Origin of the sequence: Longimicrobium sp., from assembly GCF_036399935.1 — a bacterium.
Lineage (GTDB): Bacteria > Gemmatimonadota > Gemmatimonadetes > Longimicrobiales > Longimicrobiaceae > Longimicrobium.
The window spans coordinates 1-57,671 of sequence record NZ_DASWMD010000083.1; the positions used below are offsets into that span (position 1 = coordinate 1).

Here is a 57,671-nt window from a genome sequence, read left to right on the forward strand (position 1 = left end):
GAAGCCGTGCTCGACGAAATCCTGGAGGAGATTCTTCCGCCCCGCCGCAGGCGAGTCGTCAAACGCGGGGTGAAGCGGAAGCAGAGCAAGTACCCGGTACGGCGGCGAACGGACAGGTGCACAACCGCCCCGCCAGTGACAGTGATAATCCTTAGATGAACGGCATTCCACGAAGGCGGACTTCGTGTAGTCGTTGCAGCGAATTCATTCGCCCGTGAGGCCGCGGCCGCCCCATCCTCGTGCATCGCCAAGAGACGGCCGGGCGGAGCCGTCAGCGGCTTCCGCCCGGCCGTCGCGGCAACGCGAGCACCCGCCCATGCAGTTGGGGCGAGAAGCGGCCCTGGTCCACCGCCGGCCGGCCGATCACCAGCACGTGCACCATCCCCTCCGCCAGCTTGTGCGGATCGCTGAACGTGGCGGGATCGTTCACGCGCGCCAGGTCGAACACCACCACGTCTGCAACCGCGCCTTCACGCAGCGTGCCGCGGTCGGGGATGCGGAACACCGTCGCCGGGAGCGACGTCATGCTGCGGATGGCCGCGGCCAGGTCCATCACCCCGCGCTCCACCACGTACTCGCGGATCTTGCGCGGATAGGTGCCGTACGAGCGCGGGTGCGGCACGCCCTCGCCCATCGGCACCAGGTCGCCATCGGACGAGGTCATCATCCACGGCTGCCGCATCAGCAGGTCCACGTCGGCGTCGAGCATGTTGAACGATACGACGCCCGGGTTGCCGGATCGCAGCAGCTCCAGCACCGCGTCCACCGGCTCCACCCCGCCGCGCTGCGCCACCCACAGCAGCGTCCTGCCCTCGATGGTCGGGTCCGCGCGGTGGCGGCGGAACTGGATGCGGTCCGCGCCGCCGCGCCGGTCCAGGTTGTCGAGCACCTCCACCCGCAGCCGGGCGCGCTCCGCCGGATCGGCGATGCGGCGCTGGAGGGCCGTGTCGCCGCCGGCCAGCGCCCACCGCGGCACCAGCGCGCCGCTCAGCGAGGTGGCGGAGGCGGTGTACGGGTACTGGTCCGCGAACACCTCCACCCCCTCGGCGCGGGCCCGGTCGATGCGGCTGACCAGCGCGCCGGAGTAGCCCCACACCCGCGGCCCCAGCGCCTTGAGGTGCGTAGCCACCACGCGAAGCCGCGCCTCGCGCCCGATGCGGATCACCTCGTCCACCGCTGCCACCAGCCCCACGTTGTAGTCCGCCTCGTCGCGGATGTGGCTGGAATAGGCGCCCCCGTAGCCGGCCACGATCCGGGACAGGTCGATCAGCTCCTCCGTCTTCGCGAAGCTTCCCGGCGCGTACCACGGCCCCGTCGACAGGCCGAACGCACCCTCCTCCATCCCGGCCCGCACCAGCGCCCGCATCTGGTCCATCTCGGCTGGGGTGGGCGCGCGGTCGGCCATCCCCATCACCCGCGACCGCACCGAGCCGTGCGGCACCATCTGCGCGACGTTCACGCCGATGCCGTGCGACTGCATTTCCGCGCGCTGGCGGGCCATGTCCGTCGCTCCGCCCCCGTCGGGGTTCACCAGCACCGTGGTGATCCCCTGCGCCAGCAGCGGCTGCCCGTGGCTGAGCGCCGCCGTCGCCAGCCCCTCGCCCGCGTGGGTGTGCACGTCGATGAAGCCGGGGGCCACGTACAGCCCCGCCGCGTCGATCTCCCGCGCCGCGCGCTGTCCGGAAAGGTCGCCGACGGCCACGATGCGCTCTCCACGGATGGCGACGTCCGCGCGGTACCAGGGGTTGCCGCTGCCGTCCAGCACCCGGCCGTTGCGGATGATCAGGTCGTACGGGGTTTGGGCGTGCAGCGGAAGGGCCGCGAGAAGCGCCGCGCCGGCCAGGAGCCGCCGGGTGATCGTGGCGAAGGGCATGGGGTGGTTCCGGGGAGAGGGGGCAGTCCGCCGATGGATCAGCCCCGGCGCGTGTCCGGGGCGCGGGCGAGAAACACCTGACATTGCGGAAGGGCGTGGCGATGCACAAGATGCACGTCCCGTCCCCGTTCCACGCTCCCGAGGACCGACCGATGACGCTTTCCACGCCGCGATGGGCGCTGGCCGCCTTCGCGCTCGCCGCGTACGCACCCGCAGCGGCCGCGCAGGCCAGCCTGGCGGACCAGGTGGAGATCCGCCGCACGGCGTACGGCGTGCCGCACATCCGGGGGGAGAACTTCCGCGCGGCCGGCTTTGGGCTGGGGTGGGTGCAGCTGGAAGACCACGGGATGCGCATCGTCCAGGGGCTGGTGCGCGCGCGGGGCGAGCTGGCCCTGCGCTACGGCGCCGACAGTCTGGACTCGGACTTCGGCTTCCGCCCCGTGCACCGGCGGGCGGTGGCGACCTATCCCCTGCTGGAACCCGACACCCGCGACATGTACGACGGGTTCGCCGCCGGGGTGAACCGCTACGTGGAGCTCCATCGATCCGAGTTTCCCGCGTGGGTGACACCCACCTTCAGCGGCCACGACGTGCACGCGCAGGGGATGGGCGGCGGCGGCCCGGACGTCCGGCGTTTCCTGAACCGCGTGCGCGGCGAGACGCCGCGGGGCGGGGGAGGGCAGTCCGGGGCGGAAGGCGACCCGCAGGCCCCGGGCGCGGAGGACGGCTCCAACGCGTGGGCACTCGCGCCCAGCCGCACCCGGTCCGGGCGCGCCATCCTGCTGCGCAACCCGCACCTGGCGTGGTCCGCCGGCTACTACGAGGCGCACGTGACGGTGCCCGGGCAGCTGGACTTCTACGGCGACTTCCGGCTGGGCGGGCCCATCGTGCTGGTCGGTGGCTTCAACCCGTACCTGGGCTGGGCCACCACCAACAACGCGCCGGACCTGGAAGAGATCTACGCGCTGGAGGTGGATCCCGCCCGTCCCGACCACTACCTCTTCGACGGCGGCTCCGTCGCCGTGCGGCGCGAGACGGAAACGGTGGAGTTCGCCAACGGCCCGGGGGTGGGCACGGTCACGCGCGAAAGCTGGACGACGCCGCTGGGCCCCGTCATCCATCGCGGCGGGGGAAAGATCTACGTGGTGCGGGCCGCGGGCGAGGACGAGTTCCGCGGGGGCGAGCAGTTCCTGAAGATGATGCGGGCGCGCAACCGCACCGAGTGGACGAACGCCGTGCGCATGCGGGCGCGGGTGACCTCCAACCTCACCTACGCCGACCGCGACGGGAACATCTACTACGTGTGGAACGCCACCCACCCGGCCTTCCCGCACCCCTCCGGCGGCGACACCGCGGCAATTCCCGCCACGCGGAGCACCGACGTGTGGACGCGCGTCGTGGCGTTCGACTCGCTTCCGCAGGTGCTCAATCCGCGCGGGGGATACGTGCGCAACGAGAACGATCCGCCGTACCTCACCACCCTGCACCAGCCGCTTCGGCGCGAGGATTATCCCGCTTACTTTCCCGGCGGCGCGGAGCTGCGGCTACGCAGCCAGCACTCGCTGGAGCTGCTTCACAACGACCGGAAGTTCTCGCTGGAAGACGTGGTGGCCGCCAAGCACAGCATGCGGATGATCCTGGCGGACCGCGTGAAGGACGACCTGCTGCGGGCCGTGCGCGCCGCCCAGCCCACGCCGGAGGTCGCCCAGGCGGCGGCCGTTCTGGAGCGCTGGGACAACACGGCGGCGGCGGAAAGCCGCGGCGGCGTGCTCTTCGAAGCCTGGTGGTGGCGATACGTGCGGACGGGCCCGCAGGCCCCGCCCAGCGCCGCCTCGGTGGGCTTTCCCGTGCCGGCCGCGGCGCTCTTCGCCCGGGCGTGGACCGCCGCCGAGCCCCTGGCCACCCCCCGCGGCCTGGGAGACCCCGCGCGCGCGGCGGAAGCGTTCGCCTGGGCCGTGGCAGAGGTGCAGCGGAAGTACGGGAGCACGGACGTGGCGTGGGGCACGGTTCACCGCGTGCGCCACGGCTCGGTGGACGTGCCCGTGGGCGGGTGCAGCGGGTTCCTGGGATGCTTTCGCGTGCTGAACTTTCGCGAGGAGCCGGATGGAACGCGCACCGTGGTGGGCGGGGACGGATGGGTGCTCGCGGTGGAGTTCACCACCCCGGTGCGCGCCTACAGCGTGCTGGCGTACGGCGAGAGCAGCAAGCCCGGCGCGCCGCACCACGACGACCAGGCCGCGATGTTCGCCGCCAACCGCATGAAACCCGTCGCCTTCACCGAGGCGGACGTGGAGCGCGCGACCGTGCGGCGGTACCGGCCCGGGCGGGAGCCGGCTGCCAGCCGGTGATCCCCTGACGCCTGGACGAGAGCGGATCATGGACCCTCGAAGGCCCTGCATCGCCCACCGATGCAGGGCCTCGCTGCATGCGCTCTGTCCAATGTTCGTCCGGGTTCGATGTCAGATTTTTCTTGACCCGGGCGGAACACGCGATTACCCTTCGGCCTTCGCGGGCGCAGCAGTCCCTCCGCGCCCGCCCCCGCTCCCCCGCCGGCCATCCGGCAATCCCACCCCGCAGGACCCTCCGGAGGAAACCGCTCGATGAAGAAGTGGATGAAGCGTTTGGGCATCGGCCTTGGCGGGCTGGTGGTCCTGCTGCTGCTGGCGCTCGCCGTGGCGTACGGCGCCAGCAAGAAGCGGCTCGACCAGAAGTTCGACGTCGCGGCAGCGTCGCTGAACATCACGCGCGACCCGGCGCAGGTGGCGCGGGGCAAGCACGTGGCCAGCGCCGTTTCCATGTGCACCGAGTGCCATGGCCAGGACCTCGGGGGAACGGTGTTCATCGACGGCATGCCCATGGCCGTGCTGAACGCCCCCAACCTTACCGCGGGCAAGGGAGGCGTGCTGCCCCGCTACACCGACGCGCAGCTCGAGGCAGCCATCCGCCATGGCGTGCGTCACGACAAGCGGCCGCTGCTCATCATGCCGTCGGACGAATTCCAGCACCTGAGCGATGAGGACGTCGCCGCCGTCATCGCCTACCTTCGTACGGTCCCGCCCGTGGACCGGGAGCTCGCCCCGTCGAAGGTGGGTCCGCTGGGGCACGTGCTTCTCGCCACGCGGCAGCTTCCCCTGCCCGCCGAGATCATCGACCACGCGCCCCGTACCCGCCGGGTTCCGCCGCAGGGCGTGACGCGCGAGTACGGGCAGTACCTGGTGAGCGTGGGCGGGTGCGTGGGGTGCCACACCCCCAGCCTGGGTGGCGGCCCCGGCCATGGCCTGCCTACGCCCAACATCACCCCCGGCGGGCCGATCGGCTCGTGGAGCGAGGCCGACTGGTTCCGGGCGATGCGCGAGGGCAAGCGCCCGGACGGCTCGGCGATCAATCCCGCGATGCCGTGGAAGGCGGTCGGCAGGATGACGGACGATGAGCTGCGCGCCATGTGGATGTACCTGCGCACCGTGCCGCGCGTGGAGCCGCAGGCGAAGAGCTGACCCCCGCGCGCCGGACGCAGCGAGGCCCGCCGTGGAACCGTCCACGGCGGGCCTCGTCTATCCGGCTGTCTCAGGGAACCCGGGGGACAGGCGGGAGAGATCAGGCGCCCTGCGTCTCGCGCTCGCCCGTCTCCACCCCGATCTGCTGCTGGCCGCCCTCGCCGCCGATCTGGATCTTGCGGCGGCGGGCCTTTTCGCTCTTGGGGACGACCACGGTGAGCACGCCGTCCTCGAAGGTGGCCTGGATGGCCTCGCTGTCGACGTCGCGCGGCAGCACGAACGAGCGGGTGAAGGTGCCGTAGCGGCGCTCGGCCAGGTGGAACCGGCCCTTCTCGCCCTCCGTGCGCTCCTCGCGCTTTTCGCCGCGGATGGTGAGGACGTTGTTCTCGACGTCGATCTCGATGGCGTCGCGCTTGAGGCCCGGCATCTCGGTGACCACGCGGATCTCGCGCTCGGTCTCGACGACGTCGGTCTCGGGCGCGCGCATTAGGGTGGCGCCGTTGCCCTGCCGCCCGCCCATGAAGTTGGTGAACAGCGCGTCGAGCGGGTCGTTGAAGCGGGTGGTGGAGTACATGGTCATCTGTCGTTCCTCCGGTTTGTGTAGCCCAGTGGGCCGACGGTTGGTTCACGAACGTCGCGCAGGCACCCCGCCCGCGCGGCCGCCCTGTGCAAAGGCAACGCGCGTACCACTTTACGTCGGTCAAAACGACAAACGGACTGCAAGAAAGACAGTGCGTTAGTGCGTTAGTGCGTTAGTGCGGAAGGGATCATCAAACGCGCACTTCCGCACTCACGCACTCACGCACTCACGCACTCACGCACTCACGCACTTCCCTTACGCACTTCCCTTCTCCAGTGCCTCGCTCACCGCGTTCCACAGCGCGTCGGGGGTGAACGGCTTCTGGATCAGCTGGAAGCGGCTTTCCAGCACGCCGTGGCGGATCAGGGCGTCGTCGGTGTAGCCCGACATGAACACCACCCGCAGGCCGGGCGAAACGGCCAGCAGCTCCTCGGCCAGCTCGCGGCCGCTTCCCTCGGGCATCACCACGTCGGTCAGCAGCAGGTCGATGCGGCCGCCCGCCTGCTCGAACACCTGGCGCGCGTCGGCGCGGCAGCGCGCGTCGAGCACCACGTACCCTTTGCGCTCCAGGATCTTGCGGGCCAGCGTGCGCACCGCGTCCTCGTCTTCCACCAGCAGGATGGTGGCCGTGCGAGGGCCGCCGTCGTCCAGCACGTGCAGCACCGGCTCCAGGCGGTCGGGCTCGGCGTCGACCGCGGGCAGGAACACGCGGAAGGTGGTGCCGCGGCCGGGCTCGCTTTCCACCCACACGTAGCCGCCGCTCTGCTTGACGATGCCGTACACCGTCGACAGGCCCAGCCCCGTGCCGTGCCCCGGCTCCTTGGTGGTGAAGAACGGCTCGAAGACGCGGGCCAGCACCTCCGGCTCCATCCCCACCCCCTCGTCCGACACCGTCAGCTGCACGTACGGGCCGGGGACCACGGAGTACGGGTAGCGGCGCGAGTCCTCCTCGGTCAGCCGCGTGTCGGCGGTCTCGATGACCAGGGTGCCCCCGCGCGGCAGGGCGTCGCGCCCGTTCACCGCCAGGTTCAGGATCACCTGCTCCAGCTGGCCGGGGTCTGCCCTCACCCGCGACGCGTGGGCGTCCAGCCGGGTGACCAGGGTGACGTCCTCGCCCAGCAGCCGGGCCAGCATGCGCTCCATCTCCCTCACGCTGGCGTTCAGGTCCAGCACCTTGGGCGCCAGCATCTGCTTGCGGCTGAACGCCAGCAGCTGCCGGGTGAGCCCCGCGGCGCGGATGGAGGCGCGCTTGATCTCCATCAGGTCCTCGCGCAGCGGCCCCGTTTCCGGCGCCTCCATCAGCAGCATCTCGGCGTTGCCCTGGATGGCCGTGAGCAGGTTGTTGAAATCGTGGGCGATGCCGCCGGCCAGGCGCCCCACCGCCTCCAGCTTCTGCGACTGGCGAAGCTGCTCTTCGCTGGCGCGCAGCTCCTGCTCGGCCTGGCGCCGCTCGGTGACGTCGTGCGAGTTCACCACCACGGCGCGCACGGCCGGGTGCTCGACCAGGTTGTAGCCCGTGCTTTCCAGGATGCGCCACCTGCCGTCCGCCATCCGGATGCGGTACTCGCGGGTGACCGAGGCCCCCGGCTGGCCCAGGATGGACATGAAGGCGCCCACCACCTCGTTCACGTCTTCGGGGTGGATGATCTCGAAGATGTTGCGGCCGTGCAGCTCGTCGAAGGTGTAGCCCAGCAGCCGCTCCACCGAGCGGCTGTGGTCGCGCACGTTGCCTTCCAGGTCCAGGCTCACCACCAGGTCCTGGGCGTTCTCCATCAGCGCGCGGAAGTACGCCTCGCGGCTGGCCAGCGTGTCCTGGGCCGCGCGCCGCTCGGTGATGTCTTCGGCGATGCCGGCGGTGCGGAAGGCCGCGCCGTGCGCATCGCGGATGGGAAAGCCGCGGTCGCGGATCCAGCGGACCTCGCCGTCGGGCCGTACGATGCGGTACTCCACCTCGTACGGCTCCACCTTTCCCGTGACGGAGGCCAGGGCCTCGGCGTCGTCGGGGTGCACGGAGCGCAGCCAGAGGCGGGGGTCGGCGTACAGCTCGCCGACGGAGCGGGCCCAGATGCGCTCGTAGGCGGGGCTCACGTACACGGTGCGCGCCTCGGCCAGGTCGTACAGCCAGAACACCGCGCCGATGTTTTCGGCCAGCTGCCGGAAGCGCTCCTCGCTTTCGCGCAGCGCCTGCTCGGAGCGGTGCTGCTGCACGGCGTAGCGCAGGGCCCGCTCCAGCAGCAGCGGGGTGATCTGGCTCTTCACCAGGAAGTCGGCCGCGCCGGCGCGCATGGCGGCCATGTCTACCCCGTCGTCGCCCACGCCGGTCAGCAGCAGCACCGGGGGGGTGGCCGCGTGGCTCGTCAGCCGGTCCAGGAAGTCCAGCCCGCTGGCTCCGCCCAGGTAATAGTCCAGCAGCACGGCGTCGAACCTCCCGTCGCGCAGGGCGGCCAGGCCGTCGTCCACCGTGGGCGCCCACTCCAGCTGGAACTTCACCCCCCGCGCGTCGGCCAGCAGGGCGCGCGTCAGGACGAAGTCGTCCTCGTCGTCCTCCACCAGCAGCACGCGCAGCGTCTCGGGGATCATTCCCCCTCCCCGGCCGGGGGGGGCAGCTCCACGATTTCGATGTAGTAGCGCCCCAGCGCCTTAATGGCGCTCACCAGCCCGTCGAAGGTCACCGGCTTGGAGATGAACGAGCTGGCGCCCAGGTCGTAGCTGCGCACCACGTCTTCTTCCGCGCGCGAGGTGGTGAGCACCACCACGGGAATGCGGCGCAGCTCGGGGTGGGCCTTGATCTCGCGCAGCGCCTCGCGGCCGTCCTTGCGCGGCATGTTCAGGTCGAGCAGGATCAGCCCCGGGCGGGGCGCGGCGCCGGGGGCCGACCAGCGGCCGCGCCGGTTCAGGTAGTCCATCAGCTCCTCGCCGTCCTCCACGAAGCGCAGCTCGTTGTTCAGCCGGGCCTCGGCCAGGGCGTCCGCGGCCAGCAGCCGGTCGTCGGCATCGTCGTCGGCCATCAGGATCAACACGCGGCTCCCCTGCACAGGCGTCATGGGGTCAGGCCTCCTGCTGCGCCGCCCGGAGGGCGGGAATGCGGATGGTGAAGGTGGAGCCGCGCCCCGGCTGGCTGTGCGCCTCGAGGGTGCCGCCGTGCCGCTCGGCGATGCGCCGGCAGATGGCCAGCCCCATTCCCGTGCCCTCGTACTCCCCGCGCCCGTGCAGGCGCTGGAAGGGCGAAAAGATGCGGTCCAGGTACTTTTCGTCGAAGCCGATCCCCTCGTCGCGCACCGTCACCTCCGCCCACGACACGACTTCCGCGCCCGGGGGCGCCTCGTCGGCCCCGAGAAGCCGCCCCGCCACCCGCACCACCGGGGGCACGCCGGGGCGATGGAACTTCACGGCGTTCCCCACCAGGTTCAGCAGCAGCTGCCGCATCTGCATCAGGTCCGCCTGCACCGTGGGGAGCGGGCCGATTTCCACCTGCGCCTCGGTGGCGGCGATGCGCACCTGCAGGTCGCCCAGCGCCTCGGCCGCCACCTGGTCCAGGTTCACCGGCACGAACGGCTGCGGCCGCGTGGCCACCCGCGAATACGCCAGCAGGTCCTGGATCAGCGCCTGCATGCGCGCGGCGGCGCTCCGCATGCGCGCCAGGTAGTCGCGCCCCTGCTCGTCGAGCGCGGCGCCGGCCTGCCCGGCGAGCCGGTCGCCGAACGCCTGGATCTTGCGCAGCGGCTCCTGCAGGTCGTGCGAGGCCACGTAGGCAAAGTCCTGCAGCTCGCGGTTGCTGCGCTGCAGCTCGCGGGCGTAGGCCTGCAGCTTGTCTTCGGCCTCGCGGCTGGTGGCCAGCAGGCGCTGCTCCGTCTCGTACGCCAGCGCGTCGCGCATGGCCGCCGACATCACCCCGGCCAGCAGCGACAGGGTGTTGGACTCCCCTTCGCCGAACGCGCGGGGCCGCGGCGACACCACCTTCAGCACCCCCAGCCGCCGCCCCTCGGCCACCAGCGGAACCACCAGCATCGACCGGACGCCCACCTGCCGGGTGGCGGCGCGGTCCACGCGCGGGTCGGTTTCCGAATCGTCGCAGCGCAGCACCTGGCCCGTGCGCACGCACAATCCCGACAGGCTGCCGTCCACCCGCAGCCGCAGCCCCAGGTGCGGCTGCATGGAGCCGGACGCGGCGCGGTACACCATCTCGTCGCCGTCCAGCAGCTCCACGACGCTGCCGTCCGCCCCCGTCAGCGTGCAGGCACGCGCGGCGATGCTCACCATCAGCGGCTCCAGATTGAGCCCGGCGGTGGCGAACTCCTGCTGCGCGGCCACCAGCTCGCGCAGGTGCTCGGCCGTGCGGCGCAGCTCCTGTTCGGCGTGGCGGCGCTCGGTGACGTCGCGCGAGTTGACCACGATTCCGCGCACGGCGGGGTCGTCCAGCCGGTTGGCCCCGCGCGCCGCCAGGTTGCGCCATCCGCCGTCGCGGTGGCGGAACCGCAGCTCCACCGACTGCACCACGCCGGGGTTGCGGATGCGCTCGGCCAGCGCTTCCAGCACGTGCGCGTGGTCGTCGGGGTGGATGAAGTCCGTCACCGGCCGGCCCAGCAGCTCGTCGGGGTCGTAGCCCAGGATGCGCTTCACCGACGGGCTCTCGAAGCGGATGCGGCCGTCGGCGTCGAGCACGGTGATGACGTCGGTGGCGTTCTCGATGAGCGAGCGGAACCGCGCCTCGCTCCTGCGCAGGGCCACCCGGGCGTCGCGCTGCTCGGCGATGTCCTGCATCTGCGCGATGAACTGCACCGGCTGGCCTGCGTCGTCGCGCACCACGGCCACGGTCAGCAGCACCCACACCGCCTCCCCGTCGCGGCGCACGTAGCGCCTTTCCATCTCGTAGCTGTCGCCCTCACCGGCCAGCAGCGCCTGCACCTGGGCCAGGTCGGCGTCCAGGTCGCCCGGGCGGGTGACCTCGTGAAAGGCCAGCCCCAGCAGCTCTTCTTCGGAGTACCCGGTGATGCGGCAGAGCGCGCGGTTCACCATCATCCACCGCCCGTCCGTGGCCACCAGCGCCATGCCGATGGGGGCGTGCTCCAGCGCCTGGCGAAAGCGCCGGTCGGCGAGCTCGCCCGAGGCTTCGCGCGGGGTCACCAGGCGCGCCTTGCGGCCGGCGTACCGCACGGCGCTGGAGGCGAGCGCCAGCCGGATCGCCGAGCCGCCGGCGCGCCGGTGGGTGCGTGTGCCATGGTCCGCGGGGGTGGGGGCAGGGTCCGGGCCGCAGGCGCGAACTGCACAAATCGGCCGGATTCGTATTCGTAAAGATGCAGCGACGCCGGGTTCGCCGCCAGAACCTGGAGCGGCGCGGAATCGTGCACCAGCGTCAGGAGCGGGTGGGTGCCAAGGAACGACAGGAAGGGGTCGCTCCCGGGTGCCTGCACGGCGCGCGCCGAAGAGCCGGGATCGGTCATGAAAGCGCCATGCCCCGCACGTGGTGCCGGGCGATCGTGAGAGCGGGTGTGTGCCGAAGGTGCCGTCCCGTAAGATATCGGGCGGCGGGGCGCGAGGGGAAGGCCACCGGGACCACTCCCCTCGCCGTTCGACGCCGTGACCTGCCGGAACGTCACCTCCGGACGCGGGCGGTGAGTCCTGATTCCCGAACGATGCCCCGGCCCTGACAACGGCAATCACGCAGAGGTCGCAGAGGGGGACCGAGAGGACGCAGAGGGAAGCCACGGCCCCTCTGCGTCCCCACTGTTTTCTCTGCGTCCTCTGCGTGCTGCTTTTTTGTTTCGGATTGCATCCCGCCGCCGCCCGCCTGCCGCATTCACCGGCCTGGCCAACTCGTTTCGCCGCAGACGTGTAGGCCATGTGCGGCGGAGCTTGCCTTTCAAAAACGTCCGGGTTAGAATTCCGATCGCGTAGCCAGGTGTTTCCACACCGGCGCCCCTGCGCGCCTCCTCCGGGGCCGCGCACCGGTACCTTCCCGAGATGTTCCTCCCCCGCAGGACCGTTCCGAGCATGCCCGCAACACCGCGCTTTTCTGCTTGCCGCTGGTACCGGCGGGCTGGCTCGTACCTGCTGGGCTCCGTCCTGGTTTTCACCACCTCGTGTGGAGAAGGCGGCGGCGTCACCCCGCCCGACACCACGGTGGACCGCGTGGACGTATCCGCGTCCGCCGTCAGCCTGCGCGCGGGCGAAAGCCTGCAACTATCCGCCATGGCCAAAAACGCGGCGGGCGGGGCGCTGGCCTCCGGCGCGTTCTCCTGGCAGAGCAGCGACGCGGCGGTCGCCTCGGTGAGCGCCGCGGGGCTGGTGAACGGGGTTTCGCCGGGAACGGCCACGATCACCGCCGTCGAGACGGGATCGGGAAAGAGCGGCACCCTTGCCCTTACCATCACCGCGGCGCCGGTGGCGAAGGTCGTGGTGACCTCGCCGCAGCCCCGGCTGAAGACGGGAAAGCGGATTCAGCTCACGGGTACGCCCACCGACGCCGCGGGCGCCCCGCTCACCGGGCGCGAGATCGCCTGGTCCACCTCCGCGCCCGGCGTGGCGACGGTGGGCGCGGATGGGGCGCTCGCCGCAGTGGGCGCCGGCACCGTGACGGTGACGGCCACGAGCGAGGGCCGGTCGGGCTCGGTGTCGCTGGAGGTGTTTCAGCTTCCCCCCGCGAGCGTGGTGCTGCCCCCCCGGCTGAAGGTGATGGCCGTGGGCGACACCGTGCACCTTCGCCCCGTGGCCCTGGACGCCGAGGGAGACACCATCCCCCGGCAGCCCCTGTGGACCACGAGCGAGGTGCGGCGCGGGAGCGCGGCCGTCCTGGAGCTCCGCGAGGCGGGGGTGTTCCACGCGACGGCCCTGGGCCACGTGGCCCTGTACGCGGAGCTTGACCAGGTGCGGTCCGGCACCGTCGTCGTCGCGGTCACCGAAGCGGACGAGCTGTTCGCGACGGCCCTCGCCGGGGGCGCCGAGCGCGTGCAGGCGCGCCGCGGCGAGAAGGTCACGGTTCCGCTGGTCCTGGACATGTCGCGCGTGCAGGCCCCGGGTGACCTGGGCGCGCTGGAGATCGACGTCACGTATCCCCATTCGGTGCTCCGCCTGGATTCCGCCACGCCCGGGCTCGCGGGAAGCGTCGGCCAGAGCAGCGTTCCCGGCCGCTACCGGCTGTCGTTCGCGTCCAGCACCCCGGCGGGCACGGCGCGGCTCACGGTGGTCACGCTCGTCTTCGAGGTCGCCGCGGGCGCGCTTCCCGGCGACACGGCCCGGCTGGAGGTGAAGTTCCCGTCGGCCCCCGCCAGCACCGGCTTCGCCGCGTACAAGCTGCCGATCGTGGCCGCCGGTACGGTGCACGTTCTCCCCTGACTCGTACGGCCATGAACAACCCCCGCACGGAGCGCCGTGGGCGCTACTCCCGGGCGCGGCGCCTGGCCGCCGCGCTGGCGGCCGCGCTGGCCCTGGGCTCGTGCGCCGACGCGATGGTGCCGGGCCTTCACGACCGGGACGGGTGGGCCATGCAGCTATCCCCGGCCACCCGTGCCGAGCTGGAGTCGCCCCGGGCGCGCACGCTGGAGCTTCGCTTCGACGCGGGGGACGGCCCGGAACGGGTGCAGAGCTTCCAGGGCGAGATCCGCTTCGATGCGGCGCGCTACCGGGTGGCCGAGGTCACGGCGCCGGGGGGCGTTTCCCTGGCCTGGCACTCCCCCGCCGCCGGGCGCATCCGCTTCGCCGGCGTGGCCGTGGACGGAATCCAGGGGACGGGCCTGGTCGTGCGGTTCGAGGACGGCGCCTCGTTCCGCGCCGCGGACTTCCAGCTGTCGATCGAAGAAGCCATCCTGCGGCCGAACGTGGAGGGCGCGGCCTTCATCCGCGCGGGCGATGGGCAGGCCGCCACCCCGGCCGGGCCCGCAACGTCTTCGCATTCCGCGGCCGTGCGCACGCGGCGCGCGGACGCGGCGTCGTCGGCCGTGGACCTGCGCGGAGACGTGAACGGGGACGGCGCCATGACGGCGGTGGACGCGCTCGCCATTTTGGCCCACGCCGCGGGCAAGCCGCTCCCCGCCTCGTTCACCGTGTCTCCGCAGGGCGACCTCAGCCGCGACGGGGCCGTGACGGCCCTGGACGCGCTGCTGGTCCTGGAATACCGCGTGGGGCGCGACCGCGCGGTGTCGGTCACCATCACCACCGCGCCCCGGACCATCGACGTGACGGACAGCCTGGTGCTGGCGGTGGAGCTGCGGGGAGTTCGCGGCGAGATGATGGGCGACTCCGTGCGGTGGACCTGCCCCGACGCCGCGCTGGTGAGGGAGTGCGGCCCCCGCTTCGTTCGCCCGGCGATCACCCCCCTGGCCGCGCCGCGCGCCCTGAAGGTGATCGCCTCGGCCGGCATCGCGGCCGACACGCTGGAGGCGAGCGTGTTCGAAGCAGCGATGGACGAGCTGCGGGTGGACCTTCACCCCTACCCCGGCGCGGTGAGCACCCGCTATCCGCAGTCGCAGGTCCACGCGGTCCGGGCCCTGCCGGGGGGGATCACGGCCGTGCACGTCACGGCGCATTCCGGCGGCGGCAATCCGCAGCTGCGGCCGTTTCGCCTGGTGGTGGGCGACACCACCGTTTTTTCGGCACGGCTGGGCCCGGGCAGGCTCGACGGCACCCCCGTCCTGGTGACCGGGCGCACCGCGGGAACGAGCGTGCTGACGGTGCTGGTGAACGGGGTGAGCCTGGCCGTGCGGGTGGAGGTGGCCGCCCCGGCCCTGGCGTCGTGCTCGCCCACCGCCACGCTGTCGCTGGACATGGCGCCGGGCGACATCCGCACCTTCCGCGGCTCGGACCCCGGCGCACCCGGCTGCCTGGACTTCCGCGCGGGCCGCGACCGCGGCCGGCAGTACATGGTCCTTACGTACCTGCTGCCCTACTCCACGGGCAAGCAGCCCAACGACGCGCTCGAGTCCTTCAACTTCGAGGGGCAGGGCCTCTTCCACGGCGCCGGCGAGGCCGTCCCCGCGGCCTATCCCGTGTTCCGGTTCCATACGGCCGGCCTGAACGCCGCCGCGCTGCCGGCCGCCTCGCCCGCCCCGCGTTCGGACGGGAACGCCCGCGCGCGCGCGCCGGCGTGGCGGGAGGGCACACCCAGGCGCGAGCGCGCGGTTCGCCAGGTGCGCCCCGCGGCCCGGACGGCGGGCGCCGGCGCGGCACGACTGAACGTGAGCGTGGCGGGGGTGGAGCAGGCCCTGGTGGCCGTGGGCGACACCCTGGTGGGCGCCGCCTTCGCCCTGCTCGACCCGGGGGTGCGTACCTCGGACGGCGCCCCGGCCAGCGACCGGGCGATCGTCACCTACGTGGGTCAGAACCTGGTGCTCGCCGAGCACGCCGACGTGCTCCTCGGCCGCCTCGTGGGGCCGGGAGGCCACGCCGCACGCCGCATCCCTCTTGCCGAATACCCGAAACTAGACGAAGCGTACGGCGGTTCCAAGCGCCAGCTGGACCGGCTGTTCGGCGGTGCGTACGGGGGTACGGTGGCGGGGCGGAACGGGGGCGGCCGCGACCTCGCGCTGAACATGCCGCTTCAATCCGGCGTGTGGGGATGGGCGCGTGGGGACCTGACGGTGATCGACTACTGGTTCGGAACCCAGGGCGGCCCGCCCGCCATGTACCAGCAGCCGCTCCGGCTGGCCGAGTCGCTCCTGGCGCACGAGTTCGCCCACGTCCGGCACTTCCAGCAGTGGACCGGCCTGGACGCACCGGTGGGCCCGTGGATCGTGGAAGGGTTCGCCGACTTCGCCCCCCAGCTCGCGTTCGCCGCGCGCGCCCTGAAGTCCGAAACGCCGTCGCGCACCGGCCACGTCGCCGTTCCCCTGGTGGGCACCCTGGTGCTTCCGTCGATGCACGTCAGCCCCGGCAACTCGCTGTTCAGGGGATACGACGACGCGTCGTTCCTGTTCGCCTATCTGGCCGACCAGGTGGAAGCGGCGGGAGGCGACGGCCTTCGCGCGGCGCGCGACCTGGCGCTCTCCGCCCACTCGCGCACGCAGGCCGAGGCGGCGGTGCGCCGGCACCTGCCCGCCCTCTCGCTGACGGACGTGGTCGCCCGGGCCGAAGCCGTGCGCTACCTGGAGTTCCTGCGGCGGCCCCAGGCCTGCGGCGGGCGGTGCAACACCAGCGACGTGCCCGCGGCACTCGCCATTTCGCCGGACCTGCCGGCGCACACCCGGTACCTGCAGTTCGATCTGCCGGCCATGGCCGCCCCGGTGGCCCACGGCCCCGAGAGGTGGCTGATCGCGCGACCGGGCGCCGCGTTCGGCACGGCGTACCAGCTCCGTACGGGAGGCAGCTGGCCCATCTTCATCGACGGAACGGACCCGCTGGGCGACGCGCAGTACCTGATCGACCTGTCCAGCGAACCCCAGGCGGTGTTCTCGGTCGTCCGGATCCGCTGAATGCCGGAGCCCCGCTTCGCTCGATCCTGGTGGGCCTGTTCCCGAGCTTCGCCCTAGAAGCCCAGATCGTCCTCGCCAAGCCAGGTCAGCCGGTGGCAGCGCTGCAGTGCTCCGAGATCCGCCCGGATCATCTCCATGCAAAGCTGCAACGCCTGGACTCCATCCACCCCGTAGGCGGTCCGGACCCGTTCGTCGCCGGCCCCCCGGATCTGAAACGGGCAGCCCCATTCGCCATCCGCAACTCGGACCGGCACGCTCATCCGCACCACGACCCGCCGCGGATGCTCGCCAGCCATTTCCAGTTCGCGCTCGGCGATCACACGGTCGTCGAAGTTGTCCTCGCTCATGCTCGTTCGACTCACTTGTCGGCCCTGCCGAAAAAAATCGAAGCCCCGACGCCGGAAAGGGCATCGGGGCGGCGATCGTTGCGGATGGGCGCTGAGGGATTCGAACCCCCGACCCCCGGTGTGTAAAACCGGTGCTCTAACCAGCTGAGCTAAGCGCCCTTGGCGATCGTGGACTACAGGATGATGCCGAGCGGCACCAGCACGGCGAAGCCCAGCACCAGCAGCAGCGGCGCGCCCACGGTGCTGCCCCCGGCCAGCAGCACGAACCCGTACACGATGCTCGCCAGGCCGATGCCCACCAGCGCCCCGTTCAGCGGCCCGAAGCGAAGCGTGCTCTCGGCGTCGGCGACCGACGTGGTGGCGGACGAAGCGACGGTCCGCGGCTTGGAAGGTGCAGGTCTCGACATGCGAAAAGTTTAGGGCTGTGGGGCGAAAGCGTCAACCCCGGAGGGGCCATGGCGACGTCGTGGTTGCCCGATGGGATGCCGCGGGCGTCAACCAGGGTTGCTTCGTCCCGCGGTGCTGTTCGCGGGAAAGACGTCGTCGATCTCGATCCCGCGAATCGCCTGGCAGCCGGCCAGAAGCATCTCCCGAAACACTTCCTCCGGCGGCTCCACTAGTAACGAGGGGGGGTACAGGTCGTCGATCTCGATCCCCCGGGCCCGGTCGAAGCCCCGAACCAACAGGGCCTTGATCTCCGCCTCCGTGAGCGAACCATCACGTGCGCTGCTCGGCGCCAGGTGCACGGGGCCGCGCCGATTCGGCGCGATCGCGAGCTTTCGTCGGGTGCTTTCCACGGTTCCTCCAGAGGTGAAAGAAACACTCTGGACTAATCTCGTCCGATGGAGAAATCAACGCAAGAGCCACGTTCTGGACGCCGCCTGAGGAGAGGCAGTGTCTCACATCGGAGGCTTCAAACGTTTGTCGGAATCCTCGTGCCCAACCGCTCTCCCGTCTGCTCCGATGACGCACGCTCTCCGCTCCGTCCGCCGGCTATCCATGCTTTGCGCGGCGCTGATCCTGGCCGGGTGCAAGCAGGAAGACATTTCGGGCGAGTGGCGGCTGGCCGCGGTGGAGTCCGACAGCGTCGCCGGACGGCTGTCCATCCACCACACGCCGACCGGGGTGGCGAACGCGAGCGACCCCATCTGGATGAACGCGCGGATCTTCGGCCAGGAGATGCGGATGGAGGGCGCCTACTGGCACGGCGGCACCTTCGCCGTGCTGGCCCGCGCCTGCCCGGGCGAGACGCGCTCGTGCACCGACTCCGTGAACTACGTTCTCGGGCACCGCGGCGGCAACGGCAAGGGCATCGGCAGGGAGTTCAGCGCCGAGGTGGTGGTGCTGCCCGACACGGTGCGCCCCGACGAGAATCCCATCTTCCTGCTGCTGGATTCGCCGCCGGACGTGACCTGGCGGGCCACGAAGATCCGGTAGCTCAGCGGTCGCCGCATGTCGGCCGCGTTCGCCGCCAGCGCCTTGACGGAAAACGCCGAGTAGATACATTTAGCAGTTCCTCCATGTTTACGTTCGGGGTGAGCGCCGCCGGTGTCTGCCAGGAAGGGGATCTCTCGCCGGTGCACCCCGGGGCCGACCCGCCGGTTCTTCTCTCCTTCGCCGGTTTCGCGCGCGTGTGGGCCGCGGTTCCGCGGCGCTCGATGAAAACGGATCGAATCGACTTGCCAGGCATCCGGGACCGCCGCGTGGCGGCCGCGCATGGGTGCACAACGTTCCCATCCCCCTACACCGTGAGATTCGCGATGCGGGTATTCCTTCTCGTCCTGGTCCTCGCCGCGCTGCCCATCGGCGCGGTCGCGCAATCCCGCCCGCCGAGGCCCCCCAGCGGGGTGTCCGCGGAGTACGACCGCATTCGGGACCAAACAATGGTGCGAAGCGAACTCTTCGGAAGCCAGGGATCGGTGCAGATCGAAGGTGAGGTGTTCACGATCCTTTCCGGAGAGGGGAGCGGTGCCGCGCCGGACCGCGCGGTCCTTCGGTTCACCCTGAAGCCCTTCATGTCGGCTGGATGGCAGTTGCTCGACGCACCCAAGGAGGTGTTCCTGCTGCTGTCCGACGGACACCGGGTGGCTCTGCCCGGCGAGTACTCGTCGAGCATCGACAACCCGCGATTGGTGGAGGTGCTCGACGTGGTGATCGATCTCGAGAGTCTCCGCAACCTCGCGATGCGGGACCGGGTCGAAGGCCGGCTCGGGAACAAGGAATTCCGCCTGGAGCGCAGGAACCTTGAGCGTCTCAGGGCATTCGTTGCATACGTAACCGGCGTGCCCACGCCCGAAACACCGTAGCCGGCCGGGTTCCGCTCGCGGGAGTTCACATCCGGTACGACGCCAAGCCCTGTGCGGAGCCATCCGCACAGGGCTTTCTCCGGCCAGAACGACCGCGCAGATCCGGAGTCGTCCCCCGCACGCGACCCGAAGCCGGGACGTCGTGGAGGTGCGATCCGCCCCGCTGCTAGCGCTCGTCGTCGTCCTCGGCCAGGGGATACTCCACGTTCACGCCGTCCTCGCGCGGCGGCGGGAGCATGTGGTACTCGCGCTCCATCTCGGCCACGCGCGCGCGGTTGCGGCGGCGGCGCGGGATCCAGGCGACCAGGGCCAGCAGGAGCGCCACGCCCCACACGGCGCCCACGTTGGCCCCCATCTGCATCCATCCGTACCGCGAGCGCACCGCCTTCTTCCACTCGTCTTCCAGCTGCCCCGGCGTCATCGCGAAGGTTTCGCGGATGGAGGCGTCCAGCGTGCCCAGCCGCCGCCAGTTGTGCAGCAGCAGCTGAAAGCCGCGCTCGCCCGCGCGGCGTCGCAGGTGGTCCACCATCGTGGCGCTCAGCAGGTAGGCCAGCCGCGCCTGCCCCTCGCCCGCCGGCCAGGCCAGCTCCAGCGAGTCCAGCGGCGGCGCCCGCCCCAGCATGAAGGCCACGCGCAGCGCCCACGCCTCGTCGGCGTTCCAGCTGCCCGACGCCACCTCGGCGTACCCCTCGTCGAACCAGCGGGGGATGGTGCCGGGCAGGCGCTCGTGGAGCACCAGGTGAACGATCTCGTGGCGCAGCGTGGCGTCGGCCTGGCGGCGGTCCACGCCGGGAACGGGGTAGGCGGGGATGACGATGGTCCGCTCGTACGGCATGGCCACGCCGCCCGCCCACTCGGGGGTGCGCCCGCCCGTCGCCGCCGAAAAGGCGCGCGGGCTGGTGGCCAGGACGATGGTGGTGGACTCGGGGGCGGCGCCGCGGCCGAAGCCGGGAAGGGGCATGGGCGCCACGGCCTGGGCCATCACCTCGCGGGCCAGGGCGGCGTGCCGGGGCGCGTGGATCACCCGCAGCGTGCCGGAGCGGAGCGTATCGAGGGGGGACTGCGCCAGCGCGGGGGACGCGCCGATGAGCAGGAGGAGAAACGCGAGGCCGAGGCGGATCAGCCCGCTGCCTCTACCGGCTTGCCGGACTCCAGCTGGGCCAGCGCCTTGCCGCAGCGCTCGCCCCACAGGTTGAAGCGGTTGGTCTGGTGGCCCGTGCGCCAGGCCTCGGCCGCCGCGGCCTTGTTGCCCTCCCGGTAGTACGCCCGCCCGATCTCCCACCACGCCTCCAGCATGTTGGGCCCCAGCTCCAGCGTCTGCCGGAAGAAGCCGCGCGCGTCGTCGTACATCTCGCGCTCAAGGTACACCAGCCCCATGTAGAAGTGCGCGTACAGGCTGCTCTTGCGGTCGGCGTCCTGCCGGATGGCCTTGCTCAGGTGCTCGATGGCCTCGCCGAAGATCCCCTTCTTCAGGCAGATGTACCCCAGGTTCACCCGCGCCAGCGGGTTGTTGGGGTCCTTCATCAGTACCTTGTGGTAGGTCATCAGCGCGTCGTCGTACTGCTCGCGCAGCATCTGCGCCCACCCCAGCAGGCTTTCGGCGTGGGGATCGTTGGGCGCCAGCTCCAGCGCGCGCTCCAGCTCCTTCACCGCGCGCTTCGCGTCGCCCGAAGCGATGGCCGTCCACCCGCGCTCGACGTACGTGCTGCTGCCGATGTGGTCGGAAACGATGGTGTGCTGCTGCGCCGGGGCGGGAGGCGGGGGAAGGGACTTGTAGCGCTCCACCAGCGCCCGGATGCGCTCCTTGAAGCCGGCCAGCTCGTCGAGCGCCGTTTCCGTTTCGCGGAACAGCGCCACGATCTCGCCGCGCAGGCGCTCGCGGTCCGCGGCGCCGGCGGTTTCCAGCTCGGCCTCGATCCGCCCGTAGCGGGCCAGAAACGCGTCCAGCAGCTCCCGCGCGGTCATGCCCCTTCCGCCACCCCTTCCGCCGCCTGCACGTCCGCGCCCTCCAGGTCCGCGCTCTCCAGGTCCGCGCTCTCCAGGGCGATGCGCTCCTCGCTGCTCAGGATGCGGTCTAGGTCCATCAGGATGATCAGCCGCCCGTTGTGCCGCACGATGCCGCGGATGAACTCGGCGGAAAGCCCCTTGATGTAGGCGGGGGGCGCGGAGATGGAGGTTTCCGGCGCGCGCAGCACCTCGGTCACGCTGTCCACCACCAGCCCCAGCCGCTCGCCGGCGAACTCCACCAGCACGATGCGCGTCTCGTCGTCGTAGCCGATCTGGGCCACCTCGAAGCGGCGGCGCAGGTCCACCACGGGAACCACGGTGCCGCGCACGTCCAGCACCCCTTCCACGAACGCCGGGGCGCGGGGAACGGGCGTCACCTCCTGGTAGCGCAGGATCTCGTGCACCGAGAACACGTCCAGCCCGAACTCCTCGCCGCCCACGCTGAAGGTGACCAGCTGCACCTGCGGCACCGCCGCCTGACGAACGTTCCTCATGCTGTCCGGGTGTCCAGGGTGGTCCGCTCGCGAAGCAGCTCCGCGAGGTCGATCAACGTCACCAGCCCGGGCGCCAGCCGGGCCACGCCCACCACGTACGCGTCGCGGTCGCCCGCGGCGTGCGGCGCCGGGCGAAGCGCCTCGGCCGGCACCTCCATCACCTCGTGCACCGCGTCGGCCGCCACGCCCACCCGTGCCCCGCCCACGCCGGTCACCAGGATGGGCCGCGCTCCGCCGGGCGAAAGCGAAAGCCCCAGCGCGGCGGAAACGTCGACCACGGGCACCATCTCCCCGCGCAGCAGGATCATGCCCAGCAGGTGCGGAGGCACGTCCGGAAGGGGATGGATGCGCTGCTTCGTCACCACCTCTTCCACCAGCCGGATGTCGCAGCCGTGAAGCTCGCCCCCCATGCGAAAGGCCACCACCTGCGCCCCCGCCCCCCGCGCGAGCAGGGCCCGGAAGCCCAGCTCCTGCGCCGGGGCGGTCACCCGTCCTCCCGGGCGATGGCCGTCGACCGCGGGCGCAGGTCCACCTCGCGCTCGATCCCCGTGTGGATCTGGTCCAGCGGCATCACGCTCCCGGCGCTCTTCGCCGCCGCGGCGGGCATCCCGTAGATCACGGAGGTGGCGCGGTCCTGCGCGATCCCCGACCCGCCGGCCTCCACGATCTCGCGCAGCCCCTCCGCGCCATCCCTCCCCATCCCGGTCAGCACCACGCCCACCGTCCGCGCACCGAACACCTCGGCCGCCGTGCGGAACAGGTAGTCCGCCGCGGGGCGCACCCCCCACAGGGAGGGCGACTGGTCCAGCGCCAGCCGCGCCTGCCCGCCCTCGCGCACCACCCGCATGTGAAAGTCGCCGGGCGCAAAGTACACGTGGTCGGCCAGCACCGGCTCACCGTCCACCGCCTCGCTCACCGCCAGCTCCGACATGCCGTCGATCCGCTCCGCCAGCGAGCGGGTGAAGCGGGGCGGCATGTGCTGCACCACCAGTACCGCGGCACCCAGCGGGGCGCGCAGCCGGGGGATCAGCTCCGTGAGCGCACGCGGCCCGCCGGTGGACGCGGCGACCACCACGGCCAGGTCCGCCGCCGTCTCGTGTGCCGCGGGAACGCGGGGCGGGGCAGGCGGCGTCGGCGCGGCGTCGGCGGCAGGCGCGACCGGCGGCGCCACGGGCATCGACAGCGAACCCCGCCCCGGCACGGCGGCCGGGGCCGGGCGCAGGGCCGACCGGCGCATCTGCACCGGGAGAACGGACAGGTTGGCGGCGGCGGCGGCGCGCAGGGCGTCCAGCAGCCGGTCGGCGACCGTGTCCAGGTTCAGCGAGATGGTGCCCGACGGCTTGGCGACGAAGTCCACCGCGCCGTAGTCCAGCGCCCGCATGGTGGCCTCGCCCCGCTCGGTGGTGTACGCCGAAAGCATCACCACGGGGCGGGGCGTTTCGCTCATGATGTACCCCAGCGCGGAAAGCCCGTCCAGCCCGGGCATCTCCACGTCCATGGTCACCAGGTCCGGCTCCAGCTGGTGCACCTTGCGCAGGGCGTCGTGCCCGTCGCGCGCGGTGCCCACGACGCGAAACTCGTCGGTGCGCGAAAGGATGTCGGTGATGACGCGCCGCATGAAGGCGCTGTCGTCCACGACCAGCACGGTCTGCGGGCGGCGGTCAGAGGACGACATCGGGCTTTCCCACCGAGCTCACGGTCGTGCGCCCCTGGCCCACGGCGAAGCGGACGGACCGCCCGTAGTCGCCGCCCACGTTCTCGCTGAGCACGGGGATCCCCGCGCGCTCCAGCGCCTCGCGCGCCGCGCGGACGTTGCGCTCGCCCATGTTCAGCGTGCCGGGCACCATCAGCGTCTGGAACATGGCCGCGCCCCCCACCAGCCGCGCCTGCAGCCGCCCCGGCCGGGCGCCGCGCCGCGCCATCTCGCGGACCAGGAGCGGCACCGCCGTCGTGGCGAACTTGCTCTCGTTGCTGCGGTCGCGCGAAAGCGCCGGCTCCGGCAGAAGCACGTGCGCCATCCCCCCCACCCGGGCGTCGGGGTCGTGCAGGACGATGGCCACGCACGAGCCCAGGCCCAGGGTCACCAGCAGGTCCTCGGGCCCGCCGACGGCGTGCTGGGCCACCTTCACGTAGGTGGTGGCGCTGGCGCGGCCGTTCATTCGGGGGGCCTGCGGAAGATGCGCTCGCGGTTGTTGACGGGCCTGAACAGCAGCCGCGCCTCGCCGATCAGCGTTTCCACCTTGCCCATCACCAGGTACCCGCCCGGGGCCAGCGCGTCGTGAAAGCGCCGGAACAGCCGCTCCTGGATCTCACGGTCGAAGTAGATCACCACGTTCCTGCAAAAGATCAGGTTCTGCCCCGCCAGCGGCTCGCCGGAGATCAGGTCGCGGTGCTCGAAGGCCACGCCCTGCTTCACCTCGGGCTTCACCGCCCAGGGCGGCCCGCCGGTGAACCAGCGCGCCTGCGCGTCGGGCGGCGTCTCGGCCATCGACAGCTCCGGGTACTCGCCCCGGCGGGCCGCCTCCAGGCTGCGCCGGTCGATGTCGGTGCCGGTGATCTGGATGCGCCCCGCCTCGTGCGCACGCCCGTTCCGCGCCAGCCAGTCGCGGAACAGCATGGAGCAGGTGTACGCCTCTTCGCCGCTGGCGCTGCCGGCGCTCCACACCTTCACCGGCGCGCGCCCCGCGAACAGCTCGGGAAGCACGTGCTGCTCCAGCGCGTTCCACGTTTCCAGGTTGCGGAAGAACTTGGTGACGTTGATGGTCAGCGTGTCGAGCAGGTGGTCGTACTCCGCCGGCTCGCGGTCCAGCAGCGCCGAGTAGTCGGCGAACGACATCTGCCCGCGGGCGCGCATGCGTACGGCGATGCGGCGGCGCAGGCACTTTTCCTTGTAGAACTGGCAGTTGAAGCCGCGATCGGATTCGATCTTCCGCTTCAGCTTCTCCAGTCCCTCGTCGTCGCCCTCCAGCGGGAGGGTGAAGCCGGGGAAGGCGGGGGGACCACCGGGCGGCCTCATCGCAGCACGCTTTCCACCAGCTCCAGGTTGGTGCGCACGACGGAGTTCTGGGGGTTGATCTCCAGCGCCTTGCGCCACAGCTCCACCGCCTGCTGCCGCTCCATCCGCTTGTAGTGGATGTTGCCCATGCGAAAGTACACGTCGTCGCCCAGGCGCGGGTTCAGCCGCGCGGCCCGCCCGTAGCACTCGGCCGCGTCGTCGTACGCCCCGCGGCGGTACAGGGCGTCGCCCAGCGCCTTGTGCGCCTGCGGCAGCTCGCGGTCCTCGTCGGCCGCCCGGCGGTACATGGCCTCGGCCTTTTCCCAGCTTCCCTTGCGCTCGTACACGCTGCCCAGGTGCAGGTACACCGGCGCCGCGTGGGGGTGCTGGGCGATGGCCTCCTCGCCCAGGCGGATGGCCGCGTCGGGCGCCCCGGCGGCGGCCTCGGCCAGCACGGCGAAGGCGTAGTACGCGGGGGGCACGCGCTTCCCCTCCATCACCCGGCGGTACTCGCGGAACGCCTCCGCCGCCTCGTGCGCCTCGCCCGCCTTCAGCAGCAGCACGGCGCGCGAAAGCAGCACCTGCGGCCGTTTGGGCGCCAGCTTCAGCGCCTCGTCGGCCGCCAGGCGCGCGTCGGCCACGCGCCCCAGCCGCTCCAGCGCCAGCGACATGGAGTGGAACACCGTGGCGCGCGGACCGCCGATCTCCACCACCTCGCGCAGGTAGCGAAGGGCGAAGCGGTCGTCGCCCTTGCGCAGCCCGATCAGCGCCAGGTGAAAGCGCGCGTCCACGTTGCGGGGCTGAAGCTCGGCCACGCGGCGGAATTCGCGCGTGGCCTCGTCGTACATGGCCGTGCGATAGAAGGCCACGCCCAGGTTGCGGTGCTCGTCGATGCGGGCCTGCGGAACCTCCTTCACCTGCGCCTGCCGCCGCCCGACGGGGTGCGCGATGCCGGCCTGGATGTAGCCGAACAGCGCCTTGCCCACGTCGAACTCCACCATCCCCGACTCCTCGATCAGCTCCTGCACGCTGCGCCGGCCGTCGATCAGCGGCAGGATCTTCCGCTGGTCGTCGGACAGCTCCAGCGACGCCAGGGGCTTGCTGCGGTCGATCTCGAACACCAGGTCCAGCGAGGGGATCTTCTTTTCGATCAGGCTCCACTCGTCGATCCGGCGGGCGCCCTCCAGCAGCAGGTTCTCGGGATTGATGGACACCAGCATGGCGCCCTCTTCCGGGCGCTGCTCGGGCTCGAAGCTGAAGGTGCCCTGCGTCCAGGTGAAGAGGAAGTAGACGGCCTCCTCGATCTGGATGCGGATGTACTGCTCCAGCTGGTCGCGGGTGATTGCGCCGCGGCGGATGAGCAGCTCGCCCAGGCGCACGCCGGGGTGGCGGGGCTGCTCCTCGATGGCGGCGGCCAGGTCTACCGGGTTCAGCAGCCCGTTCTTCACCAGCAGGTCGCCCAGCCGGTCGCGCCGGTTGACGATGGAGGCGTAGGTGATGCGGCCGCGCTCGAAGAACACGTACCCGAAGTTGCTGCGGTCCGTCAGCGCCAGGCAGCCGGTCTTCTGCCCCATGGCCAGCAGCTGCAGCACGTCGGGTAGGCTGGCCTCCTTCAGGTTGCCCTTGATCGCCATGTCAGGCCAGCTCCTCGATCAGGCGGTCGTCCAGGGCCAGCCAGTCCAGCACGGTCTTTTCTGCGTTGAAGTACCAGCGGTCCACCTGGGGCCGGGCCTTGGCCACTTCCTCGGCCTTGCGCTCGGCGGCGGCGCGGGCGCTGACCAGCAGCGCCTCGGCCTCGCTCACCCGCTCGGGGTCCGCCAGCACCGGCGACTTCGCGGCCTCGGCCCTGAGTCCCTCCAGCTCCGCCGCCACCTCGCGCAGCCGGGCGACGTCCAGCGCGAAGCCCTCCAGCAGCCCGTCCAGGTCGGGGGCGGTGTCGGCCTCGAGCGCCTCTTCCAGGCGGCGGGTGCGCATCCCCTCGCCCTCCCAGCGCAGGATGGCCTCGGCCAGCTTGCGGCGCCACGGGGCGGTTTCGACGATCTCCTCCACCGTGGCCGAGATGTCGAAGAGGAAGGAGCTGAACTCGTCGGCGGGCGCGGTGGAGGCTTCCGGCTGGGCGACGGCCGCCAGCTCCTCGTCCACCAGCGCCTCGCCGCGCTCCGCCTGGGCCGCGCCCACGCGCTCCACGGCGGCGATCAGCCCGGCGGCGCCGTCCACGGGCAGGCGGGCGATCTGCTCGGCGGCCGAGGGGGCCAGCTCGATGCCGCGCTGGCGGGCGGCGTTGCGGGCGATCTCGGTGCGCGCCTCGTCGTCGGCGGGGGGAAGGTCCACCGCCAGCCCGCGGGTGAAGCAGGCGCGCAGCGCGTCGTCCACCCCCGGCAGCTCGGGGCTGGCGCCCTCGGCGGCCACCACGATCTGGGCGCGCTGCTCCAGCTCGTCCCAGAGCGAAACCAGCTCTTCCTGGGTGCGGGCGCGCCCGGCCAGCTGGTGCGCCTCGTCCAGCAGCAGCATGTCGGCGTCCAGCAGCTCGTCGCGCAGCGCCTCCACCGCGCCGGCGCCGACGGCGGCCGACACGCGGTCCACCAGCTGGTCGGCGGTCAGGTAGACCACGTGCATGCCGGGCTGCAGCGTGGCCGCCAGCGTGCCGACGGCGCGCAGCAGGTGCGTCTTGCCGGCGCCGCCGACGCCGTGGATGAACAGCGGGTTGTAGGCGGTGCGCGGGCTTTCGGCGGCACGGCGAGCCGCGGCGGCGGCCATCCGGTTGTCGGGGCCGACGACGAAGCTGTCGAAGGTAAAGCGCGGGTCCTGCGGAGCGGTCATGGCTGCGATGGCGGTTGGGCCACGTAAGGTAAGAGGATGCGCGCCATCCGGCGAGGGGCGCGCGCGGGCCGCGGAGGGCGGCCGGCGATGGGGGAAGGGGAGTGGGGTGTGCGGGTCGTGGCGGGAGTTGTCTCGACGGTGAGCGCCATCTGTCATCCTCGTGCGCTCGACTACGCGTGCAGTCCGCGAAGGCGCACTTCGGGCCCTCGTTGCCGCGAATTCATTCGCCCCCGCAGAGCCCGGGGCCCGCAACATCCATCCCATGGCGGAACATCCCATCAGCCGCCACCGGTTGCAGAGCGGAGCAGATCGCAGCACGGGGCCCCGCGGCGCCGGCCCGCGACGCGCGCCACACATCCAAGTAACTGCGTTTCAACAGCTTACGTCCAAATGAGGGGCCTTGACGAAAGGCCTCGGTGGCGATAACATTAGGGCTGTCCGGCGCCCGTGTGCCTGGACCGCCTCTCCCGCTTTCCGCCACCCGGCGGAGCAACCATCGCCGGCGCTGCCGGTCGAGCCCCTCCACGTCTTTCGAGGACCTCCATGAAGCGTGCTGTCCCGCTGTTCCTGGCTGGCGTCACCGGCCTGTCCGCTTGTTCGGACCTCAGCCCCGTCGCCACCGGCCTGGGCGCCAACTCGCCCGTCGCGCTGAACGTTTCCGCCGCGCCCGCGGAAATCGTCCCCGGCCAGATCATCGTCCGCTTCCGCCCGGGCGCCGCCCGCTCGGAAATCGCGCAGCAGCACCGCGCCCGCAAGAAGGACGACATGCTGCTGGAGCGCACTGAGATCCTCGAGGTGCCGGTGGGTGAAGAGGCGGCCATCGCCGCGCAGCTGAGCAGGAACCCCAACGTGGAGTTCGCCGAGCCCGACGCCATCATGCGCGTGGGCCCGTGCGAGACCTCGGTGAGCTGCGACCTGCCCGACGGCGACATCGCCCTGTACAAGTGGGACCTGCACAACACCGGCACGATGGACATGACGCCCCAGGGGTGGGGCATCGTCACCACCGGCAAGGTGGACGCCGACATCGACTGGGCCGAGACGTACGACCACCTCGGCCCCAACTTCGCGGGCTCGGCGACCATCGCCATCCTCGACACCGGCATCCGCACCACGCACCCGGCGTTCGTGGGCAAGATCGTCGGCGGCCGCCGCTTCCTGTCCGACACCACCACCGTCGCCAAGAACAACGTCACCGACGACAACGGGCACGGCTCGCACGTGGCCGGCATCGCCGCCTCGCGCGCCGACGTCCGCATCCCGGGCGTGGCCTACGGCACCAACATCAAGCTGCTGGTCGCCAAGGTGTGCAACTCGGCGGGCAGCTGCCCGAACTCGGCCACGGCCAACGCCATCGTGTGGGCGGCCGACAACGGCGCCAACGTCATCAACATGAGCCTGGGCGCCTTCGGCGGGAACCCCGACGGCACCGGCTCGGCGGCGCAGCAGGCGGCCATGCAGTACGCCCTGGCCAAGGAAGCGCTCCCCGTCTGCGCCACCGGCAACGACGACAACAAGGTGGGCAACGGCTACACGGGCGGCGTCGGCTACCCGGCCCGCTTCCCCGAGTGCATGGCCGTGGGCGCCACGAACTGGAGCGACACCAAGGCCAGCTACAGCAACTACGGCGCGCAGATCGAGATCTCGGCGCCCGGCGGCGACAGCAATCCCAAGAACACCGCCGCGAGCTTCATCCTGGCGCCGCTGCACTCCAGCAACAGCTACACCTGGAAGACGGGCACCTCGATGGCCACCCCGCAGGTGGCCGGACTGGCCGCCCTGCTGTACGCCACGGGAATGACCCGCGCCGCCGACGTCCGTGCCCGCATGATCCAGACGGCGGACGACGTGGAGGCGCCGGGATGGGACAACCGCACGGGCGCCGGCCGCATCAACGTGTACCGCGCGGTCACCGGCAAGGACCCCAACGCGGCCCCGGTCGCGGCCCCGGGCAGCGGCTACGCCGGCAACAAGGGCGTCGCGGTGCAGTTCGATGGCAGCGCCTCGAACGACCCCAACGGCAAGCCCGTGACCTTCGCGTGGAACTTCGGCGACCCGGCCTCCGGCGCCGCCAACGCCTCCACGCTGGCCAGCCCCACGCACACCTACCTGCGCGCCGGCTCCTACACGGTCACGCTGACGGTGAAGGACGCGGCCGGGCTGACCACGACCACCACCACGACGGCCGTGATCGCCAACATCGCCCCGAACGTTTCGGGGATCGCCGGCGCCACGCTGCTGCCGGGTGAGCGCTACACCGCGGCCGGCTCGTTCTCCGACGCCGACCCCGACTCGTGGACGGCGACCGTGGACTACGGCGACGGCACGGGCTCCCAGGGCCTGGCGCTGAGCGGCAAGTCGTTCTCGCTCAGCCACGTGTACACCGCCGCCGGCACCCACACCGTGCTCGTGACGGTGGCCGACGACGACGGCGGCGCGGGCACCGGCAGCGCGTCGGTGACGGTGCTGACGGCGCAGCAGGGGATCCAGGCCACGCTGCTCGCCCCGGTGGCCGCCAGCGGGATGGGCTCCGGAACGGTGACCGCGCTCTCGGCGACGCTGCAGGCCGCCCGCGAGTCGCTGGACCGCGGCAACCACACCGCCGCGACGCAGCAGCTGCAAGCCTTCATCAACCAGGTCGAGGCGCAGGTGCGCTCGGGCCGGATGACGGCGGCCATGGGCGCGGACCTTTCCGCCGCCGCCACCCGCGTGATCGCCAGCTTCAACCGGTGATCGCCCGGTAGGACCGCTTCACCCGACGGGGGTGCCGGCACAGCGCCGGCACCCCCGTTTCGTCGTCCGATCCTCGGCTGGAGCGGACTACAGGCCCGCGCGGATCTGCGTGGCCATCTGCAGGTGCCCCTGCACGGCGGCGCGCTCCTGCGCAATCAGGATACGCTGCTGCGTGTTCTGCACCGCGGCTTCGAAGCGCGTCGCCAGCGCCAGCGCCTGGCGGTGCGCCGCGATCTGCCGGTCCATGAACTCGCGGTCGAACTCCGCGCCCGTCTCGTCGCCAAGGTCGGCCATGGCGCGCATGTGCTGCTCCACCAGCGCCCGGCTGGTGGGGATGGACATCATCAGCGCCTGCGTGTTGGCGTTCACGTCCACGCCCGCCTGAAGCCCGGGCAGCTGCACGTTTGCCGTCGCCGCGGCCTGAAGCCCCATCTGGCTGGCGAGCTGCTGCTCCTGTTGCAGGAACGGCCGGTGGTCGGCCACCAGCTGCTGCGCGAACGCGCGGACCTGCGCGTTGGTGGCGCGCTGCGCACCCATCGACCCCTCCTCGATCTCCGCCACGTGCACCGCCGACATGCTGGCGTGCGCCTCGGCGCCCACGTTGGCGGTCGCTCCCATCCCCGCCGCGCACGCCGACGCGCCGGCCGAGACCAGGGCCGCGAGCGCGAACCCGAGGACGCGGTTGGTGCTGGACTGCTTGCCGATCATCTTGCCTCTCCCGTTGAAAACCACACGATCCCACGCGGCACCCGCCGCAAGGAGGCGCGGGGTGGTGGCAACGGCGGTGCCGCGGGAGACCGCAGACGCCGAAGGATGCGCATCGCTGCCGCACGAGTGGGGCCCACGAGGCACGCCCGGCGACGCTTGGCATCCAGCGAAAAATCCCGTTCAGGGCGGCTGACGTGGGCCGAACCCCCGCTTCCTCAATCCTTGTACGCACTTAGCGCGTCCGCTATCTTTCGCGGTTCCGTGCCAGCCCCGCCCGAACTCCATCGCATGGCGACCGCTCCGAAGCTGAGAGACCAGGCACGCGCCGCTGAGAACAAGGATCAGTGGCGCGAGGCCGCCAACCTGTATCGCCAGCTGCTCCAGGAGGAGCCGGAGGGCGAAGAGGTAGACATCGCCCTGTGGAACCGCGTGGGCGACCTTCACCTGCGCGTCAACGAGACCGACCGGGCGGTGGAGGCGTACGAGCGCGCGGTGAGCGCGTACGCCGATTCGGGGCTGTACAACAACGCCATCGCGCTCTGCCGCAAGCTGCTGCGCATCGTCCCCGGGCGCACGCAGGTGTACCACAAGCTGGGGCAGATCAGCGCCGCCGCCGGCTTCGTTGCCGACGCGCGCCAGAACTTCCTGGAGTACGCCGAGCGGATGAAGAAGGCGGGCAAGGCCGACGCCGCCTTCGAAGCCCTCCGCGAGTTCGCCGACCTGTCGCAGGACGTGGGCGTGCGCCGCGTGCTGGCCGAGCAGCTGCTGGCCCACGGGCAGCGCGACCCCGCCATCGAGCAGTTCCGCATTCTCCTGGGCGCCGCGGTGCAGGGCGGCGACGACGCGACGGCGCAGGCGCTCCGCGAGCAGATCCGCGCGGTAGACCCCAACGCCGACGACTCGCCGCTGCTGCGCAACCAGGCGCACGCCGTCGACGACTTCCGCGCCGCGCTCCACGACGGCCGCACCGCCGCGCGTCCCAAGCCGGCCGATGTCGCGGAGCTTCCCGCGCTGGACCTGAGCCCCACCATCGAGCCCGCCGCCGTGGACCTGGGCGGCGACGACGACGGCTACGTTCCGCAGCTGCTGGGGCTGGAATCCACCGCGCTGGACGACGGCCCGCCTGCGCCCGCCCCGCGGTCCTCCTCGCGCCCCGCGCCGGAGCCGCCGCGGCCATCGGGGCTGATGGGGCTGGACGGGGGCACCCTGGACTTCGAGCCCACCTCACTGGACTTCTCGTCCCCGGGCGACGGCGACGGCCAGGACGACGGCCGCGGGCTTTCGCTGGTCGGCTTCCAGGACGAGGAGGAGGACGCGGGCGATCCGCTGCCGCTGATGAGGCTGGACGACCGCGAGGACGGGGGTGGCGACCTGCCGCTGATGGACGGCGGCGACTTCGGCGGGGACGCCGGCGGCTATGGCGGCCGGCTGCCGCTGATGGACGACCACGAGGACGGCGCGGACGACGGGGACGGAGGCGGCGACCTGCCGCTGATGAGCTTCGACGACGAGCCCGCCGCGCCCCCTCCGCCCCCCGCCGCGCGCCGTGCACCCGCGCGCCGCCGGGCGCCGGACCCGGAGCCGGCGTTCGTGCCCACGGTGGACCGGCTGGAGGACCTGCGCGCCCACGTGGCCGCCGAGCCCGCCGACGAGGCCTCGCGCGACGAGCTCGTGCGCGAGCTGCGCGCCCGGGGGCTGGCCCACGACGTGGAAGGGGTGCTGGAGAACGCCCACCGCGCCCTGGCCGCCCGGGGGATGTACTACGAGGCGGTGGCGCCCATCACGGCGCTCATCGGCCTGCGGCCCGACGACGGGCTGCTGCTGCAGAAGCGGGTGGAGTACGCCTTCCGCAGCGGCCGGCCCGAGCCGCAGGTGGAGGCGTACCTGGACCTGGGCCGCCACTTCGCGCGCCACGGGCACGACGGCAAGGCCGCGGCGGTGTTCAAGCGCGTGCTGGAGCTGGACCCGCACAACGTGGAGGCGCGCGCGGCCGCCGCGCAGCTCGCCCCGCCGCCGGCCGCGCCGGCCCCGCGCCCCGCCGCGCCTCCGGCCGCCGCGCCCGTCCGCCCGCCCGCCCCGCCGCCCGCCCCCGCGGCCCCGCCGGAAAACGAGTACGTGGACCTGGGCGCGCTGATCCTGGGCGACGACGACGAGGGCGAGGCCTCCACGCGGTTCATCGTCGAAGAAAAGGAGCCCAGCGGCGACGAGGACAAGGACTTCGCCGCGATGCTGGCCAGCTTCCGCCAGAAGGTGGCCGAGAACATCGACGTCGAGGACAACGCCAGCCACTACGACCTGGGCGTGGCCTTCATGGAGATGGGGCTGATCGACGAAGCCATCTCCGAGTTCCAGGTGGCGCTGCGCGGCGGGGCCAAGCCGCTGGCCACCCTGGAGCTGCTGGGCCAGTGCTTCGTCGAAAAGACGCAGTACGCCGTGGCCGGCCGGGTGCTGGACCGCGCGCTGAAGCTGCCCGGCGTGGCTGACGGCGACCTGGTGGGGGTGCTGTACCTGCTGGGCCGCGTGGACGAGGGCACCGGCCGCCCCGACACGGCGCTGGAGTACTACGAGCGCGTGGTGTCCGTCGACATCCGCTTTCGCGACACGGCGCAGCGGGTGGACCGGCTGCGCGCAAGCCGTGGGGCGGCGTAGGTTTGACGACGGGCGGCGCGCGCCCTAGCTTTCGCGGGAAACCCATCAGCCAGAAGCCGATCCGCCACGCATGACCGCGCGCACCGCCGTTCCCCGCCTCGCCGACATCCAGGCCCCCATCCGGGAGCGTGTGGATGGCGTCGTGGACGAAATCCGCCGCATCGTGGTGTCGGATTTCGCCCCGGTGGAAACGGTAAACGAGTACCTGCTCAAGATCCGCGGCAAGCTGTTCCGCCCCAGCCTGCTGCTGCTGTGCGACAACGTCGAGGGCGAGCAGTCGCCCCACGCCGAGACGCTGGCCGCCATCGTGGAGCTGGTGCACCTGGCCACGCTGGTGCACGACGACGCGGTGGACCACTCGGTGCTGCGCCGGGGCATGCCCACGGTGAACGCCCTGTGGAGCCACCAGGTGGCCATCATCATGGGCGACTACCTGTACACGCGGTCGCTGATGGAAATCACCCGGCTGGGCAAGCTGGAGCCCATCCAGGTGCTGGCCGACGCGGCGAACGCCATGACGGTGGGCGAGATGCGCCAGCTTTCGTCGCACGACGCGCTGGACTTTTCCGAGGCCGACTACTTCCGCCTGATCGACAGCAAGACGGCCTCGCTGATGGGCGCCGCCTGCGAGCTGGGCGCGCTGACCGGCGCGCCCGCGCACCGCCAGGCGCTCAAGACCTTCGGGCGCGAGCTGGGGCTGGCCTTTCAGATCGCCGACGACCTGCTGGACTACACGGCCGACTCGGCGGTGACGGGCAAGCCCACGGGGCTGGACCTTCGCGAGCACAAGGTGACGCTGCCGCTGATCCACGCGCTGCCGCGCCTGTCTCCGGGGGAGCGGGCGGAGGTGGAGGCGCTTTTCGCACACCCCGAGCCCAGCGACGCGATGATCGCGGGGGTGGTGGAAATCGTGAAGGGGCAGGGCGGGCTGGAATACGCGCACGCGCAGGCCATGGAGTGCGCGCAGCGCGCCTCCGAGGCGCTGGACGGGCTGCCCGAGGGACCCGCGCTGGAAGCCCTGCGCGACAGTATCGTCTACGCCATCGAGCGCCGCCGCTGATGCGGGGGCACTGCTCTTGCCTGCGCTCGGGGCGAGATCGAGGGAGCCAATTTCGAACGGGTTGGGGGGAGAATAGATGAGCGTCGCCACACGCCGTCGCGCGGGCCGTGTGCTCGTGGTGGTGCTGGTTGGGCTGCTGCTGGGAGCACTGCTTTCGGAGCTGGCCATCCGGTTCATGCCCGAGAGCACCGCGCGCGCGTTCTTCACCACGTCGGTGGCGGCGGCCTTCGGCCCGCTGGTGATCGACCTGGTGGCCGTCGGGTTTACGCTGGGGCCGCTGGTGCTGCGGCTGGATTTCCTGAGCCTGATGGGGGTCCTGGTCGTCGCCCTGGCCGTGCGCACCTGGCTGTAGGTCCGCGCCACACGTAAGTAGAAAGCCCTCCCCCGCGTCCGCGCGGGGGAGGGCTTTTCGTGCGTGGGGCCCCTCCCCCCGGCCCCTCCCCCCGGCCCCTCCCCCGGCAAACTGCGCCGGGAGAGGGGGGAACTTCGTACCGGTTCGACCGGCCTCGGCGCATGCCTTGGGAGCCCCCTCCCCCCGGCCCCCGTCCCCCGCTGCGCAGGGGAGGGGGAGGCCTGAACTGAGCTCCGGCTGGCCTCGCGCACTCGACTGGCTCCCTTCCCCCGCGGCTGTTTGCGGGGGAAGGGCTGGGGATGGGGGGCGCCGGCCCGAGCACCGGACCTGCCCACCCACGCCTCGACCCTGGTGTGTACGTGCCGCACTTCCGCACTCACGCACTCACGCACTTCCCTTTCCCCTGCCCTCCCGAGCGTGTATCTATGTATCCGCCATGACCCTATGGATGCGACAGATGCGGACTCACCCGAAGAAGGCGGGGCGAACCGTTGGCTACTGAGTGGAAGAAGTTCGCGCGGCCGGACGTGTGGCGCGAGCGGATCGTGAGTGGATGGACAAGGCTGCGCGGGGCCTGGCGCAACCCGGCCGAGCGCAAGCTCGTGATCGGGCTGGCCGCGCTGGGCATGGGCTCGTGCAGCACCGGCGGCGTGGTGGCGGCGTGGACGCGCGCGTGCGCCGGCACCTGCCCCTCGGCCGAGCAGATCGCCAGCTTCGCCCCGCGCCAGGCCAGCCTGGTGCTGGACGCGCGCGGCGCCGTGCTGGGCCAGTTCTTCCGGGAGCGCCGCACCGTGGTGGACATCGACTCGCTGCCGCGGCACGTGTACATGGCCTTCGTGGCCATTGAGGACCGCCGCTTCTTCGAGCACGAGGGGGTAGACCCCGTGCGCATGATCGGCGCGGTGCGCGACAACATCATCCGCGGATGGGGCGGCCCCGGCGGCAGCACCATCAGCATGCAGCTGGCGCGCAACCTGTTCCCCCAGCAGCTCCCCGCCAACGAGACCAGCGTGCGGCGCAAGTTCGCCGAGATCAAGCTGGCCATGCAGATGGAGCGGCGCTTCAGCAAGCGCCACATCCTGGAGCTGTACCTGAACCACATCTACCTGGGCGCCGGCGCCTACGGCATCGAGGCGGCGTCGCGCACCTACTTCGGCAAGCGCGCGCGCGACCTGACGTACCAGGAGGTGTCCGTGCTCGCCGGGCTTCCCCAGGCCCCCAGCGCCTACAACCCGCGGCAGCATCCGGAGCGGGCGGAGCGCCGGCGCGCCATCGTGCTGAGCGCCATGGCCGACATGGGCCTCATCACCCGCGCGCAGGCAGACCAGGCCGCCACCGAACCCGTCGTCCTCGCCCCTCCCGGCGGCGCCATCAAGGCCCCGTACTTCGTGGAATCCGTGCGGCGCGAGCTCGAGGAGCAGTTCGGCGAGCTGCTGTACACCGGCGGCCTGCGCATTCACACCGCCATCGACCCCGTGCTGCAGGCCGAGGCCGAGCGCGGGCTGGAAGAGCAGATCCGGCAGGTGGAACGGGGAACGTTCGGCGGCTACGGGCATCCCACGTACGAGAAGTTCACCCAGGCGCTCAAGCCCGGCGAGCCCGTGGTCCACACGCCGTACCTGCAGGGCGTGGTGGTGGTGATGGACCCGCACACCGGGCTGATCCGCGCCATGGTGGGCGGGCGCGACTTCAGGCAGTCGCAGTTCAACCGCGCCACGCAGGCGCTTCGCCAGCCCGGCTCGGCCTTCAAGCCGTTCGTGTACGCGGCCGCGCTGGAAAACGGCCGCTCTCCGCTCTCCGGCATCTCCGACGCCCCCATCTCCATCCAGGTGGGGAACGAGGTGTGGACGCCGCGCAACTACGAGGGGCGCGGGGGCGGGTGGGCGTCGCTGCGGTCGGCGCTGCGCTATTCGCGCAACCGGGCCGCCATCCGCCTGGGGCGCGAGACGGGGATCGCCAAGCTGCGCGACCTGGCCGCGCGTACCGGGCTGGAAACGCGCATCCCCGGCTATCCCTCCGTCTACATCGGCTCCGCGGGGGTGTACCCGCTGGACATGATCGGTGCCTACGCGGCGTTCGGAAACGGCGGGTGGCGGGTGGAGCCGCGCTACGTGGTGCGCGTGGAGAACCACCGCGGGCAGGTGCTGTGGGAGCCGGCGCCCCCGCCGCGGCAGGCCGTGGCGCCCGGCATCTCGTGGATTCTCACCGACATGCTGCGCGAGGTGGTGGACCGCGGCTCCGGCGCCCCGGCGCGCGACCCGGCCGTCGGCGGCCTTTCGTGGGACGTGCCCGCGGCGGGAAAGACGGGCACCACCAACGGCAGCACCGACGTGTGGTTCGTGGGCTACACCCCCGAGCTGCTGGCGGGGGTGTGGATGGGGTTCGACAACCCGCGCACCATCATGCCGAACGCCACGGGCGGCCTGCTGGCGGTGCCGGTGTGGGCGCGGGTTATGCGTACTGAATACGCCAGACGCAAGCCGCCGGAGCCGTGGAAGCGGCCCGACGACGTGGTGGTGCGAAGGGTCAGCGGAGGGCGCGTGATGGCCGAGGGGTGCGGCGGGGGATCGCCGGACTTCTTTTCGGCGCGGCACCTGCCCGAGCCCGTCTGCCCGCGAAGCGCGCCGACGCCGTCCATGATGTTCGTGGACCCCACCCCCGAGCTGCCGGGCCGGCCCGTGTTTCCCAACCAGCCGCGCGTGCCCCGGCCGGAAGACTTCGTGACTCCTGCACCGGGGGGCGCGAAACCGTAACGACACACTCTCGGAGTACCCGATATGCCCCTGCGACGGAAGCTGTTGATCGGCCTTGGAATCTTCGCCGCGCTGGGGCTGGGCGCCTTCGGGTGGCTGTGGTTCGCCCCCTGCGGCTTCGGCGGATGCGCCCCGGTGGGCGACCTGGAAAAGTACCAGGCCGAGGGGTCGCAGCTGTTCGACATGAACGGCAAGTCCATGGGCACGCTGGCCAGCGTCAACCGCCGCATCGTGCCGCTGGATTCCATGCCCAAGTACATGCCCCTGGCGGTCCTCTCGGTGGAGGACCGCCGTTTTTACAGCCACGGCGGGGTAGACTGGAAGCGCTTCATGGGCGCGCTCTTCCGCAACGTGCGGGCGGGGGGGGTGGAGGAGGGCGGCAGCACCATCACCATGCAGCTGGCCCGCAACCTCTTTCCCGACCAGCTGAACTACCGCGAGCAGTCCATGCGCCGCAAGGTGATGGAGGTGCGCATCGCCCGGCAGATCGAGGGGGCGTTCAGCAAGGACAAGATCCTGGAGCTGTACCTGAACCACGTGTACATGGGCGAGGGGGCGTACGGGGTGGACGGGGCCGCGCGCGTGTACTTCGGCAAGCCGGCCAGCCAGCTGACGCTGGCCGAGGCGGCGCTCATCGGAGGGCTTCCGCAGTCGCCGTCGCGCATCAACCCGCGCGAAAGCCGCGAGCGGGCCAAGAAGCGCCGCGACCTGGTGCTGCGAGAGATGGCCAAGGGCGGGCACATCACCCCGGCGCAGGCCGCCGAGGCGCAGGCCTCGCCCATTCGCCTGGCCCGCCGCCCGCCTTCGTCGCAGCGGGGCTCGTACTTCCAGGAGCGGGTGCGGCGGGAACTGGAGGAGCGGGTTCCGGCCGAGCTGTTCACCGCCGGGCTTCGCGTCTACACCACGATGGACCCCGTGGCCCAGCGCGCGGCCGAGGAAGAGATGGCGCGCCAGGCCGACGCCATCGAGGCCGGCCGCTTCGGCGCGTACCGCCACCCCACCTACCCCGAGGCCAAGGGCGAGACCGACGAGGGCGCCACGGCGTACCTGCAGGGCTTCGCGGTGGTGATGGAGGCCGAGACGGGGGCCGTGCGCGCCCTGGTCAGCGGGCGCGACTACGACGACAGCAAGTTCGACCGCGTGTACCAGGGGATGCGCCAGCCCGGCTCGGCGTTCAAGCCGTTCGTGTACCTGACGGCGCTGGAGCAGAGCGTGGCGCCCACCACCCGGTTCGAGGACTCGCCGCTGAAGCTGGCCCTCTCCGGCGGCGGCACCTGGGAGCCCAAGAACTACACGGGCCGCTACGACGGGCCCATCACCGTGCGCGACGCGCTGGCGCGCTCCAAGAACACGGTGACGGTGCGCATCGCGCAGCAGGTGGGAATGGCCGACATCATCCGCCGGGCCAGGGAGATGGGCATAACCACCGACATCCCCAACGTTCCCTCCACGGCGCTGGGTTCCGCCGAGGTGCGGCCCATCCAGCTGGTGTCGGCGTACGCGGCGCTGGCCAACGGGGGACACGTCACCGACCCGTTCGTCATCCAGCGCATCGAAGACAGCAAGGGCGAGGTGCTGTACGAGGCGGCGCCCCGGCGCGAGCGGGCGGTAGACCCGGCGGCGGCGTTCGTGCTCACCAGCATGCTGCGCGACGTGGTGGACCGCGGCACGGGCACCCCGGTGCGCGGGGCGGGCTTCCGCGGCCCGGCGGCGGGGAAGACGGGTACGACCAACGGCGCGACGGACATCTGGTTCGTGGGATACACGCCGGACCTGGTGGGCGCGGTGTGGTTCGGGCTGGACCGGCCGGCCACCATCGTGCGGGGCGCGTCGGGCGGCACCATCGCCGCGCCGGTGTGGGGGCGCATGATGTCGCGCATCTATGCCAACCGGAAGATGCCCCCGGCGTGGAGCCCGCCCCGCGGCGTTCTCACCGAAACGGTGGACCGGGCGACGGGCTTCGCGGTGGACCCGTCGTGCCCGGCGCGGGGGGAGACGTACACGGAGTACTTCGTGAACTCGCGCCCGCCGCGGCCCATCTGTGACCCCGGCGCGTACGCCGGGATGTCGATGGACACCGCGTGGATGGACGAAGAGGTGGGCGCCTACGCCTACGACCTCCCCGCGGGGTCGTACGATCCCGACACGGTGGGTGTGGCCGACCTGCGCGACAACGGGATCGACTGGCCGGAGCTGGAGGCGCGCCGCCGTGCCGGCGACACGGCGGCCACGCCGCTCCCGGGCACCGTGGGGACGCCCTCGCCGCGCACCACCACGCCGCGCCCGACGACGCCGAGGCCGTCCACGCCGCCGGCGCCGCGGCCCGAGCGTCCACGCGAGACTCCGCCCCCGCCGCCGAGCGAGCCGCGCCCGGAGCCCCCGGTGCCCACCGAGCCCGTGCCTCCGCCGCCGCCGCCCGACACCACGGGCGCGCCGGGGGGGACGGGGACGAAGCGAGGGTAGCCCCGCGCGCCTCCACCCCACATGGGGGCTCCAGCCTCGCTGGGGCGAATGAATTCGCGGCAACAACGGGCCCGAAGTCCGCCTTCGCGGACTGCACGCGAAGTCGAGCGCACCGAGCCCAGCCGAGGCGCACACGAATTCTCCCCCTCTCCCGCTTGCGGGAGAGGGGGCCGGGGGGAGAGGGCAGCCGGGGACTGCGCCGGAGCCATCGAACCGTATCGGACCCCGCCCGGGATCGATCCCAGCCCCAGCACGACATCCCCCGAAGCGCACCGGGCTGGCTCCCTTCCCCCGCGGGGTTTGCGGGGGAAGGGTTGGGGATGGGGGGCGCCGGAGGCGCGCCACGTCCTCGGCCGAGCACGGCTTGGTTCGGCTCCGGGCGGACCACGGCGCGCTTTGCGGAGTGTGTGGCGGATCCCTCAGTCGCTGCGATCTTCGGTGCGAGGTCGGTTCGCCGGGGCCGCTCCATCGGGATGACAATCGCGTCAGCGCCAGCCGAGGCGCGATCGAAGTTCTCCCCTCTCCGCACGGGGTTTGTGCGGGGAGGGGCCGGGGGAGGGGCCCCCCGCGGCACCCGCCTTGCCCCAGCCCCACCGCGCGTCCGAATCCCGATCCGAGAACCCATGGCCCTGCCCGATCCGTACAGCGAAATCCGCCTGGTGGGCCTGCGCTCGCTGCGCGGGGCCAACTTCTGGTCGCGGCGCCCTATCACGCGCATGGACGTGGCGGTGGGCGCGTACGACGAAATCCACTCCGCCGAGGTTCCCGGCTTCAACGAGGCGCTGATCCGCGCCTTTCCCGGCCTGTGGGAGCACCGCTGCAGCATCGGCGAGCGCGGCGGCTTCGTCACCCGGCTGCGGCGGGGAACGTATGCGCCCCACATCGCCGAGCACGTGGGACTGGAGCTGCAGGGGATGATCGGCCACGACGTTGGCTACGGACGCGCCCGCGGCGGTGACCGCGAGGGCGAGTACACCGTCGTCTTCGAGCACCTTCACGCCGAGGTGGGCCTTCGCGCGGCGGCGCTGGCGCTGGAGGCGGTGCAGCGCGCCTTCGCGGGCGAGTTGGAGGGGGTGGACCACATGGTGGCCGAGCTGCAGTCGCTGGCCGGGTCGCCCGACGTGCCCGATCTCACCCAGTCGGTGCTCTGCGGCATCACCGGCGGCGGGCACCGCACGCAGGTTCGCGAGCAGATGCTGAAGCGCGGCATCAGCGACGAGGCGCTGATCGTGGACGTGGCGCCCTCGTACCTGCTGAACGCGGGGCTGCCGTACGCGCGCAGCGAGGTGGCCGTCATCCTGGACGCCGACCTGACCGACGTGCCGGAACGGTACCAGGAAGAGGAGCGCAACCTGCAGCTGGTGTCCACCCTGGCCGACGCCGTGCCCAGCGGCGGCATCGTGGTGGTGCCCTCGCGCGAGTGGGAGATCCAGGACATGGCGCGCAAGGCGGGGTGCCGCGTGGCCGTGTTCTCCACCCGCGAACGAGTGCCCGTGCGCGACACGCGGGTGGCGCGGTCGGTGGCCATGGTGCGCGACGGGCGCATCGTCATCGAGGTGGGCGGCGAGCTTACGGACGGGGGCGCGGTGGAGGAGGGTGAAGACGTGCCGGCGCAGGTGGCGGCGGCGCTGGCGGTGCACTCGCTGCGGGAACTCGGGATGGAAAAGGAACAGGTGTGATCGCGGAGCTGAACGGACCCAACGGCGATTCTCCCACGCGGCGGCGGACGGACCGGCACGCCGGCAAGCTGGTGCTGATCGGCGGGGCGTGCGAGCCCGATGGCGCCGCGCTGGCCGCGTTCATGGACGTGTGCGGGGGGCGCGACGGCGGCAAGATCGTGGGATTGACGACCGCGTCGGCAGACCCGGAGGGGTCGGCGCGCTCGTGGCTGGATGCGTTCCGGACGGCGGGCGCCACCAACGTCGAGATCCCCATCCTGGACCGGCGCGACCGGGCGCAGGACCGGCGCATCGTGTCGATGATCGAGCAGGCCGACGGCATCTTCCTGGGCGGCGGCGACCAGGTGCACCTGGTGGCCACGGTGGGCGGCTCGCGCGTGGACCGGGCCATCCGAGAGGCGTACGCGCGCGGCGCCACGGTGTGCGGCACCAGCGCGGGCGCGGCGGCGCTCACCGAGACCATCCTGGCCGGCGGCGAGCCCGACGAGTACGGGCAGATGCAGGCCGTTCACCTCGGCCCCGGCTTTGGGCTGCTGGGCTTCCGGGCGATGATCGACACGCACTTCACCCAGCGGCGGCGGCTTCAGCGGCTGTTCATGGTGATCGCGCAGAACCCCGAGCTGCTGGGGCTGGGCATCGACGAAGACACCGCGATGGTGGTGGAGGGGCACCTGGGCAAGGTGGTGGGCCGTGGCTCGGTGACTTTCGTGGACGGGCGCGGGGTGCGCTTCGACAACGCCGACGAGTGCATGGAGGGGCACCCGCTGACGCTGAGCTACCTGCGCGTGGGCATCGTGGGCGCGGGATACACGCTGAACCTGCGCGAGCGCGAGCTGGAGGTGCTGCTGCAGGCCCGCCGCGACGAGGCACGGGGCGCAGGCGAGCTGCAGGTGCTGCGCAGCGACGACGGCGACCCCGCCGACGCGCGGGCGGGCGGCGAGCAGCGCGCGGCCGACGACCTGGCCGAGGCGGCCAACCGGGGGTGATGGACGGCGGCGGATGTCACGAGACCCGAGGCGGGCGCGTTGATGCGGAGTTCGATCACCATCAACACCGCACCTCGCCAACCGCCATGCGCCGCCTGATCGCCGCCCTGCTGCTGCTCCTCCCGCTCGCCGCCGCCTGCGACCTGCCGACCACACCCCAACAGCGGACGGGCAAGCTCACCGGCACGCTCAACGGCCAGCCGTGGGCGGGAACCGCGGAAGCGGCCGTGTACCGCGACACGCTGTACATCAACTCCGGGCAGCACGTCACCGGGTCCGCGGAACAGCGAATCGGCGTTGCCGTCGTGCCGAACGGGCAAGGCGGGTACTCCGTCGTTCCGCCGAGCGAGCGGCCGGGGGGCAGCCACTACTGGGAGTTGATCGGCGGGGACGTGATTACGTATTCGGCGCAGATCACCCAAGGCACCATCATCTTCACCGAGTACGGCGCCACCCGCACGCGCGGATCGCTCCAGCTGACGATCAGCGGCTCGCGCGGGGTGTGGCAGTTCAGCGGCCAGTTCGACGCGCCCCGCGAAGACGTGCCCTGAACCGCACCCTGACGGACCTGGCGAGGCGGGTGCGCCGAACCCCCCCTGCACGCGATCGCGCGGTCCGTTGAGCGGGTGAACCCGCCGCTCGGACAGCGGAAAGCCCCGACACGCCGCCGCTGTCGCGTCGCCGTTCGGGGCTTCCACCACACCCGCACCACACCTGCCGAAGCGCTACCAACCACGCGTGCAGTCCGCGAAGGCGGACTTCGGGCCGTCGTTGCCGCGACTTCAGTCGCCCCAGCAGCGCCAGCCCGAGCGACTACCTGCAGTCGGCCGCCGCTACTTCCGCGGATCCATCGGCCCGCCGCCGCCGTTGTCGGCGAAGCCGCCGCGGTTGTAGCCGTTGTAGCCCCGCTCGTTTGTGGGCCGGCGGGCGCTCTCGGGCGCGTACTGCCCCTGCCCCCGCGCGCCTGGCGCCTGCCCGTGGCCGCGGTAGTCGCCGCCGTAGCGAAGACCCACGCTGTTGCGGTTGTACTGTCCCACGAACCCCGCGTCGCGGCGCACGCCGCCGTTCTCGACGTGGCGAAAGCCCTGGTCGTACGTGTACCGCGGCGGAGCCTGCCCCGTCGGTGCCCGCCGTGCGTGCCCCTCCAGGCGCGGGTGATGGAAGATGCCCTGCCGGTCGTAGCGGCCGTCGCCCTCGTCGTACACGCCGTTGAAGCCGCCCGCGAAACCCAGGTCGTTCTGGTGCTGCATCCGGTGCCGGCCGTACGCGCCGTGGCGGTGGTCGGCTTCCATGCGGTGGCCGTGCCAGTCGCCGTCACGCCAGTTGGGGTCCAGCGGCTGGGGCCGCCCCCACTGCGGACCCAGCTCCATCTCCCGGTACTGCGAATCATATCGGGCCATCGTGTGCCTCCCTGTTTCTCGATCTGCCTGAATTTTGCTTGATCCCTAGCAAGAAGCTTTCCCGCAGTATCCAACACGCTCAGGAGGAGATAATGAGAACGCTGACCCAACGTGCCGCGATGATCTTTGGTGTGGCATTCGTGCTGTTCGCGGTGATGGGCTTCCTTCTTCCCGGCGGGATGGGGATGGAATCGCACCCCGACCCGGCTCCCGACCTGCTGGGGATGTTTCCCGTGAACCTGCTGCACAACCTGGTGCACCTGGCGTTCGGCGTGTGGGGGCTGCTGGCCGCGCGCTCGCTTTCGGCGTCCAGGGGCTACCACAGGGGGGCGGCCGTCATCTACGTGGTGCTGGCCATCCTGGGGTTCGTGGCGCCGACGGGGTTCGGGCTGGTGCCGCTGGGCGGGATGGACCCGGCACTCCACCTGGTGCTGGCGGCCGGGCTGGGCTACTTCGGCTTCGTGCACCGCGAGGCGGGCGCCCGCGTGTGACCGCCTGGAAAGGGGCCCGCTGGGGCGACTGAAGTCGCGGCAACAAGGGCCCAAAGTCCGCCTGCGCGGACTGCCCGCGCGGCCCGAGTGCACGACGCCAGGCGAGGCGCACCCGAATTCTCCCCCTCTGCCGCTTGCGGGAGAGGGGGCCGGGGGGAGAGGGCAGCCGAGGCATGCGCCGTCGCACGTCGAACCTCTCCAGCGCCTGTGAGCAAGCCCAGCCCAAGCACGAAACCGACCGAAGCGCACCCGACTGGCTCGCTTCCGCGCGAGGTTTGCTGGTTCGGTGCCCCCGCGACCACGGCGGTTTTCGCGAAGTGTGTGGCGGATCCCTCAGTCGCTGCGGTCTACGGTGTTCAGGCAGGCTCGCCGGGGCCGCTCCTTCGGGATGACAAATGCGCCGGACCAAGCCGAAGCGCGCCGAGACTCGCCCAGCATTCAGGGGCCCGGGCTTTTGCGAAGCCCGGGCCTTCGTTTATCATGATGCATCCCCGCGACCGTCCCCTCGTTCCGAGCGGTTCCGTGTATTCCGATTCGTCTACGCAGATCGTCAACGCCCTTCACGAGGGGCGCTTCGCCGAGGCAGAGCAGCTGCTGGCCCGCTGGCTGGAAACGGACCCGTACGATGCCGCCAGCCGCTCGCTGCGGGCGCTGTGCCTGGCGGCGCTCAAGCGCGGCGACGAGGCCCTGGCCGAGGCACGCCAGGCGGTGGAGGACGAGCCCGAGCTGGGGTACTGCCACTGGGCGCTGGGCCACGTGCTTGCCGACGCGGACCAGTTCACCCAGGCCCTGGGGTGCGCCCGCGAGGCCGCGGTCCTCACCCCCGGCAGCCCCGAGCCGCACGCCTTGGCGGCCCGCTGCCTGGCCGAGCGAAAGGACTGGGCGGGCATGCTGGCCGCGGCCGACCTCGGGCTGGCGCTGGACCCGGAGCATCCCGCGTGCGCCAACCTGCGCGCGCTCGCACTGCAGGTGCTGCGCTCGCCCGAGGCCGAGCAGGCGTTCGTCGACGCGTCCGCCGCCGACCCCACCAACGCGTTCGCCCGGGCCGGGCGCGGATGGCAGGCGCTGCAGGGCGGGGCCGCGCCGGACGCGGCGCTTCCCCACTTCTACCACGCGCTGGAGATCGACCCGGAGCAGGAGTGGGCGCGCGAGGGGCTGGCGGCCGCGCTCAAGGCGCGCAACCCGGTGTACCGCATGATGCTGCGGTACTTCCTGTGGATGGACTCGCTGTCGCCGCAGACGCGGTGGATGGTGATCATCGGCGGCGTGGTGGGATACAACCTGCTGCGCCGCGTCAGCCGTGCGCAGCCGGCGCTGGCGCCCTTCATCGTTCCCCTGCTGGTGGCGTACGGCCTGTTCGTGCTGATGACCTGGGTGGCCGACCCGCTCTTCGACGCGCTGCTGGCGCTGGACAAGAAGGCTCGCGCCACCATGCCTCCGGGCCGGGCGCGGGCCGGCGCGGTGATCGCCGCCATCCTGGCCGCGGCCATCGGGCTGGGCGTGGCGGGGCTGGCCCGCGGCGACGACCGCCTGCTGCTGGCCGCCATCGCCGCTGCCCTGCTGGTGATCCCCACCTCCGGCATCTTCCGGTGCCGGCCCGGCTGGCCCCGCACGGTGATGGGTGCCTACACCGCCGTCGCCGCCGCGCTCGCCATCGGCGGCTTGGCGGCGTGGAGCGACGCCGGCGACGGGCTGCTCTTCCTCTCCCTCCTGGCCAGCGGCGTGGGAAGCTGGCTCGCCACCGGCCTCTCGTCCGTCGGCCCCCGGCGGTGACCGTCCCCCGGCCCTGCCTGCGCGTTGAGGCGGGGCCGGGAAGGTGTTAGATTGAGCGGCTGTAGACCAACGCCACTTAGCGAGCCGCCATGAGCAGGTTGAGCGAAGAGGTCCGCCGCCGGCGGACCTTTGCCATTATCAGCCACCCCGACGCGGGCAAGACCACCCTCACGGAAAAGCTCCTGCTGTACGGCGGGGCCATCCACCTGGCGGGGAGCGTCAAGGCGCGCCGTGCGGCCCGGCACGCCACCTCCGACTGGATGCAGATGGAGCAGGAGCGCGGCATTTCCGTGACCTCCAGCGTGCTGCAGTTCGAGTACGGCGGCAAGTCCATCAACCTGCTCGACACCCCCGGCCACCAGGACTTCTCCGAAGACACCTACCGCACGCTGATGGCTGCCGACAGCGCGGTGATGCTGCTGGACAACCGCAAGGGCGTCGAGGAGCAGACGCGCAAGCTGTTCGAGGTGTGCCGGCTGCGGCGCACCCCCGTGTTCACCTTCGTCAACAAGTGCGACCGGCCGGGCGCGCCCACGCTGCAGCTGATCGACGACGTGGAACGCGAGCTGGGGATGAAGTGCTACCCGGTGATGTGGCCCATCCTGGACGGCGACCGCTTCCTGGGCGTGTACGACCGGCCGTCGGAGCGCGTGTACCTGTTCGAGCGGGGCGAGGACCACGGCTCGTCGCGGGTAACGACGCAGGAGGGCACGCTCGACGACGAGCACATCCTGGCGGCGCTGCCGGACGCGTCCATCAACCAGCTGCTGGAAGACCTGGAGCTGCTGGAGATGGCGGGGGCGGAGTTCAGCCCCGAGGCCTTCCTGGCGGGCGACGTGTCTCCCGTCTTCTTTGGCAGCGCGCTCACCAACTTCGGGCTGGAGCCGTTCCTGAAGCGGTTCCTGGAGCTGGCGCCGGCGCCGGGCCCGCGCGAGTCGAGCACGGGCACGATCGATCCGGAGAAGCCCGAGTTCACGGGGTTCGTGTTCAAGATCCAGGCGAACATGGACCCCAAGCACCGCGACCGCATCGCCTTCGTGCGGGTGTGCTCCGGCCGGTTCGAGGCGGGGATGCAGGTGAAGCACGTGCGCACCGGCAAGCCCATCCGCCTGGCCAGCCCCACGCAGTTCATGGCGCGCGAGCGCACGCTGATCGACGAGGCGTGGCCGGGCGACGTGATCGGCATCCACGACCGCGGCAACCTGCGCATCGGCGATACGCTCTCGGCGGACGGCACGCTGGAGTTCGGCGGCATCCCGCGATTCTCCCCCGAGCACTTCGCGCGGATCGTCATCGGCGATCCCATGAAGCGCAAGCAGCTGGACACGGGGCTGCAGCAGCTTTCGGAAGAGGGCGCGGCGCAGGTGTTCTACGCCGAGTCGCTCACCGGCCCGGCGCCCATCGTGGGCGCGGTGGGGCAGCTGCAGTTCGACGTGCTGCTCCATCGCCTGGAGCACGAGTACAACGTGCGGGCGCGGCTGGAGCGGATGAACTTCGTGGCGGCGCGGTGGGTGGATGCGCCCAAGGCCGAGATCGACCGACTGGCCTCCGGCCACGGCCGCATGCTGGTGTACGATGCCAAGCAGAAGCCGCTGGTGCTGTTCGACAGCGAGTGGACCATGCGCACCACCATCGACCGGGAAAAGGCGATCGCGTTCTACGACGTGGCTCCCTGACGCGTCGGCGCAAACAAGCCGTGAGTGCAGCGAAACAGGGTGTCCCGGCCGGGGCACCCTGTACTGTTGCGGGGGGCAGAGGCACCCCCGGCATCCTGTCATCCAGAGGCCCAAGCGCACCGCACCGTCCCGCACCCCAGACCATGCGGGCCGAAGGATCCAGCCTGAACCACGAACGAGCCGGGGCGCGGCAGCGGTCACAAGGCCTACGGTTGCATGCGCCATCCGCCCCCGCGAAATTCCACCCATCTCGATCACGCACTTCATCGAACCGATGCCTGAAGATCGCACGCTTACGCTCGGCTATTCGCCGTGCCCGAACGATACGTTCATCTTCCACGCGCTGGTGCACGGTGTCATCCGGGCGGACGGGCTGCGTTTTTCGGAGCGGCTGGAGGATGTGGAAACCCTCAACCGGCTGGCCGCGGGCGCGGAGCTGGACGTCACCAAGATCTCGTACGGCGCCGCGCCGTCGCTGCTGCGCGACTACGTGCTCCTGCGCAGCGGCGGCGCGCTGGGACGTGGGTGCGGTCCGCTGATCGTGGCGCGGCGCGAGCTTTCACGCGACGAGCTGCGCGCGGCGCGAATCGCCATTCCGGGCCGCAACACCACCGCCAACCTGCTCCTGCGCCTGTTCGCGCCCGATGCGCAGCCCGGAACGGAGCTCGTCTACAGCGACATCATGCCCGCCGTCGCGCGCGGCGACGTGGACGCGGGGCTCATCATCCATGAATCGCGGTTCACTTATCCGCAGCGCGGGCTGTTGAAGGTGGCCGACCTCGGAGAGTGGTGGGAGCAGACCACCGGCCATCCCATCCCCCTGGGCGGTATCATGGCCCGGCGCGCGCTGGGTGACGAGACGATCCGCCGCATCGACGAAGCGATCCGCCGCTCTGTCGAGCACGCGTTCGCGCAGCCTGACGCCTCGCGCGACTACGTCCGCGCCCATGCGCAGGAGATGGACGATGCGGTGGCCAAGCAGCACATCGACCTGTACGTCAATCGCTTTTCCGTCGACCTGGGCGCGAAGGGAGAGGCCGCCGTCCGCGAGCTGTTCGCCCGCGCGGCGCAGGCCGGAATTCTGCCATCCGACGTTCCTGCTCCGTTCCTGGACTGAAAGAGCGCATCACCAACGTCGGCGAGAGTGGGAGAAAACGAAGGGGCGCATCCCGGCTGAGGATGCGCCCCTTCTGCTTGAAAAACTCCGGAGGATCAGTCGCGGCGGCCCCGGAACGGCCGGTCGGTGCCGCCGTATTCGCCGCGCGGCCTGCGCGGCCGCGGCGCCTCGCCGAAGTCGCCCCGCGGGCGGCGCGACTGGGCATCGGCGGCGGAGCCGCGGTCCTCGCGCGAGCGGCGCACCGCCACGGGACGCCCACGGATGCTCGCCTGCGACAGCTTGTTCACGATGTCGTCCGCATCGTTCTCGTCCACGTCGACCAATGTGAACTGGTCGGTGATCTCGATGGCGCCGATGCGGTCGCCCGGCACGTTCGCCTCGCCCGCGATGGCGCCCACGATGTCCGCCGGCCGGATGCCGCGCCGCCGCCCGATGCCGATGTACAGCGTGGTCTTATTGCCGGAACTCCGGCCCCCGCCGCCGCCGCCGTGCTCCGCGCGGTCCACCCGCCCACGCGGCCCGCGGCTCTCGCGGTCGGCCCCGCGGTCCGGGCGCCCCTCGAATTCCGGGATCTCCACGTCGGACCCCTGCAGCTCCTCCGTTCCGCGTCCGGCTGCGGCCACGCTCAGTGCCGCGGCCGCCACTTCCGCGGCGTCGAACTCCGCCAGCAGCGGCCCGATCACCTCGCGGAAGGGCTGCAGCGCATCGCCGGTGGCCAGCGCGTCGCGCACCGAATCGGCCAGGCGCGCGCGGCGGCGGGCCTTCACCTCGCCCGGCCGCGGCACCTTGGCGTGCTCGATGGACTGCCCGGTGGTGCGCTCGATGGCCTTGAGCAGAAAGCGCTCGCGCGGAATCACCAGGGTGATGGCCGTGCCTTCGCGCCCCGCGCGCCCCGTGCGCCCGATGCGGTGGACGTACACTTCCGGCGTCTGCGGGATGTCGTAGTTCACCACGTGGCTCACGTGCTCCACGTCCAGCCCGCGCGCCGCCACGTCGGTGGCGATCAGCAGGTCGGCCGAGCCCTGGCGGAACTTGCCCATCACCCGGTCGCGCTGTCCCTGCGCCAGGCCGCCGTGAAGCGCCTCGGGATGATAGCCCCGCACGCCCAGCGCCTCGGTCAGCTCGTCGACCTCACCGCGCGTGCGGCAGAAGATGATGGCCGAGGTGGGCGCCTCCAGGTCCAGAATACGGGCCAGCGCCTCGAGCTTGTGCTGGCGCGGCACCAGGTACGCCGCCTGGCGCACGAGGGGTGTCTCCAGCCGCTCGCGCTCGATGGTGACCCGTTCCGGGTCGCGCAGCGCCTTGCGCGCCAGGTCGGCGATGCGGGGCGGGAAGGTGGCGGAAAAGAGCGCCGTCTGCCGCTCGGCCGGAAGCTCCTCGATGATGGCTTCGATGTCTTCGATGAAGCCCATGTCCAGCATCTCGTCGGCCTCGTCGAGCACCAGGTACTGGGTGCTGGAAAGGTCCAGCGAGCGGCGGCGGATGTGGTCCAGCAGCCGCCCGGGTGTGCCGACGACCACATTCACCCCGCGCCGCAGCTCCCGGAGCTGGCGGGTGATGTCCTGCCCGCCGTACACGGCCAGCACGGAGACGCCCCGCCCGGCGCCGTAGCGGTGCATGGCCTCGGCCACCTGCACCGCCAGCTCGCGCGTGGGCGCCATCACCAGCGCCTGCACGTTGCGGACGGAGGCGTCGATGCGCTGCACGATGGGCAGCGCGAACGCCGCCGTCTTGCCCGTGCCCGTCGCCGCCCGCCCGATCATGTCGCGGCCGGCCAGCAGCACGGGAATGGCGCGCACCTGGATGGGCGTGGGCTCCTCGTAGCCCAGCCCCTCCAGGGCGGCCACGATTTCAGGTTCCAGCCCGAGGTCCGCGAACGACGGGTGTATGACTTCGATCTCTTCCGGCATCTGTCCGTTCCTGTATCGTTCTCCCGGCCTTCAGTAACCCACGGCGCCCACGTCGGGCTCGCGGGCAAAGGCGCCGAACGCCTCTGCCGGGTCTTCGTGCTGCTCCAGAAATCCTCGCAGCCGCCGGAACGACATGCGCAGGGTCCGCTCGCGCAGCAGCGAGTCGGGGTCTACCGGTGGCTCCAGCCACTCGGGGCGGTACTTGTCGGTCGTGGCGAAGTCGGGGGCGTTGTCCAGCCGCTCCGGCGGCTGCACGCCCAAGCCCGAGCGCACCAGCTCGAAGCCGAGCACGGGGTCCAGCCCCTCGGCCTGCGCCACGTCGTACAGCATTTCGGCCAGCTCGGGCGCCATCCCCACGTTCACCGCCTCCTGCACCACGTCGATGCGGCGGCGGCTGACCTCCTCGGCATCGCCCCCCGCCGCGGCGGCGTCCAGCAGCCCGCGCGGGTCGCCGAACCAGGTGTCTTCGGCGCGCCGGCGCCGGCGCCGCTCAAGATACGCGTCGAGAGCGTGTTCCGCTCGTTGCTCGTCCGTCATCTCCCGCCCCGTCTGATCCACGCTGCCTCCTGTGTGCTCGGATTCCGATCGCGTGCACGGGCGCAAGCAGCGGACCAGCGCGGGTGGAAGGGACGCAAAACAGAAAGGCGGCCCCGTGGCCGCCCTCATTTCGAGCAGTAGTAGCGCGCCGCCTATTCGCCCCGGCTTCCCGCTCGTCCCCATACCGCCGCCGCGCGATTCCGTTCCGTACGTCCATTCGGCAGGCGCGTGAGACGCAGCAACCAAAGTGGTACGGAGCGCGGCGGTCGTCCTCACTTCGAGTAGTGGTAGCGCGCCGAAAGCAGCTTGATTCGGTCGGGAAGCACCTCGTACACCAGCCGGTGCTCCTGGTCGACCCGGCGGGACCAGCAGCCGGACAGGTCGTGCTTCAACGGTTCTGGCTTGCCGATTCCCTGTTTGGGGTCATGTGCGATGCTCTGGACCAGTTCCAGAACGCGGACGACCATCCGCGGATCCGACCGGCTCCAGGCGAGCAGGTCGTCAAGGAAGCGGCCCATCATGACGAGGCTGCGCTCCCCCGCCGGAGCCGTGGGCGGGGTCTTCTGCGGAGACCCGCCGCCTCGGGGCGATCGTCGCGTCAAAATCCGAACGCACGGCGTATCTCTTCGACGTTCGCGAACCGGGTTCCCTTGCCCGCACGAGCTTCGGCGAGGGCCTCCATCAGCACGCGCGCGTTCTCGGGGGAGGCCAGCAGATACTCGGTGTCATCCCGGTATCCGTGGTATTCATCCCCATTCCACCGTTCCTTCGTGCCCGCGAACCGCCTGACGACTCCAAGTGTCATGATTCCCCCTCTCGCCTTTGGACGCACCCGTGCCGGACCACTCTCGCCGGCAATGATGCGCGCGTCCACACTGTCACGCAAGGGTTTCGTTCCTTCTGTCCACTCTGGCTCAGGATTGCTAGGTGGCGTCATGGGATCGGCCCGTTCTTGGAAACGTTTATGTTGGCCTGGAACACCGACGGATGCAAGCTGATTCTGCGGCACGCACGTGACGCCAAGTGCGCGACGGGGATGGTCCTGTCGCGCACTCTTCGTCGGACCTACATCCCCGTCGGGAAGGTCTCCGGCGGCTCGTGGTCCAGCTTGGCCGGCATCTTCAGCGGGCGGAGGGCGTTGGACCTGTCGATGTACAGCATCGCGTCGTAGCGCATCGGCAGGACGGAGGGCACGTAGTTGCCGCGCGATTCCCGCGTGGGGTGGTAGACCACGCCGATGGCCCGGTGCCCGCGCGCGTCCAGCGCCCCCTCCACGTCGTCCAGGTCATCCATCATCACCAGCTTGTCGTGCGCGCCGGCGGCATGGAACACGTGCTCCCAGCTGCCTTCGCGCGCCTCGGGCACGGACATCCGCTGCATGGGGGCGCCCCACTCCGTCCCCGCGATCACGCTGCCGCTGTGGGAGGAGAATCCGGCGATCACCACCTCGCCGCCCCAGCGGTCGCGCGCCAGTGAACCCACGTTCACCATCCCCACGCGCGCCATGTCCGTGGCCCGCGCATCACCCACGTGCGTGTTGTGCTCCCACACGATGGCCTTCGATCCCGGGCCGTGGTGGTTCAGCAGGCGCTCCAGCGTTTCGACCATGTGGGTGTCGCGCACGTTCCAGCTCTGCGCGCCACCCCGGATCATGGCGCGGTAGTACCGCTCGGCGTTGCGCGCGACGAGCGCGTTCTGCTCGGCGTTGAAGAAGGCCTCGCGCCCCTCGGTGCGGTAGTCGGGGCCCTTGCCGCGCAGGTCCATCAGGATGCGCATGACGGCTTCTTCGCACGAGGTGGGCACCAGGGCGGTGGCCATGGCGTAGTCCTGCACGTCCTGCTCGTACGGATCGAAGCAGCCGTAGCCGTTGCGCGCCCGCCGCGCGGCCTCGGGGTCCACCTCCTCCAGGTAGCGCGTCACCACGTCCATGGAGTCCCACAGAGAGTACACGTCCAGCCCGTAGAAGCCGACGCGGCCGTCTTCGGGGAGCCCCTCGTTGTGGGCGCGCAGCCACTCGGCCAACCCAGCCACCTCTTCGTTGGCCCACATCCACGTAGGCCAGCGCTCGAAGGTGTGCAGCATCTCGCGCGCGGTCTCGCGCCCGTCGACGCCTTTCACCCAACGGTTCACCAGGTAGCAGTCGGGCCAGTCGCCCTCGACGGCGATGAAGTGGAAGCCCTTTTCCGTGATCAGCCGGCGGGTGATGCGCTCGCGCCACGTGTAGAACTCGGAGGTGCCGTGCGACGCCTCGCCCAGCAGCACCACGCGCGCGTCACCCACGCGGTCCAGCAGGGGCTGCAGGTCGCCGTCGTCGTGCAGTGGGCGCGAAATGCGCTTCACTCCCTCGATCAGCCGTTCCTCCTGCATCCCCTCCTCCGCGTCGCTTGGGCTGGGTCGGTTTCCTTCTTCGGGGTCGATTGCCGGGGAGGTACTGCAGGTTTTGGGCGTGGGCTGGATGCAGAGCCCCCTCCCCCGGCCCCTCCCCCGCAAACTGCGCGGGAGAGGGGAGGAGGTCGATCGCGGGCAGCCGGGCACGGGTGCACGCCGCGGCGCCCCCCATCCCCAGCCCTTCCCCCGCAAACTGCGCGAGGGAAGGGAGCCAGTCCGGTGCGAGCGAGGAGATTGGTGCTTGGCTGGCTACGATGGGGTAGGATCGAAGCGTTTCGACGTGGGCCGGCGCATTCCTCGGCTGCCCTCACCCCCGGCCCCTCTCCCGCAAGGGGAGAAGGGAGGATTCGCTCGCACGGCGGCCGGTCCGGCGCACTCGACCGGCGGATGCAGTCCGCGAAGGCGGACTTCGGGCCGTTGTTGCCGCGACTTCAGTCGCCCCAGCAGGGCTGAGGACGACGCGTGTCAGGGTGGCCGGGTGAGGGGCCCTGCGGTCAACACCACGGCGCCCGGCCCGCGCAGCTCCAGCCGCCCCTGCGGCGACAGGCGCGCCACCTCGCCCTCCGCCTGCACGCCGAACCGCCCCTCCTCGGTGGACAGCAGCAGCTCCCACGTTCCGCCGCCCACGGGCTGCGTCTCGGGCGCCGTGGAGAGGTCCACGTCCAGCGCGTCCCCGAACGAGGCCACCAGCAGCAGCGCGCTTCCGCCCTCGCCCGTCCGGCGGATGGCCACCGCGTGCTCCCCCAGCGCCACGGCGTCGAAACCCTCGCGCGTGCGGCGGCGCAGGGCGGGATGCGTGCGGCGCAGGCGCAGCAGCTCGCGGTACAGCTCCAGGACGCCTGCGTGCGGCATCCGCTCTCGCTCGTCCCAGCGGAGCTTGCTGTTGGCGAACGTGGACGCCGCCTGCGGGTCGGGGATCTTCTCGCGCACCGCGGGATCGGCGAACGCGCTGAACTTGCCGAACTCCTTGCGCCGCCCCTCCGTCACCAGCTTCCCCAGCTCTTCCGGGTGGTCGGTGAAGTACTGGAAGGGCGTCGACGCGGCCCACTCCTGCCCCATCCACAGCAGCGGCGTGTACGGCGAAAAGAGCAGCACGGCCGAGGCGGCGCGGTACACGGGCAGCGGAACGCCGTCCGTCAGCCGGTCGCCCATGGCGCGGTTGCCCACCTGGTCGTGGTTCTGAATGCAGTGCACGAACGCGCTGGGCGGCAGCCCCGCCGCCTCCGTTCCGCGCTGCGCGTCGTGGTTCTTCGACACCTGCCCCTCGTAGAACCAGCCGCGCTGCAGCGTCCGTACGATGTCGGACGCGGAGCCGGTGTAGTCGCTGAAGTACGCCTCGTGGTCGCCCGCCGTGTGCCGCCGCACCTGGTGGTGAAAGTCGTCGGCCCACACGCCGTCCAGGCCGTGCCCCTCGGGCGGGGGAAGGACCACGCGCCGCTCGTTGCGCTCGTCCTCGGCGATCAGCACGAAGCGGCGGTCCACGGCGGCGCGCACCCGCTCGGCCAGCTCCGTCAGCAGGTGCGTGGGCGAATCGTCCAGGATGGCGTGCGTCGCATCCAGGCGAAGCCCATCCACGTGGTATTCGCGCGCCCAGTGGATGGCGTTCTGGATGGCGAACTCGCGCACCGGCCGGGTTTCGTAGTCGATGGCATCGCCCCAGGGCGTGCAGTGGCGGTCGGTGAAGTACCGGCCGCCGGTGATGGCGTGCAGGTAGTTGCCTTCCGGGCCCAGGTGGTTGTAGACCACGTCCAGGATCACCGCCAGCCCGCGCCCGTGCGCCGCGTTCACGAAGCGGCGGAACGCGTCGGGCCCGCCGTACGACGACTCGGGGGCGTACAGGAACACGCCGTCGTATCCCCAGTTGCGCGCGCCGGGAAACTCGGCCACGGGCATCGGCTCGACGGCGTTGGCGCCCAGCGCCACGATCTCGTCCAGCCGCCCGATCAGTGCGTCGAACGTCCCCTCGTCCGTGGCCGTGCCGACGTGCACCTCGTAGATCATCAGGTCGTCGTCGTCCCCCAGCCCCCGCCACGCCGAGTCCGTCCACGAAAAGGCGGATGGATCGACGACCGCCGACGCCTCGTGCACGTCGTCGGGCTGGTGGCGCGACGCGGGGTCGGGAAAGGCGTTCTCGCCATCCAGCCGGAACTTGTACCGCGCCCCGGCGCCCGTCCCGGGGACGATCGCCGCGAAGTATCCGTCCGCCTCCGCATCCAGCGGCACGACGCGCTCGGCGTCGGGGCCGTAGATGACGACGTCCACGCTTCGGCTCGACGGTGCCCAGACGCGGAACTCCACTCCGGCCTCAACCACGTTGGCGCCGAAGGGCAGGCGCCACTCCCTGGATTCACTCACCTTCCCTCGCCTCGTCCTCGATCAGCACCACCATCGACCGGCCGGCCAGACTGAACGTGGCACCGTCGGGATAGCAGACGGATTTTTCCTGCACCTCGGGGCGCGCCGTATCGAGCATCACGCACCACCCGCGCGAAACGCCGAGGTCGGGAAGGGTGAACTCGATGTCGCCCCCGTCCACGTTGAAGAGCAGCAGGAAGTTCTGGTCGGTGATCTGCTCGCCGCGCTCGTTCCACTCTTCCATGGCCTCGCCGCCCAGCGCCATCCCGAAGCAGCGCACGTATCCAACGTTCCACTCTTCGTCGGTCATCTCCTTGCCGGCGGGGGTCAGCCACATGACGTCGCGCACGTCGCTGCCGCGGATCTCCCGCCCGCGGAAGAACTTGCTGCGCCGGAAGGTGGGATGGTCGCGGCGAAGGCGTGCCACGCGCCGGGTGAACTCCAGCATCTCGCGGTCGCGCTCGCCCAGGTCCCAGTGCACCCACGCCAGTTCGTTGTCCTGCGCGTACGCGTTGTTGTTGCCGTGCTGCGTGCGGCCCATCTCGTCGCCGTGGCAGATCATCGGCACGCCCTGCGAAAGCAGGAGCGTCGTCATGAAGTTGCGCTTCTGCCGCTCGCGGGCGCGGATGATGTCCTGCCGGTCGGTGGGCCCCTCGACGCCGAAGTTGAAGGAGTGGTTGTTGTTGTCGCCGTCCTGGTTGTTTTCGCCGTTGGCTTCGTTGTGCTTGTGGTTGTAGCTGACCAGGTCGTTCAGCGTGAAGCCGTCGTGCGCGATCACGAAGTTGATGCTGGCGTGCGGCCGCCGGCCGTCGCTTTCGTACAGGTCGCTGCTCCCCGTCAGCCGGTATCCCAGCTCGCCCAGCTTTCCCTCGTCGCCCCGCCAGTAGGCGCGCACCGTGTCGCGGTACTTGCCGTTCCACTCGGCCCAGAGCACGGGGAAGTTGCCCACCTGGTAGCCGCCCTCGCCCACGTCCCACGGCTCGGCGATCAGCTTCACCTGGCTGATGACCGGGTCCTGGTGCACGATGTCGAAGAAGGCCGAAAGGCGGTCCACCTCGTGTAGCTCGCGCGCCAGGGTAGAGGCAAGGTCGAAGCGGAAGCCGTCGACGTGCATCTCCTGCACCCAGTAGCGCAGGCTGTCCATCACCAGCTGCAGCGTCTGGGGATGGCGCATGTTCAGCGAGTTGCCCGTTCCCGTGTAGTCCATGTAGAACCGGGGACTGCCGGGCACCTGGCGGTAGTACGTGGGGTTGTCGATGCCCTTGAATGAAAGGGTGGGCCCCATGTGGTTGCCCTCGGCCGTGTGGTTGTACACCACGTCC

45 protein-coding genes and 1 tRNA gene (1 of these 46 running past the window's edge) are annotated in these 57,671 nt (G+C 71.4%); 19 read left to right on the plus strand and 27 right to left on the minus strand.

Annotation, left to right across the window (positions count from 1 at the left end; genetic code table 11):
- Positions 1–271: 271 nt before the first annotated feature.
- A complete protein-coding gene (locus tag VGB24_RS24495) occupies positions 272–1,873 on the minus strand; it encodes an N-acyl-D-amino-acid deacylase family protein (RefSeq protein ID WP_331075564.1) in 1,602 nt (533 codons plus the stop codon).
- 152 nt (positions 1,874–2,025) lie between these two features.
- Between VGB24_RS24495 and VGB24_RS24500 the strand changes: the two genes are divergently transcribed.
- Both VGB24_RS24500 and VGB24_RS24505 read left to right on the plus strand, forming a co-directional pair.
- Positions 2,026–4,221 carry a penicillin acylase family protein gene (locus VGB24_RS24500; protein WP_331075565.1) on the plus strand — a complete coding sequence of 732 codons (2,196 nt, stop codon included), beginning with the start codon at positions 2,026–2,028 and terminating at the stop codon, positions 4,219–4,221.
- A gap of 252 nt (positions 4,222–4,473) precedes the next feature.
- Positions 4,474–5,367 (plus strand): cytochrome c, encoded by an 894-nt coding sequence (locus VGB24_RS24505; RefSeq protein ID WP_331075566.1) that lies wholly within the window; start codon positions 4,474–4,476, stop codon positions 5,365–5,367.
- A 100-nt stretch (positions 5,368–5,467) separates the two neighbouring features.
- Here the strand turns inward: VGB24_RS24505 and VGB24_RS24510 are convergent, their stop codons facing one another.
- The 4 genes from VGB24_RS24510 to VGB24_RS24525 form a co-directional block, all read right to left on the minus strand.
- On the minus strand, positions 5,468–5,947 hold the full coding sequence (locus tag VGB24_RS24510) for an Hsp20/alpha crystallin family protein (protein WP_331075567.1): 480 nt from the start codon (positions 5,945–5,947) through the stop codon (positions 5,468–5,470).
- A gap of 255 nt (positions 5,948–6,202) precedes the next feature.
- Entirely contained in the window at positions 6,203–8,527 is a 2,325-nt protein-coding gene (locus tag VGB24_RS24515) for a PAS domain S-box protein (protein WP_331075568.1), read from the minus strand.
- Positions 8,524–8,991 (minus strand): response regulator, encoded by a 468-nt coding sequence (locus VGB24_RS24520; RefSeq protein WP_331075569.1) that lies wholly within the window; start codon positions 8,989–8,991, stop codon positions 8,524–8,526. The genes VGB24_RS24515 and VGB24_RS24520 overlap by 4 nt, the downstream gene beginning before the upstream one ends.
- Before the next feature lie 4 nt (positions 8,992–8,995).
- Positions 8,996–11,101 (minus strand): PAS domain S-box protein, encoded by a 2,106-nt coding sequence (locus VGB24_RS24525; RefSeq protein WP_331075570.1) that lies wholly within the window; start codon positions 11,099–11,101, stop codon positions 8,996–8,998.
- Between the two features lie 837 nt (positions 11,102–11,938).
- On the opposite strand from VGB24_RS24525, the gene VGB24_RS24530 reads away from it, so the two are divergent.
- Positions 11,939–13,279 carry an Ig-like domain-containing protein gene (locus VGB24_RS24530; RefSeq protein WP_331075571.1) on the plus strand — a complete coding sequence of 447 codons (1,341 nt, stop codon included), beginning with the start codon at positions 11,939–11,941 and terminating at the stop codon, positions 13,277–13,279.
- An 11-nt stretch (positions 13,280–13,290) separates the two neighbouring features.
- Positions 13,291–16,350: a dockerin type I repeat-containing protein gene (locus VGB24_RS24535; RefSeq protein ID WP_331075572.1), complete on the plus strand. Its 3,060-nt coding sequence runs from the start codon at positions 13,291–13,293 to the stop codon at positions 16,348–16,350.
- Positions 16,351–16,403: 53 nt separating this feature from the next.
- Here the strand turns inward: VGB24_RS24535 and VGB24_RS24540 are convergent, their stop codons facing one another.
- The 4 genes from VGB24_RS24540 to VGB24_RS24555 form a co-directional block, all read right to left on the minus strand.
- Entirely contained in the window at positions 16,404–16,697 is a 294-nt protein-coding gene (locus tag VGB24_RS24540) for a DUF6968 family protein (RefSeq protein ID WP_331075573.1), read from the minus strand.
- Positions 16,698–16,782: 85 nt separating this feature from the next.
- Positions 16,783–16,856 (minus strand) — tRNA-Val (locus VGB24_RS24545).
- 14 nt (positions 16,857–16,870) lie between these two features.
- Positions 16,871–17,104 (minus strand): hypothetical protein, encoded by a 234-nt coding sequence (locus VGB24_RS24550; RefSeq protein ID WP_331075574.1) that lies wholly within the window; start codon positions 17,102–17,104, stop codon positions 16,871–16,873.
- A gap of 87 nt (positions 17,105–17,191) precedes the next feature.
- On the minus strand, positions 17,192–17,494 hold the full coding sequence (locus VGB24_RS24555; RefSeq protein ID WP_331075575.1) for a hypothetical protein: 303 nt from the start codon (positions 17,492–17,494) through the stop codon (positions 17,192–17,194).
- Positions 17,495–17,660: 166 nt separating this feature from the next.
- Between VGB24_RS24555 and VGB24_RS24560 the strand changes: the two genes are divergently transcribed.
- Together VGB24_RS24560 and VGB24_RS24565 are read left to right on the plus strand one after the other, a co-directional pair.
- Positions 17,661–18,134 (plus strand): hypothetical protein, encoded by a 474-nt coding sequence (locus tag VGB24_RS24560; RefSeq protein ID WP_331075576.1) that lies wholly within the window; start codon positions 17,661–17,663, stop codon positions 18,132–18,134.
- 83 nt (positions 18,135–18,217) lie between these two features.
- A complete protein-coding gene (locus VGB24_RS24565; RefSeq protein WP_331075577.1) occupies positions 18,218–19,003 on the plus strand; it encodes a hypothetical protein in 786 nt (261 codons plus the stop codon).
- Between the two features lie 166 nt (positions 19,004–19,169).
- Here VGB24_RS24565 and VGB24_RS24570 read toward each other — a convergent pair whose 3' ends face one another.
- The 9 genes from VGB24_RS24570 to VGB24_RS24610 form a co-directional block, all read right to left on the minus strand.
- Positions 19,170–20,027, minus strand: coding sequence for a peptidase MA family metallohydrolase (locus tag VGB24_RS24570; RefSeq protein ID WP_331075578.1), 858 nt, complete (start codon positions 20,025–20,027; stop codon positions 19,170–19,172).
- Between the two features lie 95 nt (positions 20,028–20,122).
- Positions 20,123–20,968: a tetratricopeptide repeat protein gene (locus VGB24_RS24575; protein WP_331075579.1), complete on the minus strand. Its 846-nt coding sequence runs from the start codon at positions 20,966–20,968 to the stop codon at positions 20,123–20,125.
- Positions 20,965–21,504 carry a chemotaxis protein CheW gene (locus tag VGB24_RS24580; RefSeq protein ID WP_331075580.1) on the minus strand — a complete coding sequence of 180 codons (540 nt, stop codon included), beginning with the start codon at positions 21,502–21,504 and terminating at the stop codon, positions 20,965–20,967. The genes VGB24_RS24575 and VGB24_RS24580 overlap by 4 nt, the downstream gene beginning before the upstream one ends.
- The gene (locus VGB24_RS24585) at positions 21,501–21,992 is read right to left on the minus strand and encodes a chemotaxis protein CheW (RefSeq protein WP_331075581.1); all 492 of its coding nucleotides are present in this window, start codon (positions 21,990–21,992) and stop codon (positions 21,501–21,503) included. The genes VGB24_RS24580 and VGB24_RS24585 overlap by 4 nt, the downstream gene beginning before the upstream one ends.
- Positions 21,989–23,179: a chemotaxis response regulator protein-glutamate methylesterase gene (locus tag VGB24_RS24590; protein WP_331075582.1), complete on the minus strand. Its 1,191-nt coding sequence runs from the start codon at positions 23,177–23,179 to the stop codon at positions 21,989–21,991. The genes VGB24_RS24585 and VGB24_RS24590 overlap by 4 nt, the downstream gene beginning before the upstream one ends.
- Positions 23,166–23,663 (minus strand): chemotaxis protein CheD, encoded by a 498-nt coding sequence (locus VGB24_RS24595; RefSeq protein ID WP_331075583.1) that lies wholly within the window; start codon positions 23,661–23,663, stop codon positions 23,166–23,168. The genes VGB24_RS24590 and VGB24_RS24595 overlap by 14 nt, the downstream gene beginning before the upstream one ends.
- Positions 23,660–24,520 carry a protein-glutamate O-methyltransferase CheR gene (locus VGB24_RS24600; RefSeq protein WP_331075584.1) on the minus strand — a complete coding sequence of 287 codons (861 nt, stop codon included), beginning with the start codon at positions 24,518–24,520 and terminating at the stop codon, positions 23,660–23,662. Before VGB24_RS24600 ends, VGB24_RS24595 begins: the two co-directional genes overlap by 4 nt.
- Entirely contained in the window at positions 24,517–26,133 is a 1,617-nt protein-coding gene (locus VGB24_RS24605) for a DUF4388 domain-containing protein (protein ID WP_331075585.1), read from the minus strand. The genes VGB24_RS24600 and VGB24_RS24605 overlap by 4 nt, the downstream gene beginning before the upstream one ends.
- Position 26,134: 1 nt before the next feature.
- On the minus strand, positions 26,135–27,319 hold the full coding sequence (locus tag VGB24_RS24610; RefSeq protein WP_331075586.1) for a DnaA ATPase domain-containing protein: 1,185 nt from the start codon (positions 27,317–27,319) through the stop codon (positions 26,135–26,137).
- A gap of 543 nt (positions 27,320–27,862) precedes the next feature.
- On the opposite strand from VGB24_RS24610, the gene VGB24_RS24615 reads away from it, so the two are divergent.
- Positions 27,863–30,052, plus strand: coding sequence for a S8 family serine peptidase (locus tag VGB24_RS24615; RefSeq protein ID WP_331075587.1), 2,190 nt, complete (start codon positions 27,863–27,865; stop codon positions 30,050–30,052).
- A gap of 87 nt (positions 30,053–30,139) precedes the next feature.
- Here the strand turns inward: VGB24_RS24615 and VGB24_RS24620 are convergent, their stop codons facing one another.
- The gene (locus VGB24_RS24620; RefSeq protein WP_331075588.1) at positions 30,140–30,760 is read right to left on the minus strand and encodes a DUF4142 domain-containing protein; all 621 of its coding nucleotides are present in this window, start codon (positions 30,758–30,760) and stop codon (positions 30,140–30,142) included.
- A gap of 288 nt (positions 30,761–31,048) precedes the next feature.
- Between VGB24_RS24620 and VGB24_RS24625 the strand changes: the two genes are divergently transcribed.
- The 8 genes from VGB24_RS24625 to VGB24_RS24660 all read left to right on the plus strand — a co-directional run bounded on the left by VGB24_RS24625 (position 31,049) and on the right by VGB24_RS24660 (position 43,253).
- Positions 31,049–33,409 (plus strand): tetratricopeptide repeat protein, encoded by a 2,361-nt coding sequence (locus VGB24_RS24625; RefSeq protein ID WP_331075589.1) that lies wholly within the window; start codon positions 31,049–31,051, stop codon positions 33,407–33,409.
- A 70-nt stretch (positions 33,410–33,479) separates the two neighbouring features.
- On the plus strand, positions 33,480–34,469 hold the full coding sequence (locus tag VGB24_RS24630; RefSeq protein WP_331075590.1) for a polyprenyl synthetase family protein: 990 nt from the start codon (positions 33,480–33,482) through the stop codon (positions 34,467–34,469).
- Positions 34,470–34,545: 76 nt separating this feature from the next.
- Positions 34,546–34,821: a hypothetical protein gene (locus VGB24_RS24635; RefSeq protein ID WP_331022361.1), complete on the plus strand. Its 276-nt coding sequence runs from the start codon at positions 34,546–34,548 to the stop codon at positions 34,819–34,821.
- Positions 34,822–35,312: 491 nt separating this feature from the next.
- The gene (locus VGB24_RS24640) at positions 35,313–37,574 is read left to right on the plus strand and encodes a PBP1A family penicillin-binding protein (RefSeq protein ID WP_331075591.1); all 2,262 of its coding nucleotides are present in this window, start codon (positions 35,313–35,315) and stop codon (positions 37,572–37,574) included.
- Between the two features lie 45 nt (positions 37,575–37,619).
- The gene (locus VGB24_RS24645) at positions 37,620–40,037 is read left to right on the plus strand and encodes a PBP1A family penicillin-binding protein (RefSeq protein WP_331075592.1); all 2,418 of its coding nucleotides are present in this window, start codon (positions 37,620–37,622) and stop codon (positions 40,035–40,037) included.
- Between the two features lie 623 nt (positions 40,038–40,660).
- The gene (locus tag VGB24_RS24650) at positions 40,661–41,716 is read left to right on the plus strand and encodes a cyanophycin synthetase family protein (RefSeq protein WP_331075593.1); all 1,056 of its coding nucleotides are present in this window, start codon (positions 40,661–40,663) and stop codon (positions 41,714–41,716) included.
- Complete coding sequence (locus tag VGB24_RS24655) at positions 41,713–42,702, plus strand: cyanophycinase (RefSeq protein ID WP_331075594.1); 990 nt, start codon at positions 41,713–41,715, stop codon at positions 42,700–42,702. The genes VGB24_RS24650 and VGB24_RS24655 overlap by 4 nt, the downstream gene beginning before the upstream one ends.
- A gap of 86 nt (positions 42,703–42,788) precedes the next feature.
- Positions 42,789–43,253: a hypothetical protein gene (locus tag VGB24_RS24660; RefSeq protein ID WP_331075595.1), complete on the plus strand. Its 465-nt coding sequence runs from the start codon at positions 42,789–42,791 to the stop codon at positions 43,251–43,253.
- Between the two features lie 282 nt (positions 43,254–43,535).
- Here the strand turns inward: VGB24_RS24660 and VGB24_RS24665 are convergent, their stop codons facing one another.
- Positions 43,536–44,102, minus strand: coding sequence for a hypothetical protein (locus VGB24_RS24665; RefSeq protein ID WP_331075596.1), 567 nt, complete (start codon positions 44,100–44,102; stop codon positions 43,536–43,538).
- 92 nt (positions 44,103–44,194) lie between these two features.
- Between VGB24_RS24665 and VGB24_RS24670 the strand changes: the two genes are divergently transcribed.
- The 4 genes from VGB24_RS24670 to VGB24_RS24685 all read left to right on the plus strand — a co-directional run bounded on the left by VGB24_RS24670 (position 44,195) and on the right by VGB24_RS24685 (position 49,159).
- The gene (locus VGB24_RS24670) at positions 44,195–44,593 is read left to right on the plus strand and encodes a DUF4383 domain-containing protein (protein WP_331075597.1); all 399 of its coding nucleotides are present in this window, start codon (positions 44,195–44,197) and stop codon (positions 44,591–44,593) included.
- Between the two features lie 522 nt (positions 44,594–45,115).
- Positions 45,116–46,366, plus strand: coding sequence for a tetratricopeptide repeat protein (locus VGB24_RS24675; RefSeq protein WP_331075598.1), 1,251 nt, complete (start codon positions 45,116–45,118; stop codon positions 46,364–46,366).
- Between the two features lie 89 nt (positions 46,367–46,455).
- On the plus strand, positions 46,456–48,042 hold the full coding sequence (locus VGB24_RS24680; RefSeq protein ID WP_331075599.1) for a peptide chain release factor 3: 1,587 nt from the start codon (positions 46,456–46,458) through the stop codon (positions 48,040–48,042).
- A 274-nt stretch (positions 48,043–48,316) separates the two neighbouring features.
- Positions 48,317–49,159, plus strand: a complete 843-nt coding sequence (locus VGB24_RS24685; RefSeq protein WP_331075600.1) for a 1,4-dihydroxy-6-naphthoate synthase — start codon at positions 48,317–48,319, stop codon at positions 49,157–49,159.
- A 95-nt stretch (positions 49,160–49,254) separates the two neighbouring features.
- Here VGB24_RS24685 and VGB24_RS24690 read toward each other — a convergent pair whose 3' ends face one another.
- From VGB24_RS24690 to glgX, 7 genes are all read right to left on the minus strand, one after another.
- Positions 49,255–51,069 (minus strand): DEAD/DEAH box helicase, encoded by a 1,815-nt coding sequence (locus VGB24_RS24690; protein WP_331075601.1) that lies wholly within the window; start codon positions 51,067–51,069, stop codon positions 49,255–49,257.
- Positions 51,070–51,099: 30 nt separating this feature from the next.
- Entirely contained in the window at positions 51,100–51,627 is a 528-nt protein-coding gene (locus VGB24_RS24695; RefSeq protein ID WP_331075602.1) for a hypothetical protein, read from the minus strand.
- A gap of 251 nt (positions 51,628–51,878) precedes the next feature.
- Positions 51,879–52,127, minus strand: coding sequence for a Txe/YoeB family addiction module toxin (locus VGB24_RS24700; protein WP_331075603.1), 249 nt, complete (start codon positions 52,125–52,127; stop codon positions 51,879–51,881).
- A gap of 77 nt (positions 52,128–52,204) precedes the next feature.
- Entirely contained in the window at positions 52,205–52,543 is a 339-nt protein-coding gene (locus VGB24_RS24705; RefSeq protein ID WP_331075604.1) for a hypothetical protein, read from the minus strand.
- A 128-nt stretch (positions 52,544–52,671) separates the two neighbouring features.
- Complete coding sequence (locus VGB24_RS24710; protein WP_331075605.1) at positions 52,672–53,973, minus strand: erythromycin esterase family protein; 1,302 nt, start codon at positions 53,971–53,973, stop codon at positions 52,672–52,674.
- 486 nt (positions 53,974–54,459) lie between these two features.
- Entirely contained in the window at positions 54,460–56,349 is a 1,890-nt protein-coding gene (treZ, locus tag VGB24_RS24715; protein ID WP_331075606.1) for a malto-oligosyltrehalose trehalohydrolase, read from the minus strand.
- Positions 56,342–57,671, minus strand: partial view of a glycogen debranching protein GlgX gene (gene glgX / locus VGB24_RS24720; RefSeq protein WP_349263952.1) — the 3' portion only. 866 nt of this gene lie beyond the right edge of the window; 1,330 of the gene's 2,196 nt are visible here — the last part of the coding sequence; its start codon lies beyond the right edge, outside the window — the gene reads right to left on this strand; its stop codon occupies positions 56,342–56,344. Before glgX ends, treZ begins: the two co-directional genes overlap by 8 nt.

Coding starts and splice junctions, on each gene's coding strand:
- VGB24_RS24665 (WP_331075596.1), bottom strand. CDS start 44,102: ATGGCCCGATATGATTCGCAGTACCGGGAGATGGAGCTGGGTCCGCAG.
- VGB24_RS24515 (WP_331075568.1), bottom strand. CDS start 8,527: ATGATCCCCGAGACGCTGCGCGTGCTGCTGGTGGAGGACGACGAGGAC.
- VGB24_RS24505 (WP_331075566.1), top strand. CDS start 4,474: ATGAAGAAGTGGATGAAGCGTTTGGGCATCGGCCTTGGCGGGCTGGTG.
- VGB24_RS24625 (WP_331075589.1), top strand. CDS start 31,049: ATGGCGACCGCTCCGAAGCTGAGAGACCAGGCACGCGCCGCTGAGAAC.
- VGB24_RS24605 (WP_331075585.1), bottom strand. CDS start 26,133: ATGGCGATCAAGGGCAACCTGAAGGAGGCCAGCCTACCCGACGTGCTG.
- VGB24_RS24635 (WP_331022361.1), top strand. CDS start 34,546: ATGAGCGTCGCCACACGCCGTCGCGCGGGCCGTGTGCTCGTGGTGGTG.
- VGB24_RS24670 (WP_331075597.1), top strand. CDS start 44,195: ATGAGAACGCTGACCCAACGTGCCGCGATGATCTTTGGTGTGGCATTC.
- VGB24_RS24550 (WP_331075574.1), bottom strand. CDS start 17,104: ATGTCGAGACCTGCACCTTCCAAGCCGCGGACCGTCGCTTCGTCCGCC.
- VGB24_RS24580 (WP_331075580.1), bottom strand. CDS start 21,504: ATGAGGAACGTTCGTCAGGCGGCGGTGCCGCAGGTGCAGCTGGTCACC.
- VGB24_RS24595 (WP_331075583.1), bottom strand. CDS start 23,663: ATGAACGGCCGCGCCAGCGCCACCACCTACGTGAAGGTGGCCCAGCAC.
- VGB24_RS24495 (WP_331075564.1), bottom strand. CDS start 1,873: ATGCCCTTCGCCACGATCACCCGGCGGCTCCTGGCCGGCGCGGCGCTT.
- VGB24_RS24705 (WP_331075604.1), bottom strand. CDS start 52,543: ATGACGCCACCTAGCAATCCTGAGCCAGAGTGGACAGAAGGAACGAAA.
- VGB24_RS24700 (WP_331075603.1), bottom strand. CDS start 52,127: ATGATGGGCCGCTTCCTTGACGACCTGCTCGCCTGGAGCCGGTCGGAT.
- VGB24_RS24710 (WP_331075605.1), bottom strand. CDS start 53,973: ATGCAGGAGGAACGGCTGATCGAGGGAGTGAAGCGCATTTCGCGCCCA.
- VGB24_RS24650 (WP_331075593.1), top strand. CDS start 40,661: ATGGCCCTGCCCGATCCGTACAGCGAAATCCGCCTGGTGGGCCTGCGC.
- VGB24_RS24535 (WP_331075572.1), top strand. CDS start 13,291: ATGAACAACCCCCGCACGGAGCGCCGTGGGCGCTACTCCCGGGCGCGG.
- VGB24_RS24680 (WP_331075599.1), top strand. CDS start 46,456: ATGAGCAGGTTGAGCGAAGAGGTCCGCCGCCGGCGGACCTTTGCCATT.
- VGB24_RS24575 (WP_331075579.1), bottom strand. CDS start 20,968: ATGACCGCGCGGGAGCTGCTGGACGCGTTTCTGGCCCGCTACGGGCGG.
- VGB24_RS24500 (WP_331075565.1), top strand. CDS start 2,026: ATGACGCTTTCCACGCCGCGATGGGCGCTGGCCGCCTTCGCGCTCGCC.
- VGB24_RS24540 (WP_331075573.1), bottom strand. CDS start 16,697: ATGAGCGAGGACAACTTCGACGACCGTGTGATCGCCGAGCGCGAACTG.
- VGB24_RS24520 (WP_331075569.1), bottom strand. CDS start 8,991: ATGACGCCTGTGCAGGGGAGCCGCGTGTTGATCCTGATGGCCGACGAC.
- VGB24_RS24560 (WP_331075576.1), top strand. CDS start 17,661: ATGACGCACGCTCTCCGCTCCGTCCGCCGGCTATCCATGCTTTGCGCG.
- VGB24_RS24610 (WP_331075586.1), bottom strand. CDS start 27,319: ATGACCGCTCCGCAGGACCCGCGCTTTACCTTCGACAGCTTCGTCGTC.
- VGB24_RS24660 (WP_331075595.1), top strand. CDS start 42,789: ATGCGCCGCCTGATCGCCGCCCTGCTGCTGCTCCTCCCGCTCGCCGCC.
- VGB24_RS24620 (WP_331075588.1), bottom strand. CDS start 30,760: ATGATCGGCAAGCAGTCCAGCACCAACCGCGTCCTCGGGTTCGCGCTC.
- VGB24_RS24530 (WP_331075571.1), top strand. CDS start 11,939: ATGCCCGCAACACCGCGCTTTTCTGCTTGCCGCTGGTACCGGCGGGCT.
- VGB24_RS24630 (WP_331075590.1), top strand. CDS start 33,480: ATGACCGCGCGCACCGCCGTTCCCCGCCTCGCCGACATCCAGGCCCCC.
- VGB24_RS24690 (WP_331075601.1), bottom strand. CDS start 51,069: ATGCCGGAAGAGATCGAAGTCATACACCCGTCGTTCGCGGACCTCGGG.
- VGB24_RS24600 (WP_331075584.1), bottom strand. CDS start 24,520: ATGAGGCCGCCCGGTGGTCCCCCCGCCTTCCCCGGCTTCACCCTCCCG.
- VGB24_RS24615 (WP_331075587.1), top strand. CDS start 27,863: ATGAAGCGTGCTGTCCCGCTGTTCCTGGCTGGCGTCACCGGCCTGTCC.
- VGB24_RS24510 (WP_331075567.1), bottom strand. CDS start 5,947: ATGACCATGTACTCCACCACCCGCTTCAACGACCCGCTCGACGCGCTG.
- VGB24_RS24685 (WP_331075600.1), top strand. CDS start 48,317: ATGCCTGAAGATCGCACGCTTACGCTCGGCTATTCGCCGTGCCCGAAC.
- VGB24_RS24565 (WP_331075577.1), top strand. CDS start 18,218: ATGTTTACGTTCGGGGTGAGCGCCGCCGGTGTCTGCCAGGAAGGGGAT.
- VGB24_RS24590 (WP_331075582.1), bottom strand. CDS start 23,179: ATGTCGTCCTCTGACCGCCGCCCGCAGACCGTGCTGGTCGTGGACGAC.